The 57,671-nt window shown below is 71.9% G+C and carries 45 protein-coding genes (1 of these 45 running past the window's edge); 22 read left to right on the top strand and 23 right to left on the bottom strand.

Annotation, left to right across the window (positions count from 1 at the left end):
- From ACWCP6_RS24300 to ACWCP6_RS24290, 3 genes are all read right to left on the bottom strand, one after another.
- On the bottom strand, window positions 1-6,514 hold the 5' end (the start) of the coding sequence (locus tag ACWCP6_RS24300; RefSeq protein ID WP_450934633.1) for a non-ribosomal peptide synthase/polyketide synthase. 12,284 nt of this gene lie to the left of the window's left edge; 6,514 of the gene's 18,798 nt are visible here — the first part of the coding sequence; it begins with the start codon at window positions 6,512-6,514; its stop codon lies off the left edge, out of view.
- A 335-nt stretch (window positions 6,515-6,849) separates the two neighbouring features.
- Window positions 6,850-8,199 carry a serine hydrolase domain-containing protein gene (locus ACWCP6_RS24295; RefSeq protein ID WP_450934632.1) on the bottom strand — a complete coding sequence of 450 codons (1,350 nt, stop codon included), beginning with the start codon at window positions 8,197-8,199 and terminating at the stop codon, window positions 6,850-6,852.
- A 258-nt stretch (window positions 8,200-8,457) separates the two neighbouring features.
- Window positions 8,458-9,666 carry a cytochrome P450 gene (locus ACWCP6_RS24290; protein ID WP_450934631.1) on the bottom strand — a complete coding sequence of 403 codons (1,209 nt, stop codon included), beginning with the start codon at window positions 9,664-9,666 and terminating at the stop codon, window positions 8,458-8,460.
- Window positions 9,667-11,063: 1,397 nt separating this feature from the next.
- On the opposite strand from ACWCP6_RS24290, the gene ACWCP6_RS24285 reads away from it, so the two are divergent.
- A complete protein-coding gene (locus ACWCP6_RS24285; protein ID WP_450934630.1) occupies window positions 11,064-13,295 on the top strand; it encodes a SpoIIE family protein phosphatase in 2,232 nt (743 codons plus the stop codon).
- Between the two features lie 77 nt (window positions 13,296-13,372).
- Here ACWCP6_RS24285 and ACWCP6_RS24280 read toward each other — a convergent pair whose 3' ends face one another.
- The 3 genes from ACWCP6_RS24280 to ACWCP6_RS24270 all read right to left on the bottom strand — a co-directional run bounded on the left by ACWCP6_RS24280 (window position 13,373) and on the right by ACWCP6_RS24270 (window position 15,280).
- Window positions 13,373-13,579 carry a hypothetical protein gene (locus ACWCP6_RS24280; RefSeq protein ID WP_450934629.1) on the bottom strand — a complete coding sequence of 69 codons (207 nt, stop codon included), beginning with the start codon at window positions 13,577-13,579 and terminating at the stop codon, window positions 13,373-13,375.
- 36 nt (window positions 13,580-13,615) lie between these two features.
- Window positions 13,616-14,473 (bottom strand): inositol monophosphatase family protein, encoded by an 858-nt coding sequence (locus ACWCP6_RS24275; RefSeq protein ID WP_450934628.1) that lies wholly within the window; start codon window positions 14,471-14,473, stop codon window positions 13,616-13,618.
- Window positions 14,474-14,617: 144 nt separating this feature from the next.
- A complete protein-coding gene (locus ACWCP6_RS24270) occupies window positions 14,618-15,280 on the bottom strand; it encodes a maleylpyruvate isomerase N-terminal domain-containing protein (RefSeq protein ID WP_450934627.1) in 663 nt (220 codons plus the stop codon).
- 277 nt (window positions 15,281-15,557) lie between these two features.
- On the opposite strand from ACWCP6_RS24270, the gene ACWCP6_RS24265 reads away from it, so the two are divergent.
- The gene (locus ACWCP6_RS24265) at window positions 15,558-16,589 is read left to right on the top strand and encodes an MBL fold metallo-hydrolase (protein ID WP_450934626.1); all 1,032 of its coding nucleotides are present in this window, start codon (window positions 15,558-15,560) and stop codon (window positions 16,587-16,589) included.
- A gap of 157 nt (window positions 16,590-16,746) precedes the next feature.
- On the opposite strand, the gene ACWCP6_RS24260 is transcribed toward ACWCP6_RS24265, so the two are convergent.
- Window positions 16,747-17,112: a hypothetical protein gene (locus ACWCP6_RS24260; RefSeq protein ID WP_450934625.1), complete on the bottom strand. Its 366-nt coding sequence runs from the start codon at window positions 17,110-17,112 to the stop codon at window positions 16,747-16,749.
- Window positions 17,113-17,728: 616 nt separating this feature from the next.
- Here ACWCP6_RS24260 and ACWCP6_RS24255 point away from each other — a divergent pair.
- The gene (locus ACWCP6_RS24255) at window positions 17,729-18,253 is read left to right on the top strand and encodes a tyrosinase family oxidase copper chaperone (RefSeq protein ID WP_450934624.1); all 525 of its coding nucleotides are present in this window, start codon (window positions 17,729-17,731) and stop codon (window positions 18,251-18,253) included.
- 37 nt (window positions 18,254-18,290) lie between these two features.
- Window positions 18,291-19,109, top strand: coding sequence for a tyrosinase MelC2 (melC2, locus tag ACWCP6_RS24250; protein WP_450934623.1), 819 nt, complete (start codon window positions 18,291-18,293; stop codon window positions 19,107-19,109).
- 211 nt (window positions 19,110-19,320) lie between these two features.
- Here the strand turns inward: melC2 and ACWCP6_RS24245 are convergent, their stop codons facing one another.
- On the bottom strand, window positions 19,321-20,154 hold the full coding sequence (locus ACWCP6_RS24245) for a maleylpyruvate isomerase family mycothiol-dependent enzyme (protein ID WP_450934622.1): 834 nt from the start codon (window positions 20,152-20,154) through the stop codon (window positions 19,321-19,323).
- Between the two features lie 269 nt (window positions 20,155-20,423).
- The gene (locus ACWCP6_RS24240; RefSeq protein WP_450934621.1) at window positions 20,424-20,891 is read right to left on the bottom strand and encodes a YybH family protein; all 468 of its coding nucleotides are present in this window, start codon (window positions 20,889-20,891) and stop codon (window positions 20,424-20,426) included.
- 362 nt (window positions 20,892-21,253) lie between these two features.
- Between ACWCP6_RS24240 and ACWCP6_RS24235 the strand changes: the two genes are divergently transcribed.
- From ACWCP6_RS24235 to ACWCP6_RS24220, 4 genes are all read left to right on the top strand, one after another.
- Window positions 21,254-22,696, top strand: a complete 1,443-nt coding sequence (locus ACWCP6_RS24235) for a family 2B encapsulin nanocompartment shell protein (RefSeq protein WP_450934620.1) — start codon at window positions 21,254-21,256, stop codon at window positions 22,694-22,696.
- 16 nt (window positions 22,697-22,712) lie between these two features.
- Window positions 22,713-23,762, top strand: a complete 1,050-nt coding sequence (locus tag ACWCP6_RS24230) for a family 2 encapsulin nanocompartment cargo protein terpene cyclase (RefSeq protein ID WP_450934619.1) — start codon at window positions 22,713-22,715, stop codon at window positions 23,760-23,762.
- A gap of 33 nt (window positions 23,763-23,795) precedes the next feature.
- Window positions 23,796-24,692 (top strand): geranyl diphosphate 2-C-methyltransferase, encoded by an 897-nt coding sequence (locus tag ACWCP6_RS24225; protein WP_450934662.1) that lies wholly within the window; start codon window positions 23,796-23,798, stop codon window positions 24,690-24,692.
- Between the two features lie 456 nt (window positions 24,693-25,148).
- The gene (locus ACWCP6_RS24220) at window positions 25,149-26,225 is read left to right on the top strand and encodes a hypothetical protein (RefSeq protein ID WP_450934618.1); all 1,077 of its coding nucleotides are present in this window, start codon (window positions 25,149-25,151) and stop codon (window positions 26,223-26,225) included.
- A gap of 66 nt (window positions 26,226-26,291) precedes the next feature.
- Here the strand turns inward: ACWCP6_RS24220 and ACWCP6_RS24215 are convergent, their stop codons facing one another.
- Window positions 26,292-27,125 carry an alpha/beta fold hydrolase gene (locus ACWCP6_RS24215; protein WP_450934617.1) on the bottom strand — a complete coding sequence of 278 codons (834 nt, stop codon included), beginning with the start codon at window positions 27,123-27,125 and terminating at the stop codon, window positions 26,292-26,294.
- A 62-nt stretch (window positions 27,126-27,187) separates the two neighbouring features.
- Here ACWCP6_RS24215 and ACWCP6_RS24210 point away from each other — a divergent pair, with 62 nt between their 5' ends.
- Window positions 27,188-27,658 carry a MarR family winged helix-turn-helix transcriptional regulator gene (locus tag ACWCP6_RS24210; protein ID WP_450934616.1) on the top strand — a complete coding sequence of 157 codons (471 nt, stop codon included), beginning with the start codon at window positions 27,188-27,190 and terminating at the stop codon, window positions 27,656-27,658.
- 247 nt (window positions 27,659-27,905) lie between these two features.
- Here the strand turns inward: ACWCP6_RS24210 and glgX are convergent, their stop codons facing one another.
- A complete protein-coding gene (gene glgX / locus ACWCP6_RS24205) occupies window positions 27,906-30,026 on the bottom strand; it encodes a glycogen debranching protein GlgX (protein ID WP_450934615.1) in 2,121 nt (706 codons plus the stop codon).
- Window positions 30,027-30,439: 413 nt separating this feature from the next.
- Here glgX and ACWCP6_RS24200 point away from each other — a divergent pair, with 413 nt between their 5' ends.
- Window positions 30,440-31,129: a GAF and ANTAR domain-containing protein gene (locus tag ACWCP6_RS24200; protein ID WP_450934614.1), complete on the top strand. Its 690-nt coding sequence runs from the start codon at window positions 30,440-30,442 to the stop codon at window positions 31,127-31,129.
- Window positions 31,130-31,252: 123 nt separating this feature from the next.
- Here ACWCP6_RS24200 and bla read toward each other — a convergent pair whose 3' ends face one another.
- Window positions 31,253-32,170: a class A beta-lactamase gene (gene bla, locus ACWCP6_RS24195; protein WP_450934613.1), complete on the bottom strand. Its 918-nt coding sequence runs from the start codon at window positions 32,168-32,170 to the stop codon at window positions 31,253-31,255.
- Window positions 32,171-32,301: 131 nt separating this feature from the next.
- On the opposite strand from bla, the gene ACWCP6_RS24190 reads away from it, so the two are divergent.
- From ACWCP6_RS24190 to ACWCP6_RS24165, 6 genes are all read left to right on the top strand, one after another.
- Window positions 32,302-33,315, top strand: a complete 1,014-nt coding sequence (locus ACWCP6_RS24190; protein WP_450934612.1) for a LysR family transcriptional regulator — start codon at window positions 32,302-32,304, stop codon at window positions 33,313-33,315.
- Entirely contained in the window at window positions 33,312-34,247 is a 936-nt protein-coding gene (locus ACWCP6_RS24185; RefSeq protein WP_450934611.1) for a serine hydrolase, read from the top strand. Before ACWCP6_RS24190 ends, ACWCP6_RS24185 begins: the two co-directional genes overlap by 4 nt.
- Window positions 34,248-34,437: 190 nt before the next feature.
- Window positions 34,438-35,793, top strand: a complete 1,356-nt coding sequence (locus ACWCP6_RS24180; protein ID WP_450934610.1) for a flavin monoamine oxidase family protein — start codon at window positions 34,438-34,440, stop codon at window positions 35,791-35,793.
- A 141-nt stretch (window positions 35,794-35,934) separates the two neighbouring features.
- Window positions 35,935-36,399: a hypothetical protein gene (locus tag ACWCP6_RS24175; RefSeq protein WP_450934609.1), complete on the top strand. Its 465-nt coding sequence runs from the start codon at window positions 35,935-35,937 to the stop codon at window positions 36,397-36,399.
- A gap of 449 nt (window positions 36,400-36,848) precedes the next feature.
- Window positions 36,849-37,919, top strand: a complete 1,071-nt coding sequence (locus ACWCP6_RS24170) for a zinc-binding dehydrogenase (RefSeq protein ID WP_450934608.1) — start codon at window positions 36,849-36,851, stop codon at window positions 37,917-37,919.
- 159 nt (window positions 37,920-38,078) lie between these two features.
- On the top strand, window positions 38,079-38,684 hold the full coding sequence (locus ACWCP6_RS24165) for a hypothetical protein (protein ID WP_450934607.1): 606 nt from the start codon (window positions 38,079-38,081) through the stop codon (window positions 38,682-38,684).
- Window positions 38,685-38,808: 124 nt separating this feature from the next.
- Here ACWCP6_RS24165 and ACWCP6_RS24160 read toward each other — a convergent pair whose 3' ends face one another.
- Window positions 38,809-39,738 (bottom strand): alpha/beta hydrolase, encoded by a 930-nt coding sequence (locus ACWCP6_RS24160; protein WP_450934606.1) that lies wholly within the window; start codon window positions 39,736-39,738, stop codon window positions 38,809-38,811.
- Between the two features lie 110 nt (window positions 39,739-39,848).
- On the opposite strand from ACWCP6_RS24160, the gene ACWCP6_RS24155 reads away from it, so the two are divergent.
- Window positions 39,849-40,295, top strand: a complete 447-nt coding sequence (locus ACWCP6_RS24155) for a MarR family winged helix-turn-helix transcriptional regulator (RefSeq protein WP_450934605.1) — start codon at window positions 39,849-39,851, stop codon at window positions 40,293-40,295.
- 133 nt (window positions 40,296-40,428) lie between these two features.
- Here the strand turns inward: ACWCP6_RS24155 and ACWCP6_RS24150 are convergent, their stop codons facing one another.
- A complete protein-coding gene (locus tag ACWCP6_RS24150; protein WP_450934604.1) occupies window positions 40,429-41,022 on the bottom strand; it encodes a hypothetical protein in 594 nt (197 codons plus the stop codon).
- 340 nt (window positions 41,023-41,362) lie between these two features.
- The gene (locus tag ACWCP6_RS24145) at window positions 41,363-41,728 is read right to left on the bottom strand and encodes a MerR family transcriptional regulator (RefSeq protein ID WP_450934603.1); all 366 of its coding nucleotides are present in this window, start codon (window positions 41,726-41,728) and stop codon (window positions 41,363-41,365) included.
- 91 nt (window positions 41,729-41,819) lie between these two features.
- On the opposite strand from ACWCP6_RS24145, the gene ACWCP6_RS24140 reads away from it, so the two are divergent.
- Complete coding sequence (locus ACWCP6_RS24140) at window positions 41,820-42,299, top strand: hypothetical protein (protein WP_450934602.1); 480 nt, start codon at window positions 41,820-41,822, stop codon at window positions 42,297-42,299.
- A 115-nt stretch (window positions 42,300-42,414) separates the two neighbouring features.
- Here the strand turns inward: ACWCP6_RS24140 and ACWCP6_RS24135 are convergent, their stop codons facing one another.
- A complete protein-coding gene (locus tag ACWCP6_RS24135) occupies window positions 42,415-43,587 on the bottom strand; it encodes an MFS transporter (protein WP_450934601.1) in 1,173 nt (390 codons plus the stop codon).
- 332 nt (window positions 43,588-43,919) lie between these two features.
- On the opposite strand from ACWCP6_RS24135, the gene ACWCP6_RS24130 reads away from it, so the two are divergent.
- Entirely contained in the window at window positions 43,920-44,756 is an 837-nt protein-coding gene (locus tag ACWCP6_RS24130) for a helix-turn-helix transcriptional regulator (protein ID WP_450934600.1), read from the top strand.
- 48 nt (window positions 44,757-44,804) lie between these two features.
- On the opposite strand, the gene ACWCP6_RS24125 is transcribed toward ACWCP6_RS24130, so the two are convergent.
- The 5 genes from ACWCP6_RS24125 to ACWCP6_RS24105 all read right to left on the bottom strand — a co-directional run bounded on the left by ACWCP6_RS24125 (window position 44,805) and on the right by ACWCP6_RS24105 (window position 50,294).
- Window positions 44,805-45,506 carry a DUF4328 domain-containing protein gene (locus ACWCP6_RS24125; protein ID WP_450934599.1) on the bottom strand — a complete coding sequence of 234 codons (702 nt, stop codon included), beginning with the start codon at window positions 45,504-45,506 and terminating at the stop codon, window positions 44,805-44,807.
- Between the two features lie 130 nt (window positions 45,507-45,636).
- Window positions 45,637-46,380, bottom strand: coding sequence for an SDR family NAD(P)-dependent oxidoreductase (locus tag ACWCP6_RS24120; protein WP_450934598.1), 744 nt, complete (start codon window positions 46,378-46,380; stop codon window positions 45,637-45,639).
- 262 nt (window positions 46,381-46,642) lie between these two features.
- On the bottom strand, window positions 46,643-47,158 hold the full coding sequence (locus tag ACWCP6_RS24115; RefSeq protein ID WP_450934597.1) for a cupin domain-containing protein: 516 nt from the start codon (window positions 47,156-47,158) through the stop codon (window positions 46,643-46,645).
- Between the two features lie 219 nt (window positions 47,159-47,377).
- Entirely contained in the window at window positions 47,378-49,585 is a 2,208-nt protein-coding gene (locus ACWCP6_RS24110; RefSeq protein ID WP_450934596.1) for a M48 family metalloprotease, read from the bottom strand.
- A 1-nt stretch (window position 49,586) separates the two neighbouring features.
- Window positions 49,587-50,294, bottom strand: coding sequence for a hypothetical protein (locus ACWCP6_RS24105; protein ID WP_450934595.1), 708 nt, complete (start codon window positions 50,292-50,294; stop codon window positions 49,587-49,589).
- Between the two features lie 547 nt (window positions 50,295-50,841).
- On the opposite strand from ACWCP6_RS24105, the gene ACWCP6_RS24100 reads away from it, so the two are divergent.
- Window positions 50,842-51,666, top strand: a complete 825-nt coding sequence (locus tag ACWCP6_RS24100) for a hypothetical protein (RefSeq protein WP_450934594.1) — start codon at window positions 50,842-50,844, stop codon at window positions 51,664-51,666.
- A 74-nt stretch (window positions 51,667-51,740) separates the two neighbouring features.
- On the top strand, window positions 51,741-52,703 hold the full coding sequence (locus tag ACWCP6_RS24095) for an endonuclease/exonuclease/phosphatase family protein (RefSeq protein ID WP_450934593.1): 963 nt from the start codon (window positions 51,741-51,743) through the stop codon (window positions 52,701-52,703).
- A 53-nt stretch (window positions 52,704-52,756) separates the two neighbouring features.
- On the opposite strand, the gene ACWCP6_RS24090 is transcribed toward ACWCP6_RS24095, so the two are convergent.
- Window positions 52,757-55,633: a helix-turn-helix transcriptional regulator gene (locus ACWCP6_RS24090; protein WP_450934592.1), complete on the bottom strand. Its 2,877-nt coding sequence runs from the start codon at window positions 55,631-55,633 to the stop codon at window positions 52,757-52,759.
- Window positions 55,634-55,918: 285 nt separating this feature from the next.
- On the opposite strand from ACWCP6_RS24090, the gene ACWCP6_RS24085 reads away from it, so the two are divergent.
- Complete coding sequence (locus ACWCP6_RS24085) at window positions 55,919-56,596, top strand: hypothetical protein (RefSeq protein WP_450934591.1); 678 nt, start codon at window positions 55,919-55,921, stop codon at window positions 56,594-56,596.
- A gap of 255 nt (window positions 56,597-56,851) precedes the next feature.
- Here the strand turns inward: ACWCP6_RS24085 and ACWCP6_RS24080 are convergent, their stop codons facing one another.
- Complete coding sequence (locus ACWCP6_RS24080; protein WP_450934590.1) at window positions 56,852-57,325, bottom strand: carboxymuconolactone decarboxylase family protein; 474 nt, start codon at window positions 57,323-57,325, stop codon at window positions 56,852-56,854.
- Window positions 57,326-57,671: the final 346 nt, after the last annotated feature.

The raw sequence follows: 57,671 nt of genomic DNA, 5'->3' as shown, positions 1-57,671 counted from the left end.
TCAGCTGCTGGAAGTAGACGCTGCGGTCGTCCTCGGTCAGACCGTGGAAGAGCATGCCCGCCTGGGTGGGCGTGAGCGGGTGGGCGTCCTCCACCCCGCCGGGGTCGTCCCCCACGATCCGGTCCACGGCGGCCTGGTCGAGCCGGGCGAGCGGGAAGTCGGACGGGGTGCGTCCGGCGGAGCCCGGCCGGGCCGCGTGCCGGGCGAGGCCGGCAAGTGCCCCGGCGAACCGGTCGGCGAGGCCGGCGACGGTCGCCTCCTCGTGCACCTGCGCCGAGTAGAACCAGGTGAACTCCAGTGCGTCGCCGTCCAGCTGCCCCACCACCTCCAGGGCGTGCGGGCGTACGGCGCGGGGGTCCGCGTCCAGCTCCAACGGGCGGCACGGGCCGTGATAGAGGCCGTCCGGTCCGTCCGGCGGCGTGAACCGGCCGAGGTAGTTGAAGCTGATCTGCGCGGTCGGCGCGGGAGGCGGTGTCCCGGGGGCGGCCAGGTAGTGCAGGGCGTCGTGTCCCAGGCCGTGCCGTGGCACGGCCCGCAGCTGCTCCTTGACCTGCTTGAGCACGGTGTCCCAGTCGGCGTCCTGCGCGACGCCGAGGGCGATGGGGTGACGCGTGGTGAACCAGCCGACGGTGCGGCTCGTGTCGGCGTCGGCGAACAGCTCCTCTCGGCCGTGGCCCTCGACGTCGACCAGCACCCGGTCGTGACCGGTCCACCCGCACAGCACCCGCCCGAGTGCGCTCAGCAGCACGTCGTCCGCCTGGGTCCGGTAGGTCTCCGGCAGGGTGCGCAGCAGGGCGGAGGTGTCCTCGGCAGTGAGGCGCACGGTCACCGAGCGCGCCGAGGCGTAGGAGTTGGTGCCGGTCAGGTCCGTGGGAAGGGCCGCTTCGGCGCCCTGGAGGGTCTGCGACCAGTACGCCCGCTCGTCGTCGAATCCGCCGTCGGCCGCGTACCCCGAAAGACGCTGGGCCCAGTGCCGCAACGCCGAGGTCTTCGGTGGCAGCGCCGCCGCCCCGTCGCGGCCGTCACGCCGGGCGCGGTAGGCCCGGTCGAGGTCCTCCAGCAGAACCCGCCAGGACACTCCGTCGACGACCAGGTGGTGGACGGCAAGATGCAGGACCTGGCTCCGTCCCGGTCCCCACCCGTGCAGTACGGCGCGCATCAGCGGGCCGTGGCGCAGGTCGAAGGGGCCCGCGTGCGGTGTGTCGGTGTCCGGTCCTGTGTGGTGCACCAGACGGAGGCGGGGTGCCTCCTCGTCGATGTGCCACCGGACGTGCGCCTCGCCGTCGCCGGTGAGGAAGCGGGAGCGCAGGGCGTCGTGGTGGGCGACGACGTCGTTGAGGGCGTCCTCCAGCGCCCCCGCGTCGACCGTGTCGGGCAGCTCGACCGACAGCGTCTGGGCGAAGTGGCCCGCCCGGTCGCCCGCGCTCCGGAACAGCCAGTGCTGAATGGGCGTCAGCGGCGCCGGGCCGGTGGCGGGGGCGGCCGGCGCGGAGGGCGGCGGGCTGTCCGCGTCGTCCGCGCAGCGGGCCAGGGCGGCGACCGTCTGGTGCCGGTAGACATCGCGGGATGTCACCACGAGTCCCGCCTGCCGGGCCTGGGCCACCACCTGGATGCTGAGGATGGAGTCGCCGCCGAGGGCGAAGAAGTTGTCGTCCGCCCCGACCCGCTCCACGCGCAGGACGTCGGCCCAGATGGCGGCGAGCGTCCGCTCGGTGGCCGTGCGCGGGGCGACATGGCGCACACCGTGCACCGCGGGTGCCGGGTCGGGGAGCCGGCCGCGGTCCAGCTTGCCGTTGGGGTTGAGCGGCAGGTCGGACAGGACCACGACGGCCGAGGGCACCATGTAGTCGGGGAGGGTGCGTCCGAGCGTCCGGCGCACCGCCTCCGGCTCCACCCGGCTACCCGGGGCCGGCACCACATAGCCGACGAGGCGGCGGTGGCCGTCGCGTTCGGGGGCGGTGGCGGCCGCCTCCGCAACGCCCTCGCAACGTCGCAGCGCCTCCTCCACCTCACCCAGCTCGATACGGAAGCCGCGCACCTTGACCTGCTGGTCGGTCCGGCCGAGGTACTCCAGCTCACCGTCGGCGGTCCACCGCACCAGGTCTCCGGTGCGGTACATGCGGTCGCCAGGCGCTCCGAAGGGATCGGCGACGAACTTGGCGGCGGTCAGTCCCGGCCGGCGCAGGTAGCCGCGTGCCAGTCCGCCGCCTCCGAGGTACAACTCCCCTGTGACGCCAGGTGGTTGCGGACGCAGCAGCCGGTCCAGGACATAGGCCCGGGTGCGGGCCACGGGCCTGCCGATCGGCGGGGCGTGGTCCGGCTCGGTGTCCCCGGCGAACCAGGCGGTGGCGTAGACGGTGGCCTCGGTCGGTCCGTAGATGTTGGCCACCTCGCAGGAGGGCATGGTCTCCCGCAGGTCGCGCACGGTCTGCGCGGGAAGCGCCTCACCGGCCAGCACCACCCTGTCCGGCCGGACGGGCACTCCCCCGGTGATCATCCGTGAGACCACCGACGGCACGCCGCTGACGAGTCCGGCGCGCCGCGGGCCCGCTCCCTCGGCGAGGGCCGGCAGGTCGGCGACCACCTCGACGGTGCCGCCTGCCAGCAGCGGGCAGAGCATTTCGAACACCGAGACGTCGAAGTTGAGCGAGGTGGAGGCCACCACATGTGCCAGCCCGTGCGGGCCGAACCGCTCCGCCGCCCAGTCGGCGAGCGCCGCCACGCTGCGGTGGGTGACCACGACCCCCTTGGGGCGGCCGGTCGACCCCGAGGTGTAGATGACGTATGCGGGATGGTCCGGGTCCAGTGGCCTGAGCCGGTCCGTGTCCGCCGGGTTCGCGTCGTGCGCTCCGGCGGCGTCCGGTGTGCCGGCCGCGGCCTGGGTGGCCGCGCCGGGCGTGTCGTCCCGGACGTCGTCCAGACAGTCATCGAGGATCAGCGCGTCGCAGCCGTCGGGCAGCGCACCGGCGGTCTCGCGCGCCGCGACGACGAGAGCGGGAGCGGCGTCGGCGAGCATGAAGCGGATGCGGTCGGCGGGGTACCCGGGGTCCACCGGGAGGTATCCCGCGCCGGACTTCAGCACGGCCCACAGCACCGCGGGCAGGTCGGCGGAGCGCGGCAGGCAGAGCGCCACCAGCGTCTCGGGGCCCGCTCCGCCGGCCATCAGCAGCCGGGCGAGCCGGTTGGCGCGCCGGTTCACCTCGGCGTAGTCCAGCCGGGCCGTGCCGCAGACCACCGCGGTCCGGTCGGGGGTCCGGGCCACCTGTGCCTCGAACAGGGCGGGCAAGGTGCTGGCGCCGGTGTCGCGCCGGGCGGGTGCAGGCGGGTTCCAGGCCTCCAGGAGGGTGCGCCGCTCGTCCTGCGACAGCAGCGGCAGCTCCGCGAGCGTCCGGTGCGGGCCGTCCGCCATGCCCTCCAGCAGGCGGTGCAGATGACGGCCCATCCGGGCCACCGTCCGGGTGTCGAACAGGTCCGTGTTGTGCTCGACGGTCAGTTCACAGCCGCCGTCCGCGCGGGGCGTGAACTCCAGGACCAGGTCGAAGCGGGCGGCCGGGCGGGGCAGCGGGTGGTCCTCGATGCGCACTCCGCCGGCCTGCGGCGGGTGGGCCGGAGCGGTCTGCTGGACCACGAGCACCTGCACCAACGGGGTGCGGCCGGGATCGCGGGGCGGGGCCAGTTCCTCGACCACCCGGTCGAACGGCACACCGTCGTGGGCGAAGGCGTCCAGCACGGTCGACCGCATGGTGTCCAGGAACCGGTCGACCGTTGCGGTGTCGTCGACCTCTCCGCGCAGCACCACGGTGTTGGCGAAGAAGCCGGTCACGTCCTCCAGGTCGCTGCGGCCCCGCCCGTTGGTGACGGTGCCGAACGCCACGTCCCGCTGCCCGGAGTACCGGGAGAACAACAGGGCGGCCGCCCCGGCGAGCAGGGTGAACAGGGTCGTGCCCCGGCCTCCGGCCAGCTGCCGCAGCCGCTCGACGAGGTCCGCCGGGAGATGGTGGCGGTGTGCCGCGCCGTTGGTGCTGCGTACCGCGGGCCGTGGCCGGTCCGTGGGCAGCTGGAGTTGCTGCATCCCGGCCAGATGCCGCTTCCAGTAGGCGAGGTCGTCCGTGTCGGCGTCCGTGGACCGCAACTGCCGTTCCCACACGGTGTAGTCCGGGTACTGCACGGTGGGCGCAGGCAGGGTGTCGGTTTCGCCGGACACCTCCGCCTGGTACAGCGCGGCCAGCTCACGGGTGAGGACACCCACCGACCAGCCGTCGGTGACGATGTGGTGCTGGGCGAGGAGCAGCAGGTGGTCGCCGGGTGCGCGGCGGATGAGCAAGGCCCGGGTCAGCGGTCCGGCCGTCAGGTCGTAGGGGCGGCCCAGTTCCTCGGCGATCAGGCGTTCGGCCGTCTCCGCGCGCCGGTCGGGGGGCAGCGTGTCAAGGTCGGCGGTGCGCAGCGGGAGTTCGGCATCGGGGCTGATCCGCTGCGCGCCCCGGCCGTCGACGGTGGTGAAGGTGGTGCGCAGGGAGTCGTGGCGGGCGGCGAGCCGGTGGAGGGAGCGGCGCAGCGCTTCGGTGTCCAGTGGTCCGTGCAGCCGCAGTGCGACGCCGGTGTTGTACTCGGTGCCGCCGGCGGTGAGGTCGTCGAGGAACCACAGTCGTCGCTGCGCGCTCGACAGCGGCAGCGGCCGGTCGCGCGGGGCCGGCGGGATCGGGTCCGGCGGCGCGGCGGTGGCCGGGTCGTCGAGCAGCGGGGCAAGGGCGGCGATCGTCCGGGCGGAGAAGAGGTCGCGGACCGAGAGCCGGGCGCCCCGTGTGTCGCGGATCCGGGAGAGCACCCGGGCGGCGAGGATCGAGTCGCCGCCCAGGTCGAAGAAGTCGTCCTCGGCGCCCACGGGTTCGACCGCCAGGACGTCCGACCAGATGGCTGCCAGCGCCCGCTCGCCCGGTGTGCGCGGCGGGACGTGGCCCGTGGCGGCGGTGACGGCGGGTGCGGGCAGGGCCCGTCGGTCGATCTTGTGCTGGGGGGTGAGCGGCAGTTCGTCGAGCAGGACGACCGCCGAAGGCACCATGTGGGCAGGCAGGGCGGCGGCGACCGCGGAGCGCAGTTGCGCGGGCTCGGGAGCGTGTTGCGGGTCGGCTGGCGTGACGTAGCCGACGAGCCGTGTGCGTCCCGGCTCGTCCTCGCGCACCACGACCACGGCCTCGCGTACGCCGGCGTCGCGGAGCAGAACGGCCTCGATCTCCCCGGGTTCGATACGGAAGCCGCGCACCTTCACCTGGCGGTCGAGCCGGCCGAGGAACTCCAGCTCGCCCCCTGCGGTCCGGCGCACCCGGTCGCCGGTGCGGTAGAGCCGGGTGCCGGGCGGTCCGAAGGGGTCGGCGACGAAGCGTGCCGCGGTCAGCCCCGGGCGGTGGAGGTAGCCGCGGGCCAGTCCGTCGCCGCCCACGTACAGCTCCCCCTCGGCGCCGGGCGGGACCGGCCGCATCGCCTCGTCGAGCACATGGGCCTGCGTGCCGGGCAGCGGGGTGCCGATCGTCGGGGTGCCGCCACCCGCGACGAGCGGTCCGGTCCAGGTGGCGACGACGGTGGCCTCGGTCGGCCCGTACGAGTTGATCATGCGGCGCCCGGGGGCCCAGCGGTCGACGAGCCCGGCCGGGCAGGCCTCGGCTCCCACGATCAGTGTGCGCAGGTGGGGCGCGCCGCCACCGTCCGGGGCGGGCAGGGTGGCGAGCGCGGCCGGGGGGACGAGGGCGTGGGTGATGCGGTGTTCGTCCAGGACGGCGGCGAGTTCGTCGCCCAGCCAGGGTCCGTCCGGCGGGACGACCAGGGTCGCGCCGGACAGCACGGAGATGCACAGCTCCAGGACGGATGCGTCGAAGCTGGGGGACGCGAACTGCAGCACACGGTCGCCCGGGCCGACCTCATAGCGTTCGGCGGCGGCTGCGGCGAACCCGCCGATGCCGCGGTGCGTGACCGTGACGCCCTTGGGGGTTCCGGTGGAGCCCGAGGTGTAGATGACGTAGGCCGCGTGGTCGGCGCCCACCGCTGCGATCCGGGACGCGGGCGGGGGTGCGGTGCCGTCGCCCATGGCGTCACGGACGTGGGCCGGGTCGTCGAGGACCACCGCGGGTGCGGCGTCGGCCAGCATCAGGGCGCGGCGCTCGGCGGGGTAGTCGGGGTCGACGGGCAGGAAAGCGGCGCCCGCCAGGGCCACGGCCAGTTCCGCCGCGACCAGTTCCATCGAGCGCGGCAGGACGAGTGCCACGGTCCGGTCCGGCCCGGCGCCGCGTCGTAAGAGGTCGGCGGCCAGGCGCTCGGCCCGTGCGGCCAGTTCCCGGTAGGACCAGGTCCGCCGGCCGTCGGTCACCGCGGGCGCGTGCGGAGCGCGGGCCACCCATGCGGTGAACAGGTCCCCGAGCGGCGGATGCGGCGCAGGACGGGCCGTCTCACCCACCGGGGCCGGTTCGGTGTGGCCGGGCTGCGGCCGGGGGGAGGGCGCCGGTGTGTGGTGCAGGTCCGTCATGGCTGAAGTCCTTCGGTGCGGGGACGGTGCGGTGGGGGCGCGGACGTGCGGTGCCGGCCGGGTCGCCGCCCGGCGGGTGCGGCGCTCCGGGTCGGGTCGTCGCACTCCCGTCGTACGCCCGGGTCGGGGTCTTCGGCGCCGGTCCGGTGCGTGCTCCCGGCGTGCCGGGCGCGGATCCTCGTACGGGGTGTACGCGGGCCCGCGCCCGGTGCGGCACCGGGCGCCGCTCACGCAAGCGGAGCCGGGCGAGGCGGAAGCGCGTCCGGGGCAGCGCGGGGCGGACGGGAGGGGGTTGGGAGGGCCGGGGCGGGACGCGGCGGGGCTGCGGGCCCGGGTCAGGCGGCCTCGGTGCGGCGGGCCGTGCGCCCGGATATCTGTACGCGGTCGATGGCGCCGGTGACCGGATCCCGGTGGAAGCGTCCGCCGGGCTCACGACGGCCGGTGGCCGGGTCGACGAGATCGCACGTCAGGTCCGGGTAGCAGACCAGGGGCAGCAGGCAGTCGCCGTCGACGGACAGCGTGGGGGATCCGCCCTCGCCGCGCGTGATCCGGTACTCCGTAGGGCCGTTGCGGTAGGTGCCGGTGCACTCGGGTAGCGCCACGGAACGGCCCCGGGGTGCGGGTGCCGGAGCGGAGGGCACCCGTACGCCGGTGATCCGGGTGAGGTCGTCTGCGAGGTCGCGCCACAGCGCCGACGCGCCGGTCGAGTTGCCGGTGAAGGCGACGACCACGCCGCTCTCCGGCTCCGCGCGCAGATGGCAGGAGGTGCCCTGTGCATTGCCGTCGTGGCCGCACCACCATCGCCCGTCCTGCTGGAACAGCGCCAGGCCCGGGCCCCAGGCGTCCGCCAGCACCCCCGGCCGGGCCCCCGGCGCGGGGCGCCGCATGGCATCGCCGACGGCGTCCGGCAGCACCGCGGACCGGCCGATCAGGGCTCTTCCGAGGACCGTCAGGTCCAGGGCGCTCGCCAGCAGGGCGCCGGCCGGGGCCTCCACCGGGGCCAGGTTCTGGTGCGCCGGGCGCAGCCTGCCGGAGGCCGTGTTGCGGGCGTGGCCGACGGCGGCCTCGCGGGCGGGGACGGCGTCGCCGAGGAAGGCGGGCGAGATGCCCAGGGGGTCCAGGAGCAGCGCGCGCACGGCCTCCTGCCAGGTCATGCCCGTCACTTCCGCCACCAGCCTTCCGGCGGCGACGTACCCGGCGTTGGAGTAGGAGAAGTCCGTCCCGGGCGCGAACAGGGCGTCCCGGGCGGTGCAGACCTGCGTCAGATAGCGGGAGACGGTGGCTGCTGCTGCGGTGTCCGAGTCGGGTCCTGTGGGCAGGCCGCCGGTGTGGCTGAGCAGATGACGAACGGTCACATCGGGCAGGTCCCGCAGCTCCGGCAGGAACGCGACGGCGGGATCGTCCGGGTCGAGGTCGCCGTCGTCCGCCAGGAGCATCACGACGGCCGCCGTGCAGGCCTTGGTGACCGACCCCAGCGGAACGGCCGTGTCCAGCGTGAAGGGGGTGCCGGTGGCGGCGTCCGCCGTGCCCGTGCACACGCTGAGCATGTGTTTCCCGGTGTCCACGGTGAGCTGGGCACCCGGCACCCGGTGGGCGAGGGCGAGGGCGTCCAGCCGGTCCTGTAACGCGCGGTGCGACGAGGACGGTAGCCGGTCGGCGACCGGAGCGATGGTGGTGTAGGGCATGAGATGGGGACTCTCTCGGTAGCTGGGGGCATCGGCAGGCGGTCGGCGGACCCGTCCGGTGAGCGGTGCGGAGCGGGAGCCGGGGGACGATCTGCGCGTGCTGCCTGGTGGTGTCCGACCACGGGGATCGGTCCTGAGCGGGGTGTCGGTGCGGCGCGGGCGGAGGACGGCCTGGGTACTGGGGGCACTCGGGTGATCCGGCAGCGCGGCGGGGTGCCGTGACGGGCGTCGCAGCCGGCGGGAACCGCCGGGTGCCGCTCAGGGCCTCGTGACCTCGACCGGCAGATGGCGGACGCCCACAATGACGGCCGGGTTCTGGTACGCGACGTCGTCGTAGGAGGGGACGACAATTGCGCGGAAACGTTTAAGCAACATGTGCAACGCGATCCGCGCTTCCAGTCGGGCCAGGGGCGCGCCGAAGCAGAAGTGGATGCCGTGACCGAAGGTCAGATGGGGGTTGGGGCTGCGCGTCACATGGAGGGCGTCCGGGTCGGCGAAGCGGAGCGGGTCGCGGTTCGCGGTGCCCAGATGGGCCGTGAGGAGGGTGTTCGCCGGGAGTTCCCGGCCGCCGAGCACCACGGGCCGCGTGGTGCGGCGCCCGAGTTCGGGGAAGGGCGGCAGCCAGCGCAGCACCTCCTCGATGGCGTCCGGCAGCCCGCCCGGATCGGCGCGCAGCGCGGTGAGCGTGCCGGGGTGCCGGTCGAAGGTGACCATGGCGTTGCCCAGCAGCGCAGTCGTGGTGATGTGCCCGGCGACCAGCAGAAGGGCGACGAAGCCGACGATCTCCTGGTCCTCCAGGCGGACGCCGTCCACCTCGGCGCTGAGCAGCCTGCTGGTGAGGTCGTCCCCCGGGCGGGCGCGACGGTGGCGGATGTGGTCCAGCACATAGCCGTTCATCTCGCGCACGGTCGGGGCGATGGCCTCCAGCGCCCGTTCGAGGTCGGCCATGTCCGGCGCCTCGCCGAGCTGGTCCCCCCCGAAGAGGGTGCCGGCCCACTCCTGGAACAGCCGGTGGTCGTCGGCGGGGATGCCCAGCAGCTCCGCGATGACGATGATGGGCAGCGGATAGGCCAGCGCATCGACCAGGTCGAACCGGTCGCGGTCCGCGACGTCGTCCAGCAGTCGCGCGCACACGGCCTCGATGCGCGGCTCCAGCCCGTGGACCACCCGCGGGGTGAACGCCTGGCTCACCAGGGTACGGAGCTTGCGGTGCTCCGGTGGATCCATGCCGACGAAGTTGCCCCGTCTGAAGGTCTCGAAGTCCTGCTGGGTTGGGGTGAGGGATGAGAGGTCCGAAGAATACGTCGCGGGGTCGGCGAGCACGGCGCTGACGCTCCGGTGGTCCAGGACCTGCCACACGCCCTGTCCTTCGTCGTGGCGCACGGGGCCGGCCTCCCGTAAGGACCTCCATCCGTCGGCCAGCGTGTCGAAGGCCGATAAGCCCCGTATCAGTTGACTGTTCGTCACCATTTCTCCCTTGGGTGGGGGGTGTGCGGCCACGACGGCGCCATGGGTGGAGGCGGTCGCCGGGCGGCAGCGGGCGCGCTGTGCGCCGGGAAGGGCCGACGTGGGGCGCCGGGCACTGCCGGAACAGGTCCGACCGGCGCAGGGGAATGACCGTGACGCCGTGACGTGCTCTCAACGCGTCAACGACGACGGCGGCCCGGAGTGTCCGTCACCAGCGGCGCCGCGGGTACCGGAGCCACGCCGGGCGCTCCCACCGGAGCGCGCGACCGCCCGCCGCTCTCACGAGGACCACGGGAGCAGTTTCAACAGGTTCGCCACATCACATGTCCGCCCGCCATCCGGCCACGAACGGTCGGCGGCGTATGCCATGCAGCCCAAACCCTCATCCTCATCCCCCAGTGAAACCGCCCGCGCAGCAGTTGCGCGGGACCCTCCCAGCACGTGTGAACGGACATCGGGCCCGCAGGGGCCGGGTGCCCCGGGACGAGAAGCCAGGGTACGGACAGACGACACCCGTTGTCCGATACTTGGCACAATGCGCACCTCAGAACACCTTCGTCCCGGTCAAAGTCGACCACAGTCTTCACGGTGTGTCACCCGGCCGCAACCCCCCGAAGTTGAACGGCGGGTGCTGATGTGACTCCGTGGCCCGGCGGCCCGGCACGCCGACGGGAGCCGATCCCGGCGCGGCGCTCCTGGCTGGAACGCCGCCAGCGCGTGTGCCCCGCGATGCACCGCACAAACACACGGCTGCCGAGGGCGAGTGCGTCCGCGCGTCCGACGGCGCCCCCACCTGGGCCGCAAGCCGCCGCGCCGACCACGCGTGCACAGCCCGCACGACAGTTGGCCGGTTCCCGGCGGCCGACCCCGCCCGATCCGGCCGGATGCTCCCTCCACCCGTGGACGACCCACCCGAGGAACGCCCCCGAGCCGTTCGGGGACCGGATCCCGCCAAGGAGCGCGCAGGGGCGCACAGTCACACTACGTGCGCGGGCGCGTGCATCCCCGGGAGAGGGGCGCACGGCGGCGTGACGACGCCGCCAAGCGCGTGTCCGTCCTTCCCGCCGTTCGAGAACCGGACCGGTCCGAACGCGCCCGCCCCCGCCCGTCGGCTCCGTGTGACAGCGCGCCGGAGACACGCCACGGGTGATTCGGGGCGATGAGTTCCTGTGGACGGTCCACCTTCCGCCAGCCGATCGATTTCGGACACGTTCATCCGACAAGTGCACCGGTCGGCACCCAGTTGCGGACATCCGCGGGTACGGACGGGCCGTATGCGGTGGGGTGGAGCGATGGCAAGGCACAACGAGTCAGCGGGAGCGGGCGTGGGCGGGACAGGGACTGCGGCGCCGTCGGGCCGGGACACAGTCGAGGAGCGGCCCTGCCGGTGCAGCGCCGTGGGCGGTACGGGCGTGGTGGAGGAGCGTTTCCGGGGGCTGCTGGAGGCGGCACCCGATGCCATGGTGATCGTCGACGACACCGGCACCATCAAGCTCGTCAACGCACAGACCGAGGCACTCTTCGGATACCGCCGCGACGAACTCCTCGGCCACCCCGTCGAACTACTGGTCCCCGGCCGCTTCCGCAACAACCACACCCGCCACCGCGACGCCTACCTCGCCAACCGGCAGGTACGCCCCATGGGCGCCGGCCTGGAACTGCACGGACTGCGCAAGGACGGCACCGAGTTCCCCGTCGAGATCAGCCTCAGCCCCCTGGAAACCGCCGACGGCCTCCTCGTCTCCGCCGCCGTCCGAGACGTCAGCGACCGCAAAGCCGCCGAGGAGCGTTTCCGGGGGCTGCTGGAGGCGGCACCCGATGCCATGGTGATCGTCGACGACACCGGCACCATCAAGCTCGTCAACGCACAGACCGAGGCACTCTTCGGATACCGCCGCGACGAACTCCTCGGCCACCCCGTCGAACTACTGGTCCCCGGCCGCTTCCGCAACAACCACACCCGCCACCGCGACGCCTACCTCGCCAACCGGCAGGTACGCCCCATGGGCGCCGGCCTGGAACTGCACGGACTGCGCAAGGACGGCACCGAGTTCCCCGTCGAGATCAGCCTCAGCCCCCTGGAAACCGCCGACGGCCTCCTCGTCTCCGCCGCCGTCCGAGACGTCAGCGACCGCAAAGCCGCCGAGGAGCGCATCAACGAGCTCGCCGCACTCGTCGAGTCCTCCCAGGACGCGATTCTCGCCATGACGCTCGACGGGCACATGACCTACTGGAACGCCGCCGCGCAGCGCATGTACGGCTGTTCGGCGGCCGAGGCCATCGGCCGTCACGTGGCCATGCTGGCTCCTGCCGACCGTCAGCACGAGATCACCTCGCTGCTCCACCGCCTTCGGCAGGGCGAGAGGGTCGAGCACTTCGAGACCCTGCGGGTCACCCGCTCCGGCCGACTGCTGGACGTGGACGTGACCCTGTGGCCGACGCGCACCGCGGACGGCATCGTGAACGGTGCCTGCGCCATCGTCCGTGACATCAGCGACCGCAAGCGGGCCGAGGCGGAACTGACCGCCCTGTACGAACAGCAGCGCCATATCGCGCTGACACTGCAACGCAGCCTGATGGGCACCCCGCCCGCCATCCCGGGCCTGGCCACCGCCAGTCGCTATCTGCCCGCCACCCAGGGCGCCGGCGTGGGCGGCGACTGGTTCGACCTCATCCCGCTCGGCGCGGGCCGGGTGGGAGTGCTGATAGGCGACGTGATGGGCCGCGGTCTGGAAGCCGCCTCGGTCATGGGCCAGTTGCGTTCCGCCGCCCACGCCCTGGCCAAGACCGGCATGGAGCCCCGGCAGCTGATGCAGGCCCTGGACGCTGCCGTCACCGACCTCGACCTGCCCGACCAGCTGGTCACCTGCTGCTATCTCGTCATCGCCCCGGACACGGGCCAGGTCACCGCCTGCTCGGCCGGGCACCTCCCCACCCTCATCGCCGCGCCCGGAGAGGCCGTCCAGGTCCTGCCCGCACCGGTGAGCGCCCCCTTGGGTGTCGGAGGCATCCCCCATCAACAGGCCTCCGTGGCCATGCCTCCCGGCGCCACCCTCATGCTCTACACCGACGGCCTGGTCGAAACCCCCGGCGGGGACATCGAGTCCCAGATCGCCGAACTGGTCACCGTGCTCGACGAGGCCTTCGCGGCCACCCGCAGTCTGGAGGCCGTCGCCGACCACGTGGTCGAGAAGCTGCTGCCCGCCGCCGAGGGGAACGACGACGTCACGCTGCTCCTCGCCCGCCTTCCCGCGGCCCCGCTGGCCACCAGCACGACCGACCTGCCCGCCGTCCCCTCCTCCGTCTGCGAGGGACGCGCCTTCCTCACCAAGGCCCTCGACACATGGGACTGCTCCCACCGGAGCGACGACGCGCGCCTGCTGCTCTCCGAGGTCCTCACCAACGCAGTCCAGCACGCTCAGGGACCGCTCGGCCTGAGCCTGCGCCGTACCGCCACCGAGCTCACCGTCGAAATCACCGACCGAAACCCCGAATTACCGCAGCCACGACTCGCCGGCACCGACGAGGAATCCGGACGCGGGCTGATCCTGGTCGACACCCTGGCCGACAGCTGGGGCGTCCGCCCCGGCGACCGGAGCAAGACCACCTGGTTCACCATCCACCTCTGAACAGCACCGACGTCGTCCGCAGCACGCGCAAGGCCGGTTCGGCCGGCCTTCCCGGACTCTCGCGGGTCTGATGCAGGTCACGGACGCCCCGGGGCGTCCGCCGCGACCACGCGGAAGCATTCGGCGACGACGAGAGCGTCGTCATCGACGACTGGAGTACGACCCAGGAACTCGCATACACCATCGCTCCGGAAGAACTCTTCATGGGCTGCCCGCCACTGTGCGACGTCGGAGTAGCCGCGTCCCTCGGCTCGCGCGAAATCGTCGTCGATCTCCTTGGTCACCACCCCGCTCGCTCGCGACGCCTACAGCAAGCACGTTCACGACACGCCCTGGTCACCATCGTCCAGGGCCCGCAGGTCGCGACTGTGCGGCAAGCCCTTCACCAGGCGCAGGAACGCGTCATGAAGCCGACCGTTGGTGGCCAGCACCGTCATGTCGCCCTCCAACACGGACGCCCCGCCCAGGTCGGTGACCCGACCGCCCGCCTCCGTGACGATGACCGGCATCGGAGCCACGTCCTCGTAACCCATCGGCGGACCGGCGATCACCACTGCATCGGCCCGGCCCGTAACCAGATCCACGATGCAGCCCATCGAGGCCATCAGGAAGACCTGCCGGTGGAGAGCCACAAGGAGTTCCTCGGGCCAGCCTGCCGGGTTGAGCGCCTGGGTCCTTGCTCCGCGAACGCTGGTCCGCTCCGTGACGCGAGCACGGTGGCCCGACCGCAGATCGGGGTCCGGACCGGGCAGCACCCGGCAGCCCAGGCCCCGCCCGGCCACGATCATCTCCTGACTCATCGGCATGTTGATCACGCCGATGGCCGGACCGTGCTCGTCTTCGAAAGCGAGATCGTTCGAGAACAGCGGCACCCTGCGAGTGAACAGAGATGTCCCATTGATCGGGTCGATGACCCATCGACGCCCGGACGACCCGCTGGTCGCACCGCCCTCCTCGCCGAAGATCCCGTCGTCCGGCACCCGACGGGTGAGCTCGTCCCTGATCAGCTCCTCGACCGCTACGTCGATCTCGGTGACTTCACTGCCGTCCGTCTTGCGACGGCTCCGCCAGTCACCGAAGAAGCCCTGCGCGGACATCCGCCCCGCACGACCGACCAGCCGAACAGCGAAGTCCAGAAGCTCCCGGTCAGCGGGAGGTGCGTCGAACACTTGGTCCATCGGATCAGCCTTTCACGACCCCCTGGTCGCCGGGTGAAGCCGGATCGACTTCCCACGCCGTGGGGCCACTTCCGATCCGTGTCGTGGAGCCCGAAGAGCCGCTTGCAGACGCGACAGGCCCGCGGAGCCCTTCGCCTCGTCGTGTCAGCGGCTCCCGGAAGGGCTGCGTGGTGCGCCGTACCAACGCCAGTTCGTCCGGCGGGGACGATCAGGTGTGTCGATGCGCCCGGTGGCCCACAGCAGGGTCGACCACGGCGAGCCGATGACGGACACGTCGCTGAACAGCCGTGCGAGGACTCGTTCGCACAAGTCCTGCGGCGGCTCCCAGACGAGATCCAGCCCACGGACGATGTCGTGGGTGTGGACGAGGGTTTCGACAACCCCCATGGCGGCGAACCCCTCCGGGTCGGAGGCACCGAACACGTGCGGGGCCAGGGCGGTGGGGGCGGTGGTGTCGACGACGGTGGCCAGCAGTCCGCCGCATGCCTCCACGACGGTCAGCAGCCCTTCAGGCCCTGCCTCCTCGTCGCCGAAGATGACATTGGCCGGGCCTTCGGGCCGATCGCGGGAGATGCGCAGCGGCACGCGAGGCGCGTCCATGGGGCGCGCAAGCCCGAACCGCAGCGCATAGGTGAGCAGGTCGTCCGCGAGGTGCTCCAGGGTCTCCCGGCACGTCCACTCCAGGTCGCCCGCTCGAACGTCCCAACGGGCCGCGGGCACACCGGAGAGTCCGTCGACACACAGGGCGACGGCTTGGCGCACGTGCTTCCCGCTGACCAGCTTGGGCGGTTCTCCTGATCGAGGCATACGGCGAGCCTACGAGGCCGGGTCGCCGTCCCCCTCACGGGGTCCCCGGCTCGGGTCGAGGACGGCACCGGCAGTCGGCGTCAACGAAGTTGAGAGTGCCACTGCAGACCCTGGAACCGGTGGCGCGATGTGCCGCCACGGCGTGCGCTGCGGCCCCGCGGACACGGAGAGGAGCGCGCGCGGGGCCGCTCCGGGAATCCGCCCTCATGGTGATGCGCGTGTAACGGTGACGGCCTGCGCTCACGACCGTCGGTCGTGAGCGCCAGAATGGTCGGTCATGGACTACCCCTCGCAGTTGTCAGCAGTGGCCGACGGCGTTCATGTCTGGGCTCCCGACGGGGCGGGCACCTGGGGTCTCGCGAACTGTGTCCTCGTCACATCCGACGACTCGGCCGCTCTCGTCGACACACCCTATTCCGAGGAACTGACCAGGCGTCTGCTCTCGTTGGCCGACGACCTGCTCCCCGACGGGGTCTCGATCGAAACCGTCATCAACACCCATGCCAACGGCGACCACTGCTACGGCAACGAATTCCTCCCCCGAGCCCACGTCGTCGCCACCCGCGCCGCGTTGGACCACGCTTGCGTCGAACCGACGCCGGCTCAGATGCAGCAACTGGTGCACGGGAGCGATCCCAAGTCGCCGCTGGGCCGGTACATGAAGAAGCACTTCGGCCGATACGACTACCGCGGACTGAATCTGCGTCTCCCCGACCGCACGTTCTCCGGCACCGAGGATCTGAAGGTCGGCTCCGTCGATGTACGCCTCATCGAGGTCGGCCCGGCGCACACGGCGGGAGACCTCATCGTCCACATTCCCCAGCGCAGCACCGTGTGCACGGGCGACGTCGTCTTCCACGGTGATCACCCCGTGCACTGGGCGGGCCCGCTGGCGGGCGTCCTGGACGCCTGCTCCCGGATCCTCGACCTCAGGCCCGACGTCATCGTTCCCGGGCACGGTCCGGTGATGGTACCCGCTCAGCTGCAGGAGTACATGAGCTACCTCACGTATGTACGCGAACAAGCCCGCGAGCTGCACCGGCAGGGTCTCTCTGCCGCCGATGCGGCGCTCGTCCTGATCGGCGCGGACAGGCATCCCCACCTTGGTCTGCCGGAGCGGCTCTTCCTCCTCGTCGCCGCGGAATACCGGCACATCGACTCCGACACCCGGCCCCTGGACCTCGTCCAGCTCGTGGCACAGGCCGCGGCGATCGCCCTCGGCCGCGAGTCCGCACGGGCCCGTCCCCAGGCATCCGTCATTCCTCACGCTCCTGCGCCCGCGAAGCCCGGCGACCAGAGCGTGGTCTAGGGGGCGTCGCCGGGGACCGGCGACATCGCCGCGGAGGTCCATGATGCGGCGCCCGGCCCTTGTGCCCCCGCCCGACCGGCGGGAGCCCAGGGGCCGACAGGACCTGCGGACCGGGACGGCACGCGGCGATCCACTCGTTCGTGCGGCACGCGGCCGGTCAGAGCCGGTCCGTCAGTTCGTCCGCGTACACCTGCGAGAGCGGCTGCGGTCCCACGTACTGCTGGCAGTTGCACTGTGCGGCCTCGTAGCGCAGGGGCTTCTTGTTCTCGTCCCAGGCCGTCGGCACCTCCACACGTTCATGGCAGCGACCCTGCTTGTCGTGCTTGGCCAGGTGGTGGGTGCATCCGCACACGGGCTCCGGCGGCCGGTGCGCCGCTTCGACGGCCAGCCGTTCCTGCTTGGCGGCGTCCAGCAGCTCCAGCTTCCGCTTGTGGCGGTTGCGCAGTGCGGTGCGTGCGGTGTCCGCCGCCCACGCGAAGCCGCCTGTCCAGAAGATGATGAGCACCCACCAGAACCAGTTCATCGGTCTCTCCCCCGTTGGCCGTGCACGGCGCGGCCCGCTTCCTGACGTCGGCACCGGCCATGCGCACCGGAGCTCCTGGGGTGAGGATAGGACCCGTTGGTTCGATCCGTATCGGTGGATACGTCACGGGTCCCACGCCGGGCCCGCGTGCGCGGGGGCGACGCGATGTCGTCGGCAGCCCTGCACCACGCTCTGCAAACGCTCTCCCTGAACCCAGTGCCTCGTCGGGTCGCGCTGTCCCTCGACGCCGCCGAAACGAGTGCGCATACCCCGTGCTGCAGGAACTCCCCATCCATTCCCGCCGAGTTGCCCACCCGGTGATCGGGAGCGCCGTCGGCCGTACCTGAAAGATTTTCGGGTGCAAGCGGCGTGGAGCAGCCGGGCTTCCGGTTCCCCCGGAGTGTCCGGGAGGCGATCGGACAAGATCTTCGCCGTTGAACACTCCACTTCCGTTGGGTGACTGTCTTGTTCACGTCGCCGCACGCCCAGGCCTCCCACGCGCCGCGCCCACCACTGCCAGCATGGAGCGCGACGGAACGATCACGTTCCGTGTCGAGGAAACGATTCTTCCGCGCAGGATCCGACCCTGCCGCGGACTGACGAGAGGAGCAGGACCGTGCAACGTCTCACCCGCCGCGATGTGGTTCGGGGAACCACGTTCGCGCTGGCAGGTGCCGTGGTTGCCGGGCCGACCGCTGTCGCCGCGGCAACAGCGTCACGGGCCGGAACCGCCGTCCCGGCCGCGCGCACCGACCGGTCCGGCCAGGCCCCGGTGGGGCGGGCGGACGATGTGCCCGACGCCTTCGACGAGATGTACCTCGGCCGTCATATCGAGGGCTGGCCGGCCATGGGCGGCGAGGGCGGTCATGGGGCCCATCACATGCATGGTGGCGCAATGAGCACCAGCCGTGCCGGCGACGGCGCGCACCCGGGCCACGCGCATCGGAGCGCGGACGCACCTGCCGAGCCCGTGGAGTTCGTGGTCCGTGTGGACGACGACGACCTCCATGTGATGCAGAACGCCGACGGGACCTGGATCAGCGTGGTCAACCACTACCAGACATACGCCACACCCCGCGCTGCGGCCCGTGCCGCCGTGCGCGAGCTCCACGGCGCCTCACTCGTGCCCGTCGTCGCCTGAGAGCGCGCCCGAGACCCACCGGAAAAGGACCAGTCCCATGGCAGAACGCAGGAACCAGGCGGACTTGACCGCCACCGAGAAGCGCAACTTCGTCGACGCCGTGCTCGAACTCAAGCGCCAAGGGCGCTACGACGAATTCATCACGACGCACAACGCCTTCATCATGAGCGACACGGACAACGGCGAGCGCACGGGTCACCGCTCGCCATCCTTCCTCCCCTGGCACCGCCGGTTCCTGCTCCAGTTCGAGCAGGCGCTGCAAAGCGTCAACTCCTCCGTCACCCTCCCCTACTGGGACTGGACAGTGGACCGATCACCACGCAGTTCGCTGTGGTCGGACAACTTCATGGGGGGCGACGGACGCAGCGGAGACGGACGGGTCACGTCGGGCCCCTTCGCCTTCGGGAGCGGGAGCTGGCCGATGAACATACGGGTCGACGGCAGGACCTTCTTACGGCGCTCGCTGGGCGCAGGAGTCACCGAGCTTCCCACCCGTTCCGAGGTGGACACCGTGCTCGCCATGACCACGTACGACGCCGCCCCCTGGAACAGCGGCTCCAGTGGCTTCCGCAACAACGTCGAGGGGTGGCGCGGCCCGAATCTGCACAACCGCGTCCATGTGTGGGTCGGCGGCCAGATGACCACCGGGGCGTCGCCGAACGACCCGGTCTTCTGGCTCCACCACTGCTTCATCGACAAGCTGTGGGCCGACTGGCAGAGCCGCCATCCGTCGTCCGGCTACCTGCCCGTCACCGCCCCGCCCAATGTGGTGGGGCTGCGGGACACGATGAAGCCGTGGAACGACGTCACACCGGAGGACATGCTCGACCACACGAAGTTCTACACATACCGCTGATCCGGACGCCGGGCGGTCTCCGTACCGCCCAGCGCACAGACGGGTCCGGCGGGCCTTGTGGGGGGCCTGCCGGACCGCACCACGCGCGGGCGCGGGGGCGAGCGTCCCTCCCCGATGGGGAGTGCTTCCCGCGCACGCCTCGGGTCTGCTCGGCGCGCGCCCCGGCGGCTGCGCCACCACTCACCCGTCCGCGCACAGAGGGCGTCCCGGGTCAGGGCGCGATGAACAGGGTCGGAAAGCGGAGCGCGAGCCACGGCTTGCGTCCCCGGGCGAACACCCGCCCGCCGCTCATGGCTCGCCACGGGCCTCGTCGGCCCAGCGCCATGAGGAGGAACGTGACGGGCTCGATGAAGATGGTGCAGTCCGAACGGTCCGGCGGCCCGGGGGCGACGTCGACCGCGCCGTCGGCGAACGTGACACCGAACTCCGGACCGCCCCAGAGGCGTATGCCGTAGGAGGCCGTCAGCCCGGCGGCGGCGTCGGCATTGACGACACGGGGCATGGCCGTCAGCAGGAACGGCACGCACAGTCCGGCTCGGGCGCGGTCGATCATGTGCGGGCGGTCGACGGCGCGTGCGAGGTCGTAGCCATGACCCAGCATGTGTGTGAGCAGGTACGAGGACAGCACGGTCTGGTCCATCGGGCCCAGCGGGGTGACGAGCGTCCGGCCGGCGGTCCCGTACGTCTCGGCCCGGGCTGCGGCCTCCAGAAACGCCTCGGCCTGCTCCACGATCATCTCCGCCAGCGGCTCCGCCGCTCGCTCGCCGAACGCCGTGAGGGCCTCGGCGTTGGCGGCGGCGAGGCTCTGGGGCGTGCCGTCCCCGTACGGGCGCTCACGACCGGCGACGAGGTCCGCCATCAACTCGTTGGCCTGTGCCAGATGGGCGGCCGCCTCGCCCAGCGACCATTCCGACCCCGGCACGGGAACGCCCGTGTCGGCCGCACCGCGCAACAGGGCGGCGATGGCTTCGGCGGTGTCCCGTATCGCCTGCCCGAGCCCTTCGGGCAGGACACCCCTGGCGTCCAGCCGCGTCCCCGGTTCCACGCCGCCTGCTCCCCTTCCGCCCGCCGCGCATGTAGCGCATGTAGCGCATGTAGCGCGCCACCCAACCAGACGGGGAACCGTCCGACAAGAGTCCGCACGCCGCCGCCGGCCTCGCCCCGTCCGGCGGACGGTCGCCGGTCGGAGCCGGCGGTGCGTCATCAGCCCCGGGAGGGGGTCTCTTGTCTCACGGGCTGCCCGGTGACGAGACCGCTCGCACTCGCTCACCACCGTGGCGTTCCATTCCCCGTCGATGGGGGCCGCTGCGCGGCCTATTGCCGAGGGGGCGTGAGGCCCGTCTCCGGGTCATCGTTCACGAGTGTGCTTTCCTCCCGTGCGTCCATATAGAGGTCGGAAACGACGACCCAGTGACCTCCCTGCCTGTGCAGAACCTTGATCGAGTAATTTCTGCGCAGCGGAAGGTCTTCGCCTTCGCGGGTCTGCTGCCCCTCCCGTTCGATGTACGTCTTGACGACGACGACGTCGTCGGTCACCCAGCGGAGCTGCGCCTGTGGTGACCCCACCTGCCTGCCCGAAGAGAAATGCGGATCGGCGAAGAGCTTGCGCAGGTAGCCGACGATGACGTCCCTGCCGCGCAGCGTGGTCCCGAAGGCGTTCGTCCAGTCCGCGTCTTCGGCGTAGACGTCCCTGAATACGTCCGCTTTCAGCTCACGGAACCCGATGGCGATCGAGCGGATCCGGTTCCGGATCTGTTCTTCGTCGGCATCCCTGTCATTCATTGCCTTCTCCAGGTTGGGGCCTGTGGATGGCGCCGAAATACGCACCGGAGTGCACGCCGGGATGGTTCGGGGAGGCTCGAAGGGCGTGGGCGGTGCGGGGTCCCCGCGGTGCAGCCGTGGACACGGCCCGGGAGGCGGGTCCCGCCCGTGTGCCGGGGGGCGGGATCGGACGACCGGCGCGCGATCACTCGCCCTCGATCCATATGCCTCATTATGCAGGTTTTGCACCCCCTGTAGCGCAAACCGCCCCTTCCACGCCGTACCCGGCAGCCCCTCCCGCCTGTTTGGCTTGTCCACGCGCATCAGGAGCACCACCATCACCGACCGCTCCGCCCACCCTCGTTCACCTCCCGGGAGGGAATGTGTCCGTACCGGAAAGCGCCACGGGTCAAGCCACCGGAGAACCCGGCCCCGGAAGCGCCGCCGGCACCCACCTCACCAGTCTCGGAACCCAGGCGGCGCGCCAGCTCGCCACCACCACGAAGTCCGAACCCCAGATGCAGGCCATCACCTCGCGGTGGCTGCTGAAGATGCTGCCCTGGGTGGACGTCAAGGGAGGCACCTACCGGGTCAACAGGCGCCTCCAGCTCAGCGTCGGCCGGGGCCGCGTGCAGTTCGAGCAGAACGGCGCCGACGACATCAAGGTCATCCCCGAGACGCTCACCGAGCTGCCGGGCCTGCGCGGCTACGGCGACATGGACGTCCTGAAGGAGCTCGCCACGCGCTTCCGGGTGCGGGACGTACGCGCCGGGCAGGTCCTCTTCGAGGCCGGTCAGCCCGTCACCGAGGCGTATCTGGTGGCTCATGGACGGTTCACCCGCTTCACCGCCGGCAAGTACGGCGAGGAGGAGGTGCTCGGCGTCGTCACCGACGGGGACCAGATGGGCGACGAGGCCATCGGCCAGTCGGACCCGCTGTGGCTGAGCTCGGTGCGGGCCGAGACCGCGGGCGTGGTGCTGGTCCTGCCCTGGGGCGTCGTCTCGGAGCTCACCGACCGGGCGCCGTCCCTCGCCGCGCACCTCGATGCGTACGCCGAACGGCAGCGACTGCCCATGAACCGCAAGGGCGAGGCCGAGGTCCCGGTGCAGGCGGGTCACGTGGGCGAACCGACACTGTCCGGCGGCTTCGTCGACTACGAGCTGGCACCCCGTGAATACGAACTGTCCCTCACCCAGACCGTGTTGCGCGTGCACACCCGGATCGCCGACCTCTACAACGACCCGATGAACCAGACCAAGCAGCAACTGCGCCTGACCGTGGAGGAGATCCGCGAACGCCAGGAGTGGGAACTGCTCCACAACCGCGAGTTCGGTCTGCTGCACAACACGGACTACGGCCAGCGCATGAGCACCTTCTCCGGTCCCCCGACCCCGGACGACCTCGACGAACTGCTCTCCATGCGCCGTAAGACACGCCTCTTCCTCGCCCATCCCAAGGCCATTGCGGCGTTCTTCCGCCAGTGCAACCGGCGCGGCCTGGTTCCGGGTACCGCCGACGTCGACGGGCACGGGATCCCCGCCTGGCGCGGCGTACCGATCTTCCCGTGCAGCAAGATCCCCATCAGCCCGCAGCACACCAGCAGCATCATCGCGCTGCGCACCGGCGAGGCCGACCAGGGTGTGATCGGTCTCCACCCGACCGGAATCCCCGAGGAGTACGAGCCCGGTCTGAACGTGCGGTTCATGGGCATCGACAGCGCCGCGATCATCCGCTACCTCGTCACCGCCTACTACTCACTGGCCGTCCTCGTCCCCGACGCCGCGGGGATCCTGGAGAACGTTCAGATCGGCCGGACCGCCGAATGACGGGACGGAGCACCGCATGACCACGGCCCCAACGTCGGAGCCCTCATTCGAACTGCCCGGCCCCCCGGACCTCGCGGGCACCCTGCGGTCCCGGCGCGGCGGGGCGGTCCCCGGGCTCAGACACCGGCCCGCCGCACCCGCCGACCCGGAGAAGGCCGCCGAGATCGACCGCAGGCTCGAGGCCTGGGCCCGTCGGCTCGACCTGTTCCCCGAGACATGGATGGGGGACTTCTCAGGCTTCCAGTTCGGCCGGGCCGTGGTGCTCCAGCACCCCGGCGCCGCCGACCTCGAACGGCTCACCGTCGCCGGCGAACTCCTCCTCGCCGAGAACGTCGTCGACGACTGCTACTGCGAGGACAGGGGCGGATCACCCCGCGGCCTCGGCGGCCGTCTGCTCATGGCCCAGTCGGCCATCGACCCCTACCACGGTACTCCGGAGCTCCAGGAACAGTGGCTGCTCGGCATGCAGGCCGACGGCCCCCTGCGGTCCTACCACTGGGCCATGAAGGACTACGCCTCCTTCGCCACCCCCAGCCAGACCGCCCGCTTCGTGCACGACATCGCGCGCCTCCACCTCGGCTACCTCGCCGAAGCCGCATGGACCGAGGCCCGCCACATGCCGCGGGTCTGGGAATACCTGGTGATGCGCCAGTTCAACAACTTCCGCCCCTGCCTGTCCGTCGTCGACGCGGTCGACGGCTACGAGCTGCCGGACGCGCTCCACGCCCGCCCCGAAATCCAGCGCATCACCGCACTGGCCTGCAACGCCACGACGATCGTCAACGACCTCTACTCCTTCACCAAGGAACTCGCCAACGACCCCACCCACCTCAACCTGCCGACGGTCGTCGCCGCCAACGAACAGTGCGGGCTGAAGGCGGCGTACCTCAGGAGCGTGGAGATCCACAACGAGATCATGGGGGCGTTCGAGGAGGAAGCAGCCCTGCTGTCCGCCACCTCGCCCCTCGTCGAACGCTACGCCCGGGGTCTCGCCGACTGGGTGTCCGGCAACCATGAGTGGCACGCCACCAACAGTCACCGCTATCACCTGCCGGACTACTGGTAGCACCAGGCAGAGCAATCCGTGATCCGACGTCATATGCACCGCAAGGAGTCCCTGTTGACCCTCACCCACTCCAGCACCACGGCAGTCCCGGTACCGACCCAGTCCACGTACCAGACGCGCGTCGCGGACTACTGGAACGCCGAGGAGAATCCGGTCAACCTCGAACTCGGCAAGATCGACGACCTCTACCACCACCACTACGGCATCGGGGACGCCGACGAGTCGGTCCTCGACGAACCGGATCCCGACCTGCGCCGCGAGCGGATCACCGCCGAACTGCACCGTCTGGAACACGCCCAGGCCGAACTCCTCGCCGGCCGGCTCGGCCCCCTCTCCCCCACCGACCGCGTCTTCGACGCGGGATGCGGCCGCGGCGGGGGGAGCATCGTGGCTCACCTGCGGTACGGCTGCCGCACGGACGGTGTCACCATCTCCGCCAAACAGGCCCACTTCGCCAACGAGCAGGCCCGCAAGCGCGGTATCGGCGACAAGGTCCGCTACCACCACCGCAACATGCTCGACACCGGTCTGCCGACCGGCGCCTATGCGGCGTCCTGGAACAACGAGTCCACCATGTACGTGGAGCTGGACCTGCTGTTCGCCGAGCACGCCCGTCTGCTGCGCCGCGGCGGACGCTACGCAGTGATCACCGGCTGCTACAACGACACGTACGGACGGGCCTCCCGCGAGGTCTCCCTCATCAACGCCCACTACATCTGCGACATCCACCCGCGCTCGGAGTACTTCCGTGCCATGGCCCGCCACCGCCTCGTTCCCACCCATGTCGAGGACCTCACCCAGGCCGCCCTCCCCTACTGGGAACTGCGCAAGAAGGCCGACCACCTCGTCACCGGCATCGAGGACACCTTCCTGACCGCCTACAAGAACGGCAGCTTCCAGTACCTCCTGATCACTGCCGACCGCGTCTGACGCGGTACCGGGGACACGGTCCGGCACCTGCGCCCACCGCGCGGTGCCGGGCCGTCCGACACCGTCGGGGCGGCGGAGGCTCACCACCTCCAGGGCCGCCGCGGTCGCCGCCACCCTCCTTCAGCCTGAGTGCGTACGCGGGGCCCTGCAACCGGCGCATCGTCGCGGGCGCAGGTCACCGGGCCCCGGTGCGGTCGCTCGCGTCGTCACGTCGCGGCCGACCAGGGCGTGTGCACGGCGCAGGCAGGACACGGTTGGCGCCGGGCCGGGATCACGGTCCCGATTTCGACGATCCGGGCGAGAAGAGGTCTCTGCCCGGCTAGAGTTGCCTATGGGATATTTTTCCGCCAGCTTGGATGATGTCAGCAGCATATGAGGGGCCCGGCCCCCGCCGAGTTGGCTCTCCCCCGTCATCGAAGCACTCCGGTGCGCAGGGTCCGAAGTGGGGGCGACATCATGACACGCAAGGTGCAGCACCTGTCCGCAACGGCACGGCGGACGGCCGCGAGATCCGCGGTGGTGGCCGCCGGGCTGGTCCTGGCGGTGGGGACCGCCGGGAGCGGGCAGGCCGCGCCCGTGCCGACGGCGGCCCGCCCGGGGAGCGCGCCGGCCTGCGGCGCCACGACCACGGCATCGTCCGCGGCGACAGCGCAGGCCTCCGGAGAAGGGGCGAAGGCGGAACCGACCGCAGCGGTCACCGGCAATGCGGGGCAGAAGCTCTCCTACAGCCTGGCCCCGGAGGCTCCAGTCGGCCTGTGGACGGGGTCGAGCGTCACCCTGCGTACGCCGGTGTCCAGGGGCACCGTCCGCCTGGATGTCACCACACACGGGTTCAGTGCCGCTTCCCTGATGATCCAGCGCTACGTACAACAGACGCATCGCTGGGTCGACCTGGACACGAAGCCGGTCGGCGACGACCACCCGGACAGCGGCGTGTTCACCTTTCCCGTCTCCGTGTCGGCGAGTCCCGGACACCCCGTCACGGTGCCCCTGCGCGTCCAGGACATCGACCGCCCCGGCACGTTGAGCGTGGCGGCCTCGGTCGACGACGGCCGCGGCCACACCTATCGCGCACCCGTGCGCAAGGCCGTCGTCGACCGGCCCACGGTCGACGTGACCGGCTGGCCGCGCGGCACTTCGCTGGTCCGGGGCGGCGCGGCGAAGGACTTCACGCTCACGGTGAAGAACACCACCAAGCGGGCCTACCCGGCGCTGAATGCCTCGTACTTCGCCTACGGCCAGAGCGGCAGCCACATCCTGTCGCCCGAGGACCTGGTCCTCCAGGAGTACCTGCCCGGCCACGGTTGGCAGCGCCTTCCGCTGAAGCAGGGCAGCTGCGACCCGGGGATGAGCACCAGGCTCAGCCCGACGGCCAGGACGCCGCTGGCTCCCGGCGCCACCGCCACCTACCGGCTCCGCCTGGCCGTGGCCCGGACCGCGCCGGTCCCCGATGTCGACGCGGGTGTGTCGGTGTCGACGGGTGACACCTCCTTCTTCTACCGGGCGCTCCCGTTCGCGATCCGAGCCCGGTAGCGCCTGACGCCCACCGCGGCCGCGGCACCCGAACCGTGGGTGCCGCGGCCGCAACGTTGCGCACTGTCAGCCCAGGAAATCCATCAGCCGGTCGTTCAGCCGCTTCGGCGCGGAGAGCGGCAGGGAGTGGTGGGTGGCTCCGGGGAGCACTGCCACCTCGCCCTGCGAGAGCGTCCGGCGGGCCCGGTCGGCGACCTTGCCGGTGCGGTGGGCGCGGCTGTGCTCCGCGAGGAGGACCAGGACCGGCATGCGGAGGTCGGAGGTCCGGGGGCGGCCGCCGGCGACGAGCTTGCGGCCGGGCACGGTGGCGGCCAGCGCGTAGAGGCGCTGCCAGGTCTCGTCCGGATCGGTACCTGCCGTCTCCCAGGCCAGGAAGTCGCGGGCGCGGGCCTCGCTCGGACGGATCAGGGTGGGCAGGGCGCGCAGCAGGTAGCCGGGGCGGAACCCGGCGAACACCTGGGTGGGGTCGACGAGGGCGAGGCGGTCGACCCGCTGCGGCGCATGCAGTGCGTATCCGGCGGCCAGCCAGGCGCCGTACGAGTGACCGCACAGGTGCGTGCGGTCGAGCCCCAGCCCGTCCAGGAGCGCGTCCAGCCAGGCCGTCAGATCGGCCGCGCTCCTCAACGGTGTGCCCCGGCGTTCGGTGCGGCCGGCGTCGCCCACCAGATCAACCGCATGGACCCGGTACCGCTCGCCGAGGGCCGGTGCGTTGGCGAACCAGACCAGGCCGGTGGCGGAGCCGCCGGGCAGTAGCACCAGTGATCTGCCGTCCGTCGGTCCGTACGTATGGACCCGGGTGCGCCCGTACGGCGTGGCGACGTCGCGCTCCTCGGTGGAGTCGGGCCAGCGCGCGCGAAGCTCGTCGTAGGCGAGGTCGAAGGCGGTCGGGGACACGGGCATTCCTCTCGCTGAGCGATAATCTCGATGAGCGAGATATTACGCAGGAGTCCGAGGGAGCGTGCATGGACGATCAGAGCCCGGCGATGCGGCTGGTTCACCTGCTGCGCGCGGTCACCGTGGAGTTCGACCTGCTCGGCGCCGAGTTCGCCGCACACCATGGGCTGCATCCCACCGATGTGCGCGCGCTGATCCATCTGCTGGATGCGGCACGGGCCGGTACCAGGGCCACGCCCGGGTGGCTGGGCGAGCAGCTGCGCCTGAACTCCGCCGGGACCACCGCGCTGGTGGATCGGCTGGAGCGGCTCGAACTGGTCCGGCGCAGCAGGGACACGGCCGACCGGCGACGCGTGCTGCTGGAGGTGGAGGAGAAGGCCACGGAACTCGGGTGGACCTTCTTCGGCCCGGTGATCGACGAGGTGGTGGTGGCCGCGGAGGGCTTCGAGGCGGGCGAGTTGGAGACGGTGCGTCGCTTTCTGACCGCGGTGCTGGAGTCCACCGGGCGGGCGCGTTCAGTCCGAGAGGGCATCGGCTGACGGTTCCGGTGATGCGGGGCGGGGCGGCAGCACCCCGTCCACTCCTCGTCTCCGTCGTCCTGGTGCGGCGCGTCCGGGGCGCGCAGCGGGCGCAGGCCCTGGCCGTTGTCGCCGGACCGCACAGGACCACGGCATTGGGCACCGGCCCGAGGGCGGGGCGCCGGGCTTCCCAGCCCTCGCGGTACGCCGGTGGTGTGGCACACGACAGCGCCTCACGGTCGGCCCGTGCCCCCGTAGGGGCACGGGCTCAGGCGTCCTCCGCCGTCGGGGCGCGCATCAGGACGATCAGGCTCCGCGCCTGGACGGTGACCCGGGCACCGGCCTTCACCTCCGTCTCGTCGCTGTCGCCGGCGGGTTCGGCCGTGTCCACCCGGACGAGCCAGTTCTCGCCGTACGCCCTCGTGGGCAGCCGGAACGCGACCGGCTCGTGATGGCTGTTCAGCAGCAGGAGAAAGGTGTCGTCGACGACCCGTTCACCGAGGTCGTCCGGCTCGGTGATGGCGGAACCGTTGAGGAACACCCCGACGGCACGGGCGTCCGGCCGCTGCCAGTCCTCCTCCCGCATCTGCTCGCCGTCCGGGCGGAGCCACAGCAGGTCCGCGACACCGCTCCCGTCGGGCTCGCCTCCGAAGAAGCGCCGCCTGCGCAGCACCGGATGCCCCGCCCGCAGCCGCACCAGCCGCCGTGTGAACTGCAGCATCAGCCGCTGGTCCTCGTCCGGGTCCCAGTCGACCCAGGACAGAGGGCCGTCCTGGCAGTAGACGTTGTTGTTGCCCTCCTGGCTGCGCCCCATCTCGTCGCCGTGGGCCAGCATCGGCACCCCCTGGGAGAGCAGCAGGGTCGCCAGCAGGTTGCGCTGCTGACGTGCACGCAGCTCCCGCACCTCCTCGTCGTCCGTGGGACCTTCGGCGCCGCAGTTCCACGAGCGGTTGTGGCTCTCGCCGTCGTTGCCGTCCTCGCCGTTGGCCTCGTTGTGCTTGTCGTTGTACGAGACCAGGTCGCGGAGGGTGAATCCGTCGTGTGCGGTGACGAAGTTGACGCTCGCCCGCGGACGGCGGCGGCCGTCCTGGTACAGGTCGGACGAGCCGGTCAGCCGGGAGCCGAGCTCGGCGAGGGACGACGGCTCACCGCGCCAGAAGTCCCGCACCGCGTCCCGGTAGCGGCCGTTCCACTCGGACCACAGGGGCGGGAAGTTGCCGACCTGGTAGCCGCCCTCTCCCAGGTCCCAGGGCTCCGCGATCAGCTTCACCCGGCTGACCACCGGGTCCTGCTGGACCAGGTCGAAGAAGGCGGAGAGCCGGTCGACCTCGTGGAACTGCCGCGCCAGGGTGGCGGCCAGATCGAAGCGGAAGCCGTCGACGTGCATCTCGGTCACCCAGTAGCGCAGCGAGTCCATGATGAGCTGGAGCACGTTGGGGTGCCGCATCAGCAGGCTGTTCCCGGTACCCGTGGTGTCGTAGTAGTGGGCGCGGTCGCCGTCCACGAGACGGTAGTAGGCGGCGTTGTCGATGCCCCTGAAGGACAGTGTCGGGCCCTGTTCGTTGCCTTCCGCGGTGTGGTTGTAGACGACGTCGAGGATCACTTCGATGCCCGCCTCGTGCAGGGCCTTGACCATGCTCTTGAACTCGGTGACCTGCTGGCCCCGGGTGCCGGTGGAGGCGTAGGCGTTGTGGGGCGCGAAGAAGCCGATCGTGTTGTAGCCCCAGTAGTTGGACAGGCCGCGCTCACGCAAGTGCCCGTCCTGGACGAACTGGTGGACCGGCATCAGCTCGATGGCCGTCACCCCCAACGACGTCAGGTGCTCGACGACCGCCGGGTGCCCGAGACCTGCATAGGTGCCCCGGACGGCTTCGGGCAGCGCGGGGTGAGCGGCCGTCAGACCCTTGACGTGGGCTTCGTAGACGACGGACTCGTGGTAGGGCCGGCCGGGTGGACGGTCGTTCCCCCAGTCGAAGAAGGCGTTGGTGACCACGGCCAGCGGTGTGTGGCCGAGGTTGTCCGTGCGGTCGGGCTCCTCCGGGCGGTCGAGCCGGTGTCCGAACAGGGAGGGGTGGCCGTCGATCTGGCCGTCGACCGCCTTGGCATAGGGGTCGAGGAGGATCTTGGCGGGGTTGCAGCGGTGGCCCTCGGACGGCTCGAAGGGGCCGTCCACCCGGAAGCCGTAGCGCCGACCGGGTTCCACGCCCGGCAGATAGGTGTGCCAGACGAAGCCGTCGACCTCGGTGAGCGGGACGCGCTGCTCCGTGCCGTCGTCGTCGATCAGCGCGAGTTCCACGCGCTCGGCCACCTCCGAGAACAGTGCGAAGTTGGTGCCGGTGCCGTCGTACGTGGCACCGAGGGGATAGGGACGACCGGGACGAGTCTTCACTCTGCGAACGTAGCCGCTTCCGCTCCGTCACAGGAGAGGCTGTGGTACGCGTCGCCGGAGCCGGGGGCGTGCCGTCCACCGGAGGGCCGAACTGGCCGGCGCGCGATACCCACGAGCCCGGGACACCGCGCTGCGATTCCCGCGGACGGAGTCGCGGAGGCCGCGGAGACCGCGAGGGCGGGGCGCGCCACCGCTGCCCGCGGCGGCTCCCTCGTGGCGGGCGACGATCAGGGGCGGCAACGGCCCTCGTATCTCCTGCACCATCCGGGTCCACCGGGGCCGTACGCAGCTGATGCGCGCGGCGCCCGGGTATGGATGAGCAGATCGTGCCCCGGTCATCGGCCGTCCGGAGAACCGACGGCATCGACAGGTGCGGACCTGTGGGCGCTCCCATGGGTGGGACGGAGGACGGTATGGACTGGCGCGTATTTGCGCAGCAGATGGCATCGATGGCGCGGGAGCTGCTGGCGGAGGAATCAGTCCACGACACGCTGGAGAGAATCACCGGCTCGGCCCTCGAACTGGTCGAGGGCTGTGACGCGGCGGGCATTCTCATCCTGCGCGACAGGGCGGTGGAGACCCTCGCCCCCACCGACAATGTGGTCCTGGCCAGCGACCGGTTGCAGGAGCGCCTGAGAGAAGGCCCCTGCTTCGACGTCGCCGTCAGCTCCTCGGAGGAACGCGTGTTCAGGATCGCCGACTTCTCCGAAGAACATCCTCGTTGGCGTCGATACGTGCCGCAGGCCCGCGAGCTGGGGCTGGGCAGCATGATGGGCTTTCTGCTGTACACCGAGGACGAGGACCTCGGCGCGTTGAATCTCTACTCACGCCGTCCCGGTGCCTTCACCGAGGCCAGCGAGACCGCCGGCTGGCTGCTGGCCTCGCACGCCGCGGTCGCCTTCTCCAGCGCACGCACCCAGGCCCAGTTGGAGCAGGCCGTCGCCACTCGCCACACGATCGGCGAGGCCATGGGGATTCTCATGGGCAGCCATCATCTGAACGAGGACCAGGCCTTCGCCGTCCTGCGGCGCTACTCGCAGGAGAACAACGTCAAGCTCCGGGAGCTCGCCCGCCAGATCTGCGAACGCGGCAGCCTCGACTGAAGCCTTGCGGGCCCACCGCGACAGCGGCGCGACGCGAGCGGGACGGTGTGCGGCGGGCGGACGACGGCCGTTCGTGGCGCTCGGGACTCACGGGAGCCCTCGCCGCCCGGCATGTACGGGTCGTCACTCCCCCGCTGCGAGGGTGCGCGCGATGACGCGTGCCGCGTCGGCGATCAGCCCGTTGTCCACCGTCGCGTCCCGGGTCTCCCTGGACGACAGCACGGCCAGCACGATCGGTGTCTTCCTGGACGTCCAGGCGACGCCGATGTCATGGGCGGAGGCGTATTCCCCGGTGCCCGTCTTGTCCCCGACGACCCAGCCGTGCGGCAGCCCGGCGCGGAACCGTTCACCGCTCGTGGTGTTGCCCTTCAGCCAGGTGACGAGCTGTTCCCGGTCGGCGTCGGCCAGTGCCCGGCCGAGGGTCACCTGCTCGAAGCTCCGGCCGATGGCCTGCGGTGTGGTGGTGTCGCGCAGGTCGCCGGGGACGGCGGTGTTCAGATCGGTCTCCCATCGGTCGAGTCGGCTGACCGGGTCACCGAGCGACCGGAAGAAACGCGTGAGACCGCCCGGACCGTCGATCTGGCGCAGCAGGAGGTTCCCGGCGGCGTTGTCGCTGTACTGGATCGCGGCGGCGCACAGGTCGCCCACCGTCATGCCGGTGTCGACGTGCTTCCCGGTGATCGGAGAGTTCGGCAGGACGTCCGCCGGCGGATAGTGGATCGCCTTGTCCAGCGGCGCGCAGTGGCCGTGGTCGCGGAGGACCGCCGCGGCTGCGAACGCCTTGAACGTGGAACACATCGCGAACCGCTCATGCGCCCGGTAGGACAGGGTCTGCCGCGTACGGACGTTGTGGGCGTGGACGCCGAGGCGCGCGGCGTACCGCCGCTCCAGCTCACGCAACTCGGCTCCGGCGCCGTGCGGTCCGGAGTACCCCGTGGCCGATGCCGCCCGAGCGGATACGGCGGGGACGGCGAGGGCGGTGGTGAGGGCAACGCCGGCCTTGAACAGACGGCGCCGCGGCAGGGGGGTGGCACTGGTCATGTGCAGAGTTCTCCCGTTGGTCGGTCGTGGATTCCTCGGGCGTTCGACGGGGCACAGCGAATCAGCAGAACTCGATCCATGTCCAAGAGTGAATGTTGAAGGCCGCATAACTTATTGCTATGAATGGAGGGATGGACCTTCTCGCGCACCTCGAGGCGTATGTTGCGGCCGTCGACGAAGCGAGCTTCTCGCGTGCCGCCGAACGGCTCGGGATCGCGCAGCCCCTGCTCAGCCGCCGCATCAAGACGCTCGAAGCGCACTTCGGCACCCTCCTGTTCGACCGTTCGCGGCGGCAGGTCGCGACCACCGACTTCGGCGTGATCCTGCTGCCGTTCGCCCAGGACGTGCTGGACCGGGCGGAGCGGCTGATGCACGTTGCCGGGTCGGCCCGGGAGTCGGCGGTACGTACGGTCGGGGTGCCCTCGGACTGCCGCCCGACGGCGCTGGCGCGCATCATCCGCGCAGGTGTCGAACAGGGCACCACGCTCGGCGTGCACGAACTGCCGCCGGACGAACGGGTGGCGGGTCTGGCGGACGGATCGCTGGCGTATGCGGTGCTGCGCGTCCTACCGGAGAACGCCGCATTTCACGTGCCGCTCGGCCTGGCGTCCGCGCCTGCGGCGAACGCACAGTCCGGTGCGCATCCTGCGCCGGCCGAGGCAGCGCCGCGGCTCCGCCCGCGCTCGGTCCACCTGGAGGACCTGCGGCCGCGACGGACCGGCGGTACGACGGGTGAGCGGCGGGCCGCGCTGCCACTTCTCACCATGACGGAGGATCAGATCCCGTACGCACAGGCACGTCTTGAGCGTGCGGTCGCCCGTGCCGGGCTGCCCGAAGGCCTGGTCCGTCCGGCCGGGCCGATGGCGACCGCGCTGGCCGAGACCCTCGCCGGGCGGGTGACGCTGCTGTGCACCGAGCCGTTCGCGCGGCAGCACGGGGCGGGCTGGGCGCCGTTGGCCGACGCGTCGCTGCACCGGGGGTACGACCTGGGGGCGTCACGGCATCCGCAGGACATGGCGAACGTACCGGACTGGCTGGCCGCGATCCTGGCGGCCGCGGTGGGTGAGGCGACGACCGTGCAGGCCACCGCGGATTCCGCGGCCGTGGGCGCGGACGCCCTGTCACGCCTGGCGGCACGCGGATGAGCGCCCGCCCCGCACTCCGCCCGGCCTACGTAGCCGGCGACGGCGCCCTACTCGACGTCGCCCAGGCGATCGCCGCGGACTGGGCGGCCCTCGGTCTGCGCGGATCATTCCTCGCGCGCAATATCGACACCGGTGAGCACCTGGGCTTCGACGCCGACGAACCGATACCGCTCGCCTCCGTGGTCAAGGTCCCCCTCGCGCTCGTGGCGCTGGACCGGATCGCCACCGGGGATCTCGACGCGGCACGACCTGTGACCGTCGATCCGGCCACCAGCAGTGTCGGGCACACCGGCCTTGCGGCATTCCGGCACCCGGCCATCGTGGCCGTCGGAGACCTGCTTCTGCTGATGCTCACGGTGAGCGACAACGCCGGCGCCGACGCCCTGTTCGACCTGGTCCCGGTGGAGGACGTCGACGCCCGGCTGCGCGCGTGGGGATGTTCCGGCATACGGGTGCGGCATCGCATGAACCGCATGTACGAATGCGCCGTGGGCGCCGCGGGCAGTGACTTCTCGCTGGCCCAGGAGATGGCCGTCCGAGAGGACCACTCGGGGCGGCACACCATCGAGACGCTGGATCCCGCCCACGCCAACCTCGGCACGGCCACCGCGCTCGTCGGGCTGCTGGAGCGGGTGTGGCGGGACGAGATCGCCCATCCCGGCGCGACCGCCGAACTCCGCAGGCTCATGGGCCTTCAAGTGTTCACCCAGCGGCTGTCGAGCGATCTGCGCGTGGACTCGATCCGGGTCAGCGGCAAGACGGGGACCTTCCTCCATCTGCGGCACGAGATCGGCGTGGTGGAGGCCGAATCGGGCGACCGGATTGCCATGGCCGCACTGACCCGCTCCGACCGCCGGGCCGGTCTGGCACCGGACATCGACCTCGCGATCGGCGCCGACGCGCGCCACGCGTTCGAGGCTCTGCGCCGCTGAGGCGGCTGACGGAAAGCCCGCGATCCGGGTTTCGATCGCAGCGACGCCGCACGCAACCGCCGACAGACAGACAGACAAGCAAGCAACGCGGACGAGCGGTTCACCCGGATGGTTCGGGATGGCACCTGGGCAGGTCACCCGCCGGGCGGGACGGGGCCGGGCCTGTGAGGCTGCACCGTGGAGGTGGGCCATGGAACGGGTGAGCGCGGACGTGTGCGTCGTGGGGGCCGGTTTCGCGGGTCTGGCAGCCGCACGGCACCTCGCCGGCACGGGGCGTGAGGTGGTGGTGCTCGAAGCCAGGAACCGGGTGGGCGGGCGCGTGTGGAACCGGGAGCTGCCCGACGGCACGGTGGTCTCCACGGGCGGCACCTGGCTGGGCAAGGGCCAGAAACGGATGTTCCAGCTCTGCCGGGAACTGGGGCTTCGGGTGTACCGCCAGTACGACGGGGGCGATCACCTCGTACGGCTGGACGGTCGGAACAACCGCTACCGGGGGAACGTCCCCAAGACCGGCCCGGCGGCGCTCGCCGCCCTGGGACTGTCGTTCGGGCGCCTGAACCTGATGGCGCGGCGGCTTCCGGTGGATGCCCCCTGGCGGGCCCGCACCGCCCGGGCGTGGGATGCCCAGACACTCGGGCAGTGGTTGTCCCATCCGCTCAACGTGCCCTCGTCCACCGCCCGCACCCTCCTGCACTCCACGATGAACCTGCTGTTCTGTGCCGACCCGGCGGAGGTCTCGCTGCTCGGCGCGCTGGTCCTGGCCCGAGGCGGCGGCGGTTTCGGCTACTACACCAGCACCCGGAAGACGGAATCCCACCTCGTCGACGGCGGCGCACCCGAACTGGCCCGCCGGATGGCCGAGCACCTGGGCGACGCGGTGCATCTGTCCTGCCCCGTCCGGCGGATCGCCCACGACAGCACCGGTGTGCTGGTCCTGTCCGACGCGCTGGCCGTACGGGCACGGCGGGTGATCGTGGCCGCCCCACCCGTACTGGCAGGCCGGATCGGCTTCGACCCACCGCTGCCCGCGACGCACAGCCATCTGCTCCAGCGCGTGGTGCCCGGGGCGATCATCCGCGTGCACACCCAGTACCCCGAGCCGTTTTGGCGACGGCAGCAACTGTCGGGACAGACACTCGCCCCCCAGTCGCCGGTCCCCATCACCATCGACCAGACACCGCGCTCCGGGCAGCCAGGAGTGCTCAGCAGCTATGCCTTCGGGACCGGGGCCGTACGACTGGGACGACTGGACCCCCAGGAACGGCAGGACATCTGGCTGGACGCGCTCGCCGAGCGGTTCGGACCCCAGGCGCTCCGCGCCACCGCCTACCTGGAGACCGACTGGTCCGCCGAACCGTGGTCCCTGGGCGGGATGATCGGGCACTTCCCGCCCGGCGCGCTGACCGCCTACGGCAGCGCGCTGCGCGAGCCGGTGGGGCGCATCCACTGGGCGAGCACCGAGTCGGCGACGCACATGCACGGCCTGATGGAGGGGGCCGTGCGCTCCGGCGAGAGAGCGGCCCGCGAAGTACTGGCCGCGCTCTGACCCCGGCCGTGTGCCGTGTGCCGTTTGCCGTGGAGGAACCTACGGCCACCCGGACGCGCCAGGCGACCCGCTCTGTTGGGCCACGGGGTGCTGCGGGCCGCCTCTCGAGGGCGGCGGTGACGCGTATGGAAGTCTGTCCGCATGGATTCGTTCGCCGACCGGCTTCGCGACGCAGGCGAGTGGTGGTCGGCCGCCGTCGAGGAGGCACAGGAAGGCCGCTGGGTCCGTGATGCCGTGGAACGGCAGGTGATGGCGGACATGCGTGCCGCCACCAACGCCCTGCACGGCGGCCGGACGGCCCCGTTCACGGAGGACTCGTGGCACGTGCGCATCGGGCGGATCGCCAACTGGGCCGGAGTACTCCGGCTGGCCGCCCGGGCAGGCGGGTGGGAACTCCGGCCCGTCGTCGGACGCAGCCCGACGCGCCCGGCGGGCATGGCCGAGCTGCTGTCCGGCATCTACGCGGTGGGCGAGCAGGGCGAGCTGTGGATGCGGCAGTTGCTCCGAGGGGGCGGGCCACCGCCCGGTCACGAGATCGCCGGGGCCGAGGGCTTCCTCACCGGTCCGGGGTCCATCGAGGATCTTGAGCTGTTCTTCTACGACTGAAAGCCGCCGCCTCTCGCCGGGGCACCGCCGGGACCTCCGCAGGACTCCGCCGGGCCGCCCGAGAGGACCCGAGGCGGCTGCCGCCTTGCCGGCGCCCGGTGTCGGCCGAACGGGCGGAAGATGACGTGCCCGCCGTCGCCCGGCCCCTGCTGCGGGAAGGGCGATGGCATGCGCCACCCACCCGACTCCGTCGCCGGGTACTCCGGTGCCCCTGGGCTCCTCGTCGGCGTGCCCGGCGGGCCGTGTCGACCGGGTGGGCCCTCTGAACCGGCGGAAGCGTCACGGGCGCGCCGACCGCCCTCGCTGCCGCCCGGCGGGTCCGGCAGCTGCCGGCTCCGCCGTCACCGACGGATCCGCGAGCACGACACGGACCGCGCCGGGGTCACCGAACGGGCCCGGGCCCACTGACGCTCCTTTCGCATTCCTCGCATCGAACGGCAGGTGGTCACGTGAGAGCCTTTGTTCTCCGGAAGGTCGGTGAAGTCGGCGTCATCGACAAGCCGATCCCCGAACCCGGCCCCAACGACGTGGTCGTGCGCACCACCGCGGCCTTGGTGTGCACGACCGATGTGCACGTCATGAGGGGTGTGATTCCGGTGGCTCCGGATGTGGCACTGGGGCACGAGGCGGTCGGTGTCGTCCATGCGCTCGGTTCGGCCGTCGAGGGACTGGCCGAGGGCCAGCGCGTCGCGGTGGCCGGGATCACGCCCTGCTTCCAGTGCGATTCCTGCCAGCGCGGATTCTCCTCGCAATGCCGAGGGAAGATGCTGGGAGGCGCCCAGTTCACCAATCGGCGGGACGGGACCCTGGCCCAGTACTTCCTCGTCAACAACGCCCAGGCCAACCTGGCGCCGATTCCCGACGGCCTGTCCGACCACAAGGCGGTCTACGCGACCGACATGCTCTCCACCGGCTTCGTCGCCGCCGAGCACGCGGAACTCGGGCTGGGCGAGACCGTCGCGATCTTCGCCCAGGGCGCGGTGGGACTGTCGGCGACGATCGGCTGCCGGCTGCGCGGCGCGGGCCTCATCATCGCCGTGGAGTCGGTGCCCGCCCGTCAGGAACTCGCCCGCCGCTTCGGCGCCGATGTCATCGTCGACTACACACGGTGCGATCCGGTCGAACGGATCCTGGAGCTCACGGACGGCGAGGGGGTCGACGCGGCCATCGAGGCGCTCGGCACGCCCCGGACCTGGGAGGCGTCCTTCCGGGTCACGAAGCCGGGAGGCCGCATTTCCAACGTCGGGTACCACGGGGAGGTGCCCGAGCCGCTGAAGATCCCCCTGGAGCCGTTCGGCTACGGCATGGCCGACAAGCAGGTCTACGGCGGCTTCAACCGCGGAGGCCGCGGATGGCTTCGGCGGATCTTCCGGTTGATGGAGACGGGAAAGGTCGATTCGACGCCGATGACCACCCACGAGTTCGGCTTCGACGAGATCGGACGGGCGTTCCGGATGATGGAGACGAAGGAGGGGGGAATCATCAAGCCGCTGATTCACTTCGACGCCTCCGGCGCCTAGGGCCTGTTGCGAAAGTCGATCTCCGCCGTGAATGATCACGCTGTGTCGGGCGTGGTGATTTGACGAGCGAGCAGTTGGCACGGCTGGGATCGTTGTTGCTGCAGGGCGCCGAGCCAGGCCATGCGCCGGGTGTCAGTGCCGCGTGCTACCCATGCGTGCATGACGGATACGCCGTACGACGAACTGCTAGGAATCATCGACGAGTTCACCGAACAGCTGGCCCCTCGGGCGCGGTTGGCGTGCCTGTACGGTCTGATGGCACCCTTGCTCGACCGCATCGAGCGAGAGGACGAGGAGCTGAGCGACAGCCCCGTCCTCTCGACCCCGGACGCGGTGCGTGAGCTGCGCAAGGCTGCCGCGGGAGAGCCGGTCGACATGGACGCGATTCATGAGCAGTTGACCGAGGTGGGTTTGTGCTATTCCGAGGACCAGGACCCGGAGCGGCACATCGTCTCCCAGTCGGCCTACGCGGCCGCGGCCTGGCTACAGCTGCTGGCGGGGCGGAAGCTGCGTACCACGGCATACCTCGAGGGCGATGACGAGGATCTGGTGCCACCGTTCGCCCCGTCAGCGTTCTCGAGGATCGTCGACCTTCTGGCCTGGACCCGGTCGGACCAGGTGTATTTCCACTGGGAGGACGCCCTCGCCGATCCCGAGGACTGCGATCTTCCGGCTGCGGTACGCGAGCTCCGGGCGATGCACCTGGAGATCAGCGGATTCGGCAGGGAGCGGTACTCATGCGACTCGTCTCTACCGGCCGAGTGACCGAGTGGTGTGGGCCGTGACCGTGTTACTTCGTCACCGTGCCGGACGCAGAGTCCGCCGTGATGTCGGCGATGGTGTTCCTGCGGCCGTCGCCGACATCACGTGGAGGCCGCCGGGGCCGGTGTCAGTGGACCGTTTCGAGATGGTCGGCGCCCGGGCGCCCGGCGCTCAGGTGGGCGGTGAGGAAGCGGGCGGCGCGGTCGAGTGCGGCGTCCGCCTCGTCGAGGCGGCCGTAGTGGTGCTGGAAGACGTGGGGGAGGCCGGGGCCGACTTCGAGCGTGACCTCGACACCGTCGGCGCCCGCGCGGCCGGCCAGCCGGACCGCGTCGTCGAGGAGCACCTCGTTGGCCCCGACCTGCACGAGGAGTGGCGGCAGTCCGGAGAGGTCGGCGAACACCGGACTGGCCAGGGGATGCGCCCTGTCGCCTGCACCGACGTAGAGATCGGCGTAGGCGCGCACGTCGGCCTCTGTGAAAATGGGGTCGGCGCTCTCCTTGGAACGGATGCTTCCGCCAGCGAGAGTGAGGTCGGCCCAGGGGGAGAAGACGACCACGGCGGCTGGTTGCGGCAGCCCGGCCTCCCGGGCGGCGAGCAGTGTGGCGATGCTCAATCCGCCACCGGCGGAGTCACCGGCCATGACGAGGTCTTGTGGGTCGGTGCCCGACGCCAGCAGCTCGCGGTAGGCCGCGAGCCCGTCGTCGACGGCCGCGGGGAAGGGGTGCTCGGGCGCCAGCCGGTAGTCCACCGACGTCGCGCGCAGCCCAGCGCGGCGGGCCAGTTCACCGACCAGCCCTGCGTGGGTGTCCGGTGAGCCGATGACGTAGCCGCCGCCGTGCAGGTAGAGCAGTCGGCCGCGGCCGGAGGCTTCGGCCGGCTCCAGCTCCAGGGTGGGCCGCCCGCCCAGGACGGTCCTGCGGGTGACCACGTCCTCCGGTGCGGGGCGGGTGATGGCCGAGGCGAAACCGCTGCGCTGCTCCTCGGGAGTGGGCCGCGTCTCGCTACGGGGGGCGGAGCGGAGTATGGCGTCCAGTGCGTCGCGTTGCTGTCGGGACATGTGGGGCCTCCATGGGTCGGGGTGCGAGGATGGATTCCTGGGAATCCACCTGCCTGACTCCAACCGGATTCCGAGGAAGATGATTCCCGGGAATCTACTGGAAGGCCAATATGAGCCACATCACTCCGATCTTCACCGATCTGGTCCGCGTCGAGACCCGGCTCTACAACGCGGTGAGCGCGCGGTTGCGCGACGAACAAGGGCTGGGGCTGGGACAGTTCGAGCTTCTGGAGATCATCGACCGCGTGCCGGGGTGCCGCGTGCTCGACATCGCCGGCGAACTGGCGATCACCGTGGGGGCCGTCAGCAAGGCGGTCGACCGGCTGGTGGCTGCGGGCTGGTGCCTGCGGGTCGCACACCCCCAGGACCGCCGCTCGTCCGTCCTCCGCCTCACATCCGCGGGTGAGAAGCAGCTGTCCGCTTCCCGCCCCATTGTCGAAAGCGAGCTCATCTCACTCACCGCGGCGGTCCCCCCTGACGACCTGGCCCGCATCGCGTCAACCCTGGCCGCCCTTCGCGCAACCCTCGAGGCAGGCCCCCACGGCCGGCCGGGATGAGGGGACATGACCCGCGAATGGCATCCGACTCCCCAGAGTTGAGTGCTCGGCCCCGCAAACCAGTTGGGCGCCGGGCCGCATACCGGCGGTGAAGGGGAGGCCGAAGCGGTCGACGCCGTGGACGATCCGACGATCAGCCGGGGCCGGTGGTGGCCGGACCCCGTACCTCCAGGACAACGGCCGAACCGGCCACGGTCCGGTCCTCGTGCATGGTGATCACCTGACCCGGCCGAAGATGCTGCCAGCCCGAGCGGTCGAGAGGGTCCAGCCGCACCGTGGCCCGTCCGCCGGGCGGCAGGACGGGTACGTACTCCACCCAGAGCCGGGCGATGGCGAGGCGCGGTTCGCCGTTCGGGGCAGGGTGCCCGATGTTCCACATCGGGCGCAGAACGCCGGCGCCCGGGACCGGCGTGCGCCGCCGGGCTTCGCCCACCGGCCGGAGGGTGAGGTCGGCGCGGATGATGCCGTTGCGGGCCTCGCACGCGCGCCAACGGCACCACGCCGCGCTCCTCTCCAGCCCCAGTTGACCGGCGGCAGTGGCCAGCGTGTCCCAGAAGCCGGGCGGAAGCGGTCGGTCGCCGCGCCGTTCCTCCAGCACCCCCAGGGCCACGTCCCACTCGTCCACGGCGAGGTGGTCCCAGACGTCGCTCACGGTGATCTCGTTCGCGGTGGCGATCCGCTCGGGCACCAACAGGGAGTGGGCTTCGAGGAATTCGGGGAGGTCCATGCTCCGATTCTGGATCACCGGCCGTCCCAGTCCATGCTGCGCAACGGACTCCCCCTGGCTGCCGTCGCGGAGTTGGCCGTCGCCCCCGGGCTCTCCCTGCCCGGCGACCGCATCGGTGGGCACACCGTCGTCATCGCCGGGCCGGCGGGCGTGGTGGTGCTCTCGACACCGCAGTTCCTGGTGCTGGGCACCGGCAGCACCGCGCTGATCCGGACGGCGATGGTCGCCGTGCGGATCGTGATGTCCGCCCGCTACGGGCCGATGGCCGCGATCCTCACCGAAGGTTCGACGCGGCGCGCGGGAGTCCGTCCGGTCAGCCGGTCGGAACGGGCCCGAGGGCTCAGCCGGCCCGGCCGGCCGCCCGCAACGGGCATCCGGTGCCGACGCGTGCGTCCAGGTCCGCCCGCAGAGCGGCGAGTTCGGCGATGCGGGAGTCGATGACCTGGATCTTGTCCTGGAACAACGCGGACAACGCGTCTGCCGTGTCGGGCGCCTTGCGCAGGTCCTCGCCATGCCGGGCGATCTCGGCGAGCGAGAAGCCGAGCGTCTGCGCGGTGCGGATGTAGTGCAGCCAGGTCACGGTCTCGGGCGGAAAGTCCCGGTAGCCGTTCGCCAGCCGTCGCCCCGTGACGAGGCCGATCTTCTCGTAGAAGCGAATGGTGTCCCTGCTCGTACCCGCTTGCGCGGCCAGCTCCCCGATGCGCATGGCCCTCCCCCGGACTATGGGCTTGACCTTGGAGCGTACTCCACTGTTTACGGTGAGGCGTCGCTGCCGAGAGACCGACAGGAGCCTCGTCGTGATCCGCCCTTCCTCCCCTTCCCGCGAGTCCTATCTGCGCGTCGTACGCGCCAGTGCCTGGTACGACCTCGTCGTCACGGCGGGATTTGCGACACCATGGACCTATGCACTGCTGCACGGCGCGCTCTCGTCGCTCGGTGACGCGCTCGGGCTGGGCGCCCTGCCGGCCCTCGACCCGATGCAGACCCTGTACGCGAACCTGATGGGGTCGGTCGTGGTCGTCTGGGCGCTGCTCCGGATCGCCGGGCCCTTGCCGCTGCACGGGCTCCTGGACGGTGTCGCGCGCACACTGTTCGCCTCGTGGCAGGCGTACGCACTGGCCGGCGGCGTCACGCGGCTGCTGTGGCTCTTCTTCGCCGTCGAGGTGGCGTTCGGTGTGGTTCAGCTCGTGCCGTGGCTACGGGCGCATCGCATCGGCCTCGTGGACGACCGGGCCGACGCACACCCCGGCAGCCCGTTCACCGCTGAGGGGCGGTGACGTTCCCGGAACCGGCAGGAAGCTCGGGAACCCCCAACCCTCGCGATGCCGGGCCGGACGGAAGTCGGCCGACCGGTGCGCTGCCACCGGCGGCCATGCACGGGCCGCCGGCCGCTCACCGGTAGCGTGCCCGTCCGGCCGCGGCGGCCACGGTGAGCGGCACCGTCAGCAGCGCAGCGAGCCAGAACAGCGGCCGGTAGGCGTGCGCCTGGGCGGTGGAGGCGGCGAGGCTGCCGGCGAGGGCACTGCCCGTGTAGAGCGCGACGCCGAACATGGCCACGCCGGTCGCCCGGGCCCTCGGCGACAGGGTAGTTGCCCAGGACTGGATCGTGGAGTGCATGAACGACCAGCCGCCGCCGAGGAGCAGTGCGACCACGGCGAGTGCCGCGATGGACTGGCTGTACCCGGCGAGCAGGTACGCGACGGCCACCTGGACACCTCCGGCCACGATCAGGCGCACCGGGGACCATCGCCCGACGAGGCGCCCGACCACCTGCGCCGCCGCCATGGACCCGGCCCCGTAGAGGGCCGCGACCGTACCGGCCAGGGCGGTGGGCACTCCGTGCGCCTCGAGGGCCGGCGCCAGGTAGGTCAGGAAGCCGAGCAGCACCGCGCCCTCCAACAGGGCCACCGCCATGACGTACCACTGCCACCGTGAGCTCAGGACGACACGGAAAGGGGCCAACAGGGAGCCGACGGGGCCACGTTCGGGCTCCGGCAACCGGCGGAGAGCTGCCACGAGGAAGGCGGCGGGCAGGGCGGGAAGAGCGAACACCAGCCGCCAGCTCACGTACTGCGCCAGCCCCCCGGCCGACACGGTGGCCACGGCGGTGCCCAGCGCGAAGGCGGTCATCAGTTCGCTGAGCGGGCGCTGCCGCACCGCCGCGGGCACGGTGTCGCCGACGTACGTCAGGGACGCGCCGATGGAGGCGGCGAAGAACCCACCGGCCACCGCACGTGCGCCGATCAGTGCGGGAGCGTTGGGGGCGAGTGCCGAACAGAGGGCGGCGAGCGCTGCCCCGGTGAGTGACAGCCGCATCACCCGCACCCGGCCCAGCCGGTCCCCGGCCAGGCCCCACACGGGCTGCATCAGACCGTAGGCGAGGAAGTAGCCGCCGGCGGCGAGCATCACGGTGGGCAGCGGTGCTCCGAGACGCCGGCCGATGAGGACGAGCATGGGCGCGATGCAGAAACGGTCGAAGTTGCTGACGAATCCGGCGGTCTGCAACAGCCGCAGGGCGGACGCGGGCAGTGTTGCCACCGGTGCCGACGCAGTGCTGGTGGTCACGGGCCGGGTGCTCCTTTCCGAGCCGTCCGACGGGGACGGGGAGAGAGGACGAAGTGGGGTCGACCGCGTGTGAGGACGTGGTCCGACACCAGCTCAGCACCGGGCCGGTGGGGGCGGGGGCCGCAGACTATTACCATCGCTGACAGCCTGCCGGGCCGTCCCCGGTTCCGGGCGACGGCAGCATGGAGAGGCGCCCGGGTCCGGGGACGCGCGCCGGCCGGAGGACAGTCACGATGACGGGGGAAACCGACACACGTGGGCACGTGCACATCACCCGCCGCCGACGGCGGCTCTTCTTCGGCCGCGTGTGACGGCGTGCGGTGCCGGATCCGGTGAGCGGCGCGGGCTCTCCCCCGGCCGGCTCACCGCACCGTGAACTGGGAGCCTTCCTGCGCTCCCGTCGCGAGCGGCTGGCGCCCGCGGACGCAGGTCTGCCTCAGGCACCCGGCCGCAGGACGCCCGGGCTGCGGCGCGCCGAGGTGGCGAGCCTCTCCGGTATCAGCCTGTCCTGGTACACCTGGCTGGAGCAGGGGCGGGTGCGCACGTCCGAGCAGGTGCTGCGGGCTGTAGCACGGGCGCTGCGCCTGGACGCCGCGGAGACCGCCCACGTGCTGTCGTTCGTCGAGGAGAGCGGACCTCCAGGCGAGACTCCCACCTGGGTGTCGCCCAACCTGCTCACCCTGGTGCAGACCATGACGCCGCACCCGGCGGTGGTGCTCGATCCGCACTGGGACCTGCTGGCGTGGAACACCGGGTACGCCGCGCTGCTCACCGATCCGGCACGGCTGCACCCGAAGCAGCGCAATCTGCTGTGGCTGGTGTTCCGCTGGCCGCCGGCGCGCGCCCTGCTGGCCGACTGGGAACGGGAGGCCCGTGCCCTGCTCGGCCAGTTCCGGTCCCGCGCCGCGCGCCGACCGCAGGACCCCCGATTCGCCGAACTCGTCGACGAGTTGCTGTCCGACCAGGATGCGGCCCGCTGGTACGAGCGGCGGGAGACGGCCGGGTTCCAGCCCTCCGTACGTCATTTCCGGCACCCGGTGGCAGGTGACCTGCGGCTGCGGTACGTCAAGCTGGCCGCGGTCGACGAGCCCGGTCACCACTTCCTCGCCTACCTGCCCGACGACCGGGAGTCCGAGGCCGCCCTGCGTCGTCTCCAGGGTGGGGTCTGAGGGTGCCGCGGGTTACCCGGCGGGTCGGAGGCCGGACGTGCGAACTGCTCACGCCGTGCGGTCGACCGGCCGGAGCTCCGCGGCGGAGCCGTTCAGCACCGGCTCGCGCAGGCGTGCCTGCTGAACCGCCGTAAGCGCCCGGACCACGAAGACACCGGCCACGGCCGCAGCAACGACGGCCGCGTCGACCGCCAGCAGCAAGCCCACGTCCGTGTAGGCACGCGCGATGATGTCGTCCGTGGAGAGGTTGGTCGTAAGACCGACCCCGCTCAGCGTGGCGACCAGCCACAGCCCCCACCACCAGTTCACGGCGTGCGGCAGCCGGGTGCCCGGGGCGCTTGCCTGGTGGACATCCGCGACGATCCCGCGGGGCACCCACAGGTTCGCGACGGGCACGACCCAGCCCGCATACACCCACGGCCAGGCGTAGCGCGGCCGCTGTCCGGAGAGCACCTGCGCGTTGTCCCGGACGCGCCACAGCCACATCAGGAACGCGACCGCGCAGAGCGCCGTCACTGCGTCGCCCACGGAGCTGACGATGTGGTAGGTGTCCTCCATACCGGTCAAGGTGCGGTGCTGACCGTCGCCCTGGTCCGGTGGCCCGGAAGGCGGCATCCCGGCCGTGGCGAGCCGTATCTGCCACAGGGCCCGGGCCGCCCAGGCGAGGCCCGCGAGAAGCAGGGCGGCCACCGCGGAGCGGGACACTCCTCGGACCGGGCGGAGGCCGGGTTGCGTGCTGTAATCGTTCATGCGTTCATACTGGCTTACGCGAGAGCGCGCCCGCCAACTGTGATCCCCGTGGCGCGTCTTGGCAGCGGCCGAGCAGGCAACCGGCCTGTTGCGCGCGGGACGGGAGGAGGGCGAGGCCGTCAGCCGCGCCTCACCGTTCGTTGTCCCTGTCGCTCAGCCATTGCCCGAATTCGGTGGCGACGATGCGCTCGTCATGCACCCCGGCAGCGGCGTCGGAGGCCAGCCAAACGATGGGTGGGCCCATCACCTCGGGTGACAGGACCTTCTGGCCGCGGGGCACGGCGCCGGACGGGAGCATCCCCGTGGCGGTCGCGCCCCCCGGCAGCAGGACGTTGACGGTGACGCCCGTGTCCCGCAGGTCGGCGGCCATGATCCGGGACAGCGCATCGCTGCCGGCACGCGACGGCCCGTAGGGGACGAAACCGGCGCGGTGCATGGTGGACCGGCTCACCGAGATGTTCACGATGCGGCCGGTGCCGGCGGCCAGCATCCGCGGCGTGATCTCGCGTGCCACCAGGAAGTAGCCGGTCAGATTGGTCTCGATCACCTCGCGGAAGCCGGCGACCGGCACCTCCCAGAAGCCCTGCGGATGCGTCATGAACTGCGGGTTGACCGTGCGCATGCCGATCCCGGCGTTGTTCACCAGCATGTCGATGCCGCCGAGCCGCGACCACGCCTGGTCGACCGCCCCTGCCACCGACGCCTCGTCGCGTACGTCCAGCTCGATGCCGACCGCGCCCGGCAGTTCGGCGGCAACCCGGCTCGCGCGTCCGCCGGACCGGCCGGTCAGCGCGACCGTCGCTCCCGCGGCGGCCAGGGCGGAGGCCATGGCGAGTCCCAGTCCGCTCGTCCCGCCCGTCACCAGCACCCTCATCCGGCGGCCTCCTTCCTGCGCACGGTCCGACCGTGCCCGGCTGCCGTGCTCTGCGGCAGCGTTGAAGCACTCATGGGCGCGACGCCAGGACGTGGAGCACCCTCGAAGTCAAGGCGCGGCCGGAGTCCGGGCCACCGGGTCCCGGCTGCGGCCGCGCCCTGCGGGGCGGGCGGCGGGTGCGCGCACCATGGCCGGGCCGAAGCCCGGACCCCGGCGTCACTTCGTGATCGGGTTCCGTTCGGCGCACCGCGCATCCGCCGGCTCAGCCGGCCGCCGACTCGGCCGGACGACCGCTCCGGGGCGGATCGACGGGGAGGTCGGCGGACGTGGTGCGGTAGCGGCGGCGGAAGGCGGCGAGCAGTTCGTCCGTGGCCACGGCGCCCGCCGACACGGCCTGGTGCACCTCGCGGAAGTAGCCTTCGTAGCCCGCTGGAGTGTAGAGGCAGAGCGCGCGGGTGGTGGCAGGTCCGGCGTTGCGGAAGCCGTGCGGGCTGCCGCGCAGTGCCGCCAGGACCGTGCCGGGGCCCGCGGCGATCTCCTGCTCGCCGTTGTGCAGGGTGAGTTCGCCCTCCAGGACGTAGAAGTACTCGTCATGCGCCTCATGGATGTGCGGGCGCGCCCCCACCGTGCCCGGGGCGAGGGTGAACTCCTCCAGGGCGAAGCGCCCCTCGGTCTCCTCGGCCGTCAGCCGGAAGAGGTGTGCCACCCCGGCGACGTCGATGAGTTCACCCTCGGCGGGGCGACGGAGCAGGGGACGGGGGTGTTCGGTGTTGGTCACCGCCGCATTGTGGCAAGTGCCCACCGCTGCCACCAAAGAGATTTCGGGAGGGATGCCGGCGTGTCGGGATGAACACGCCTCCCTGGCCCACGGGTGCCCCCGGCCTCCGGTCACCGAGCGGATCCGGGAACCGGGATGCGCTCGGCTCCCTCGCTCGCCCCCTGGTCCCCCTCAGGAGGCGCCCCCGCGCGGGGCTCGACCGCACGCCGGACCCGGCCATCAGTCCTCCCGGGCCTGCCGTGACGGGAAACGGGACGCCGTGCGGTGCCGGAAGGCGTAGAGGGACGCTGCCGAGATCCGGCCGGCCACCAGCACACCGGCCGCCGGCAGGGCCAGCAGCAGGAAGGGCCCCGGGCCGAGGGCGGGCCGTGCCAGATACTGCACGGCGACCGCACCGGCACCCACGGCAAGGCAGAAGGCGGCGAATCGGAGCCTGCGCCGGAACTCTGCGTCGTGCGGGGCGGCGGCCGCTCCGGCGAGGGCGGCGACGTAGGCGACCAGTCCCATCGAGGCCACCAGTGCAACCGGTGAATCGGGGGTGTCCACAAGGCGGGCGGCCACGACGACGACCGCCCCGACGGCCGCCGCTATGGTGACGGCATGGGCCAGCAGACGCCGCGGCATCGTCGTACCCGGTCCTTCGGTCCGTGTCACCGGCCCCTCGAGGCTGAGCCGGGCGGGTGCGGCCGGTCCGGGCCGACGGCGCAGGAACGGCAGCGCCGTGCCGCTCAGCAGTGCCGCGCCGACCACCACCGCGTCAAGGTACGGAGCGGTACCGTCCGGAAGCGCCGACGGGAACCATGCCGCGGCCGTGAGCACGCCGTACCCCCCGGCGCACAGGGACGCCGCCCGCGGCGGGCACAGTGCGCCGCAGGCCAGGGCGACCAGCGAGACGGCCAGGACGGACAGCGCCGCCGTCAGCGCGAGGCCCAGTCCGAGCACGCCGGTGATCGCGCGCCACCACATCGTGGCGAGCTGCACGGACCGGCCGGAGCCGAAGGGCTGAGAGGGATGGAGCATGCATCCGACGCACAGTCCGGCCCACAGGCCGCCTGCCAGGAGCGCCAGCCGACCCGCCAGCCTGCGACCGCCGCGGACGCCGCCCCACGCGGCGACCGTGTGCCGGATGCCGAGGCCCAGTACGGCTCCGGCCGGGAGGAGCAGGGGGATCGCGAGCCAGGTGTAGACGGGGCGGAGCGTGTCGAGCTTCAGGAAGCCCAGTCGCACCCCGGTCAGCATGACGTCGAAGCTGTCCCCCAGCAGCAGGTTGACGGTGAACATGGCGACACAGCCGGTCAATGCGGCTTCCCAGGCGCTGAGCTCGCCCGCCAGGGCGGGGTGCCGCACGGCGGCCCTGCGGCGCCGGAGGGAGGGATGGGTGGCGAACGGTGCGCCGCCGTAGCCGCGTTCCGCCGGATCCGGCGCACCCTGGGTCGCGCGAACGGCGACCGCGGCGGCACGGAGCGCTCCGGTGCTCGGCGGACTTTGCGCGGCCAGGCACACGAACCACTCGTCCAGCTTCCGTCGGCGTTCCTCTCCCTTGTCCGAGCCGGGGGGACCGGTCACGGCGAAGGCGTCGGCATGCAGTTCCCGTGACTGGAGGAAGGTGTTGCGGGCCGCGTAGAGCGTGTAGGTGAGCAGGGCGAGATGGAAGGTGAGCCGGAGCAGGTACGCACCGTCGCCGGCCTGCCCGGACAGGGCGAAGCAGCACGTGGCGGCGAGCAGGACGATGAAGGCTCCCCACAGCGCGGTGACGCCATGCGTGACGTCGAGGTCCCGGTGGCGGATGTGGCCGAGTTCGTGGCGGACGACGACCTCGAAGGTGGCCGGCTCCTTGTCGTGGAGCTCCTCCATACCGCTCGCGAGTTCGATGTGCCGGCGCCGCCAGTGGCCGAAGGCCACCGCGTTCTTGGTGTAGTCGGCGGCGTTCAGCCACACCCCGTGGACGCTCACCCCGGCCTCGTCCGCCAGCTGGTGGACGGCGTCGGCCAGGTCCGGCCGGTAGCCCCGGGGCGTTCCGGTGCGCGGCGTGGGGTACAGGCGGCGCAGCCCGCGGAACAGGATCTGCTGGTAGGGGCTGAGCCAGTACAGGACGAAGCCCCCGGCTCCCAGCACTCCCGCTACGAGCCCGGCGCGCGACTCGGGCCGGTCCACCGGTGGCGGTGGGCAGTGCTCCCGGAGGTACCGCTTCAGGGCGGACCCGTACTTCTCCGGCACCGGTTGCGGCGGCCAGACAGGTGCCTGGGCAAGGATCTCGCGTTCCACGGGGGACATCGGCAGGCGCAACTGGAACTCCCGCAGCGCCCCCGGCCAGCACCGACTGTAGGCCTGCCCGGCCTGTTCGTGACGGTTCGTGGTGGCCGGGAAGGCGATCGTGACGGCCGCGGCCATCAGCGCCACGCAGAAGAGGAGTGCCCGTACGACCACGCTAGGACCCGGTCCCCGTCGGGGCGGGTCCGCCCTCGTCCCGGTGCCCGTCCCCGTGCCCGGAGTCCGCGTTCGGACCGCCGTCCACCTCGTCCGCGAGCCGGGCCGGGTTCCCCTCCGCATCGCCGGTGTCCCGGCCACCGGCATCCGTTGCCCCGGGAGACCCGAGCGCGGCGCGAGGCGGCGAGACACACTCCGGTTCCGTGTCCTCCGCCAGCATGCGTACGAGTTCGGCCAGTGCGGAGTCGGCGATCTGCCGGGCCCGTTCCTCGGACACGTGGCGCAGGGCGCCCGACAGGGCCGCGGTACGCCAGCGGGTCAGCTCCGCTGCGGTCGGCGGGGCCGTCGCCGGAGCGGCGGGTTCGCCTTCGGACCGCCGCCAACGGCGTGCTACGCGGCCGACGACGCGCGTCGTCAGCCGGCTCACCAACTCGGCCGACATCACCCCGATCACCCCCGCCGCCGCCGACAGCGCGGCGGGTGTCACCACGTCGGCCGCCAGCCCGATGAGGTCACCGGACAGGGCCCGGCGGCGCCACAGCCGGGGGCGGAAGTGGCTCCGGGCGCGCTGCTCGAAGAGCGGCAGCTCCCCGGCGGCGACCTCGGCCACCACCTGTCTGGCCAGGGCCCGCGCAAGACGGCGATGCTCCCCGCCGGGCCTCCACGAGGGCGCGGTCGCGGACGTGACGGACGGAGTCGGAGTGGTCATGAGTGTGTGTCAGCCCCCTGTGCGTCGTTGAGCCGTCGCCCCGCCACAGCTCGACGGATTCCACATCTCAACACACCTGTCACGGTGGGACTTTGAGTATGGCCTCACCGCCTGAACCTGTCCGGTGAACGCCGAAATATCGGCCCATATGTCGTGGGGCGATCCGAAGGGAGGTCGGACCGGTCCGACGCGTCCGACCGGTCCGACCTGGTGGCGGGCAGGATCCGGAAGCGGTGACGGCGGAACTCGGTTCGTCCGAGGCCGGCCCCGAGTCCGGACTACGTAATTGCCACGATGCCGGCGGCCCGGCCTCCTGACAGGCTCGTTCCCGAACCGGCTCCCTGCGAAGGACAACCGCATGACAGCACGGCCCACGGACCTGCGCGCCGCGAAGCACTCCGGGAAACCACTGCCTCCCGGATGTGCTGCGGTGTTCCGTTGCGGCCGCCGCGGTCCGGGGGTGCGGGCCCACCAGGGGAGGCGGTTCGGACGCGGGACGGACGGCGTTCTTGTGACGACGGGGGGCTCGTCCGTCCCCGTCCGGCGGGTGACTGCTCCGGTGTTCGTGGCACTCGCGCTGCTGACGGCCGGATGCTCCGGCGGCACGGCCGACGGCTCGGCAGCGCCCGGCTCCTCCCGGAGCGCCTCCACTGCCTCCGCTTCCGCCTCGCCCACCCCGCTGAGCACCCCGACACCGGTGTATCCCACCAATGCAGCCGGTTGCCATCCCGACAAGGGCTGGTCCGCGGAACAGGCGGCGGGATGGGTGAAGTTCGAGCAGATCGGTGTGGGCGGCCGGGCCGCTGGGGGTCAGGTCCACTTCGACAGGAGCTCGACCGGGTTCGACGGACCGCTGTGTGAACCGGTCACCGTCCAGGTGCAGTACTGGAAGATCACCTACCGCCCCGCCGACGACGGTTCGAGCGGCAGCCTCCCGGGCTCCACGAAGAGGTTCTACTTCTCCATGGAGTCCCTGAAGCGGAGCGAACTGCACATCGACGGGCGCAAGGAACACGACGTGCGTCCCCCCAAGAGCTTCGCACCCCGCGAGATCAGCCCCTGCGTGGGCTTCCTGAGCGCAATCTACGCCGGCAAGCCGCTCACATCGGGGGAACTGCCCACCGACATCAGCACCCATTCCGGCCCTCTGCTGCCCGACACGGTGGACTTCCCCACCAAGCGGGTGGCCGACTACCGGCTCACCCCGCCATCGGCGCCCGGGGTCTGCGACCGCAACGGAAGGCCCACCGCCTCTCCCCCACCGACGGCGCCCGCCACCGGCGCACCGGGTCAGCCCACCTATCCGATGCCGTATCCGGGCAGTTCCACGCCCTCGCTGCCCCTGCTCACCCCGAAGCCGAGAGCGCGCTGAGGGCGTTCCGGCTCCTGGAGGGTAATCGGTGGGGCGCCTGCCCCTCCGTCGGAAAAGGGGATACGGTCCGGCGCATGACGGGCTCAGGGGCATGTCCTGGCGGGGCCGAACCACCCGGACGGGTCAGGTGCGCGACGTTCAACGTGCTGCACGGCCGGGAGATCAGGGGCGACGGCCGCCCGCCGTCCACCCACGGCTCGGCCGGTGCCGACCGGGCGCTGTTCGCGGACGCGGTGGCATCCCTGAATGCCGATGTGCTCGCCCTTCAGGAGGTGGACCGGCTCCAGGAGCGGTCGGGGCGAGTCGATCAGGCGGCCGCCGCCGCGAAGGCAGCGGGGGCGGAGGACTGGCGCTACGCGGCGGCGCTGCACGGCCGTTGGACGCCGGACAGAGGGTGGATCCTCGAACCGTCCGCGCCGGGGCTGCGGGTGTACGGGCCGGGCGTCCCGCTCCCCCGGGGCGACGTACCCTCGCACGGCGTCGCCTTGCTGTCCCGGCTTCCGGTGCATCGGTGGCGAGCCCGGCGGATCGCTCCGGCACCCCTGGCCCTCCCGCTGCGGGTGCCCGGGCGGCCCCGACCGGCCATGGTGCGGGACCAGCCTCGGGTGGCGCTCGCCGCGGTACTGGAAGGGCCACGCGGTCCCTTCACGGCGGTGGCGGTCCATCTGTCGTTCGTACCGGGCTGGAACGTCGGTCAGCTGCTCGCGGTGCGCGCGTGGATCGACGATCTGCCCCGGCCGCATGTGCTGCTGGGCGACTTCAACCTGACCGGCCCGGTCCCCGGGGCGGTGCTCAACGCGGCCGATCTGGTGGGGCATTGGCTCCCGGGCGCGCGGCACGGCCGCCCTGCCGCCAGGGCGGCCCCGGGCCGCTGGCGCAGTCTCGGCCGGACACCGACCTACCCCTCGCATCGGCCCGTGGTGCAGTTCGACCACGTCCTGGCCGCGGGGATCGGCGCCGGTGCCGTCGCCGCGGTGAACGCGCCGGGCACGGCCGTTTCGGACCACCGGCCCCTGGTGGTCGAGCTGTCGCTGTGACAGGCGGCGCTGCTCAGCCTTCTCCCGGAGACGGCTCGTGCCGGCGGAGGCGGTCAGCTGTGACCGGCCGCCAGCACGGTGCGTGTCATGAGGCTGGCCAGCGCCGAGCGGGACGGCAGCGCGGCCTTGCGGTAGATGGCGGACAGATGGGTTTCGACCGTGCGCCGGCTGAGGTGCAGTCGAGCCGCGATGGCCTCGTTGCTCAGCCCCTCCGCCACCAGCCCCGCCACCTCCAGCTCGCGGGCCGTCAGCTGGGCCAGCTCCGCCGGAAGGGCGGGCGCGGACGCCATCACCTGTCCGCGGGTGACCTCGGCCAGGTCCACGAGCAGGCCTGCGCCGCCGTCGGCGGCGATCCGGCGGGCGCGCCGCCACATCCCTTCGGCGCGTGCCCCCTGTCCGGCGCGCCTGACCAACGGAGCGGCGCGCAGCAGGCAGTACGCCTCCCACAGGCGCAGTCCGTCGCGGGCGTACTGCTGTGCCGCGGTGTCCAGGAGCCGTACGGCCTTGTCGGTGTCGCCGCGGTGTTCTGCGAGGGAGGCCTCGGCACGGAGTGCGCCGGCGCGCTGGCCGCCGAGGCCCAGCAGGTGCGCCTCGCGGGCCGCCTGTGCGGCCCAGCGGACGGCCTGGTCGAGGTCGCCGGAGGCCAGGGCGGCCTGGGTCAGGGTGTCCAGTTGGCCCGGGCGGATCGACGGCTGCAGCAGCGGGAGCTCGCGGCCTCCCCCGGCGGTGGTGATGGCCTCCCGGGCGCGATGCGGGTCGCCGTTCACATGGGCGGCGTGGCCGAGCATGCACCAGGCCAGGGCGGCCCACCAGCCCCGGCTCCCGCCGGCTGCGGCGACGGCCTCCTCCCCGGTGGCCAGCGCGCTGGTGTCGCCGAGCGGACGGGCGAGCAGCAGCACCAGCGTCTTGATGGCGAGGGTGAACGCCAGGAGGTCGTCGCTGCCGGCGGCGCGGGCGATGGATTCCGCCTCTTCGGCCGACTCCAGCGCCGCGGGCACCCGGCAGGTGTGCAGACAGACGAAGGCCCGGCTCGTCAGCAGGTGCGGCAGGACGTGGACCTGACCGCTGCGGCGGGCGATGTCCAGTCCCCGGGCGATGTGCCGTTCCGCATCGGTGTAGCGCTCCAGCAGGACTTCCGCCCAGGCCAGCCAGACCAAGGACTCGCACAGGTCCGAGAGGTTCGGGTCGGTCAGCGCGTCCGTGAGCCCGCGGGCGGCGTCGGCGAACCTGCCTGCCGCCGCGGTCTCGCCCTCGTACGCCTCGCCGAGGGCCGCCAGTGCCAGCGCCGCCGCTTCGCCCGTGGCGTCGCCGTGGGCGCGGGCGGCGGCGACGGCCTCGGCGACCTCCGCGCGAACCTCTGGGTAGGAAGCGGTCAGCAGTGCGGACATGCCCAGCGCCAGTCTCAGCGACACCGCCTGGCCCGGCGGCGGCGCCGGGGTGCGGGACAGCTCCCTGCGCAGCAGGGCGGCGGCCTCCGGCGAGTGCCCGAGGTGTCGTTCCATCACGGCGCACTGCGCGATGGCCTCCGTACGCAGGTCGGGGTGGTCGTCGCCCGACGCGTCGATCAGCGTGTGCAGCAGGTCGCGGCTCTCCCGGAGGCTTCCGCTGACGCCGAGCGCCCGGGCACGGGCCAGGGCGAGTTCGCCGCGGCGCCGGGCGTGTCCGGGTGTGTCCGGCATGTGCCGGAGTACGACGTCCAGCAGGTGGGCGGCCGTGGCCGGCGCGGTGGAGGACAGCTGGGCTGCGGCCTCTCCGAGCACGGCAGCGGCCCGCGGGTCCCAGCGCGTGAACGACCGCTCGACGTGATGGGCGCGCTCGGCGGCGGGCGCTCCGCTTCGGGCAAGTTCCCGTGCGGCACGGCGGTGGATCTCGGCGCGCCGTCCGGGTGAGGTGTTCTCGTAGACCAGTGCGCGCACCAGGGGGTGGCGCAGAGCCCAGCGGCCGCCGGGGCCGGGACGCAGGACGTCGCGCAGCGCGAGCGTACGGGTGTGGTCGTCGACGTCGCGGGCGCCGGATCCGGTCACCGCGGTCAGCATGGCGGTCGTCGCGTGGTCGCCGAGCGCCGCGGCCGCCTCCACGACGCCGCGCTGGGCCTCGGTGAGCGTGGTCAGTTCGTCGAGCAGCAGGGACGCGAGCCCGGTGGGGATGCCGCGTGCGTCGACGGCGTCGGTGTGCGAGGTGATGCCGCGCAGCGACGCGCCGTTGCGGTAGGCGTGCAGCAGGGAGAGCAGGTACAGCGCGTTGCCTTCGCTGGCGGCGTAGATCCGCCGGGCGTCGTCCGGAGGAAGGTCGCGGGCCAGGGCCTGGACGGCCTCCTGCTCGGGGAGCGGCTGCACGTCGACGTGGAGCACGGCGCCGCTGTCGGCACCGCGGGTGAGCGCGGCGGTGAGGGAGGTCGGCGTCTGCCGCGCCCTGCGGGCCACGACGAGGAGGACCCTGCCGTGCGCGGGGTGGCGTACGAGATGGTCGACGAGTTCCAGGGACGCGGGGTCCGCCCAGTGCAGATCGTCGACCGCCAGGACCAGGCCGCTCTCGCCCAGGCGGGTCAGGAGCGCGGCGATCGTGCGGTGCAGGCCGAATCGGGCCGCGGCGCCGCCGTCGGGTGCCCCGGGCGTGCTGCGGACGGCGTGCAGCGCCGCACTCGCCTCGGCCAGCACGGGTTCGGCGTCGGGCAGGTGCGGGGAGGCGTCGGCGAGTGCGTCCGTGAACGCCTGGTAGGGCACGTGCCGTTCGTACTCCGTGGCCCGGCCGCGCAGCACCGTGCATCCGGCCTGCCGCGCCCGCGAGCACACCTCGGCGAGCAGGCGGCTCTTGCCGATGCCGGGTTCCCCTGCGATGTCGACGACCGTGGGCTCCCCGGTCCTTCCCAGTCCGGCGATTACGCCGTCGAGCCGGTCGAGTACCGAGGATCTGCCGACGAGTTCTTCCATGCTGACGCCCCCCACCTGCGACGGCTCGGTGTCCGCCGTCGATCTCTGCCCCGGCCGCCGACTCTACGGCCCGGCAGTGACAGTCGGTCACCGGCGAGCCCGCCGGAGGGCGCTGCGGCCGCACGGACCTCCGGCTGTGGACACGGTGCCGGACACGTGGCGACATTACGTGGTTTCACCGATGCCGACGTGTTCCGGGGTCCAGCAGCATCGTCCTCGGCGGCATTGCGCCGTTTTTTGGCCGGTCGGCGCAGAGAGCGCGCGGCATGCGAGGAGGACATGGGAATGACCACGCGACCACCGGGCGACGCCCCGCTCGCCGCCGCGGCCCAGGACGACGCCGATCCGCCGCGCATCTCGGTCGGGGCCGACACGAGGACCGTCGTGGCGCCGCTGCTCAAGGGCGCGCCCATCCTGGTGATCGGAGCCCTGCGCATGGGCCTGATGATGGCGAAGGGTCGCGGGACATCGGCGGGGTCCGGCACCACGGGCCTCGTGATCGGAATCCTGGCGTTCGCCGCCCCGTTGCTCTGGATCGGCCTGCTGAGCGGCCTACGCTGGGCGAACGCCGGTATCGAGCTGGCGAACGGCGTCCTGACGGTGCGCAACCGGTGGAACCGCAAGGTTCTCCACGCCCCGCTGTCCTCACTGACGGGGTTGCACACGGTCAGGCTGCCGGTCGACGGTCCGCAGCAGAGCCGGATCGTCATCACGTCCCGGGCGGACCGCCCCGTCATGATCGACCCCCGGCACTGGGACGCGCAGGCACTCCAGGAACTGTGGCGGCACCTGGGCGTGGAGGTCAGGGACCACGGTCTCCTCACGTGGCCCTTGGTGAAGGCGCGTTTCCCCGGCGTCCGCGTGCCGTGGTACCTCGTCCACTACGTGCTGCTCACCGTGCTCATCGTGATCGCGGCGATCGCGTACATCGCCCTGGTGGTGAACCTGCCGTTCCTCCTGTGATCCGGGGGCGGAGCGGCGGAGTCACCCTCCGTCGTGGTGCGGTGGTTGACGTCGGTCACCTGGCCGAGGCCGGGCATCCACTGTCCCGAGTGGTAGTGGGACGTCCCCGGCTCCCCGCCCATGCAGGCCCGGCCGGGTCCTGCCGATCAGCCGGAACACCGCGTGCCGCAGCACCCGGCCGGTCCCCCGTGAGGGGCCGGGACGGTACTGCCGAGGGTGCGCGGCGACACCGGGGTTCCGGTCCGGTACCCCTCGTCATCCGAACTGGCCGGGCTGGTAGTCGCCGGCGGGCTGCTGGACGATGACGTTGAGACGGTTGTAGGCGTTGATGAGGGCGATGAGGGACACCAGGGCGGCGAGCTGGTCCTCGTCGTAGTGCTTGGCGGCGTTTTTCCAGACCTCGTCCGAGACGCCACCGGCCGCGTCGGCGATGCGGGTGCCCTGCTCCGTCAGCTCCAGAGCGGCGCGCTCGGCCTCGGTGAAGACCGTGGCCTCCCGCCAGACCGCGACCAGGTGGAGGCGCGTCGAGGTCTCCCCGGCCTGCGTGGCTTCCTTGGTGTGCATGTCGGTGCAGAAACCGCAGCCGTTGATCTGGCTGGCGCGGATCTTCACCAGTTCCTGCGTCGCGGCCGGCAGCGTCGAGTCCGAGACCGCCTTGCCCGCCGAGTTGAAGGACCTCAGGAACTTGGCCGCGACCGGGTTTCCGAAGAGGCTGATGCGTGCGTCCACGGTGTACTCCTTCTGCCTTTGCTGGTGGCTACACCTCTGTGACGGATCAGCTCGGCACGACGTGACGCGACCCGGTGTGACCTGCGTCTCCCCCTCTGACGCACCGCGGCAGGGCGCTCCTCCCTCACCGAAGGCCGGACCGCCGCCGAAGCGTCCCGCCCGGCACTGCGCGCGAGGGGCCAGGTCATGCGTGCGGCGCGGAGCGCCGACGACGGAGCCGTGGGGGGGGCGCGCCGCGGGGGCGGAGGGCGGGTGGGGGGACCCGGGGTCAATAAAATCGGGCGCACCCCCGACCAAGAAAAACGGGGGCGGGGTCCAGCTGGGGCCGGGGGGCGGCAGCCGGAGA

Source organism: Streptomyces sp. NPDC002004 (assembly GCF_053593975.1).
Note: the sequence above shows the minus strand (reverse complement) of the source record. Positions and strands in the feature narration are given on the sequence as shown.

Excerpts from the sequence above, each read along its gene's own strand:
- ACWCP6_RS24160 (WP_450934606.1), bottom strand. The coding sequence starts at position 39,738 with ATGTCCCGACAGCAACGCGACGCACTGGACGCCATACTCCGCTCCGCC.
- ACWCP6_RS24090 (WP_450934592.1), bottom strand. The coding sequence starts at position 55,633 with ATGGAAGAACTCGTCGGCAGATCCTCGGTACTCGACCGGCTCGACGGC.
- ACWCP6_RS24225 (WP_450934662.1), top strand. The coding sequence starts at position 23,796 with ATGCACCGCAAGGAGTCCCTGTTGACCCTCACCCACTCCAGCACCACG.
- ACWCP6_RS24190 (WP_450934612.1), top strand. The coding sequence starts at position 32,302 with ATGGACCTTCTCGCGCACCTCGAGGCGTATGTTGCGGCCGTCGACGAA.
- ACWCP6_RS24185 (WP_450934611.1), top strand. The coding sequence starts at position 33,312 with ATGAGCGCCCGCCCCGCACTCCGCCCGGCCTACGTAGCCGGCGACGGC.
- ACWCP6_RS24220 (WP_450934618.1), top strand. The coding sequence starts at position 25,149 with ATGACACGCAAGGTGCAGCACCTGTCCGCAACGGCACGGCGGACGGCC.
- ACWCP6_RS24150 (WP_450934604.1), bottom strand. The coding sequence starts at position 41,022 with ATGGACCTCCCCGAATTCCTCGAAGCCCACTCCCTGTTGGTGCCCGAG.
- ACWCP6_RS24145 (WP_450934603.1), bottom strand. The coding sequence starts at position 41,728 with ATGCGCATCGGGGAGCTGGCCGCGCAAGCGGGTACGAGCAGGGACACC.
- ACWCP6_RS24270 (WP_450934627.1), bottom strand. The coding sequence starts at position 15,280 with ATGCCTCGATCAGGAGAACCGCCCAAGCTGGTCAGCGGGAAGCACGTG.
- ACWCP6_RS24125 (WP_450934599.1), bottom strand. The coding sequence starts at position 45,506 with ATGAACGATTACAGCACGCAACCCGGCCTCCGCCCGGTCCGAGGAGTG.
- ACWCP6_RS24265 (WP_450934626.1), top strand. The coding sequence starts at position 15,558 with ATGGACTACCCCTCGCAGTTGTCAGCAGTGGCCGACGGCGTTCATGTC.
- ACWCP6_RS24200 (WP_450934614.1), top strand. The coding sequence starts at position 30,440 with ATGGACTGGCGCGTATTTGCGCAGCAGATGGCATCGATGGCGCGGGAG.
- ACWCP6_RS24275 (WP_450934628.1), bottom strand. The coding sequence starts at position 14,473 with ATGGACCAAGTGTTCGACGCACCTCCCGCTGACCGGGAGCTTCTGGAC.
- ACWCP6_RS24295 (WP_450934632.1), bottom strand. The coding sequence starts at position 8,199 with ATGCCCTACACCACCATCGCTCCGGTCGCCGACCGGCTACCGTCCTCG.
- ACWCP6_RS24120 (WP_450934598.1), bottom strand. The coding sequence starts at position 46,380 with ATGAGGGTGCTGGTGACGGGCGGGACGAGCGGACTGGGACTCGCCATG.
- bla (WP_450934613.1), bottom strand. The coding sequence starts at position 32,170 with ATGACCAGTGCCACCCCCCTGCCGCGGCGCCGTCTGTTCAAGGCCGGC.
- ACWCP6_RS24210 (WP_450934616.1), top strand. The coding sequence starts at position 27,188 with ATGGACGATCAGAGCCCGGCGATGCGGCTGGTTCACCTGCTGCGCGCG.
- ACWCP6_RS24085 (WP_450934591.1), top strand. The coding sequence starts at position 55,919 with ATGACCACGCGACCACCGGGCGACGCCCCGCTCGCCGCCGCGGCCCAG.
- ACWCP6_RS24215 (WP_450934617.1), bottom strand. The coding sequence starts at position 27,125 with ATGCCCGTGTCCCCGACCGCCTTCGACCTCGCCTACGACGAGCTTCGC.
- ACWCP6_RS24155 (WP_450934605.1), top strand. The coding sequence starts at position 39,849 with ATGAGCCACATCACTCCGATCTTCACCGATCTGGTCCGCGTCGAGACC.
- ACWCP6_RS24175 (WP_450934609.1), top strand. The coding sequence starts at position 35,935 with ATGGATTCGTTCGCCGACCGGCTTCGCGACGCAGGCGAGTGGTGGTCG.
- ACWCP6_RS24240 (WP_450934621.1), bottom strand. The coding sequence starts at position 20,891 with ATGAATGACAGGGATGCCGACGAAGAACAGATCCGGAACCGGATCCGC.
- ACWCP6_RS24260 (WP_450934625.1), bottom strand. The coding sequence starts at position 17,112 with ATGAACTGGTTCTGGTGGGTGCTCATCATCTTCTGGACAGGCGGCTTC.
- ACWCP6_RS24095 (WP_450934593.1), top strand. The coding sequence starts at position 51,741 with ATGACGGGCTCAGGGGCATGTCCTGGCGGGGCCGAACCACCCGGACGG.
- ACWCP6_RS24105 (WP_450934595.1), bottom strand. The coding sequence starts at position 50,294 with ATGACCACTCCGACTCCGTCCGTCACGTCCGCGACCGCGCCCTCGTGG.
- ACWCP6_RS24230 (WP_450934619.1), top strand. The coding sequence starts at position 22,713 with ATGACCACGGCCCCAACGTCGGAGCCCTCATTCGAACTGCCCGGCCCC.
- melC2 (WP_450934623.1), top strand. The coding sequence starts at position 18,291 with ATGGCAGAACGCAGGAACCAGGCGGACTTGACCGCCACCGAGAAGCGC.
- ACWCP6_RS24180 (WP_450934610.1), top strand. The coding sequence starts at position 34,438 with ATGGAACGGGTGAGCGCGGACGTGTGCGTCGTGGGGGCCGGTTTCGCG.
- ACWCP6_RS24165 (WP_450934607.1), top strand. The coding sequence starts at position 38,079 with ATGACGGATACGCCGTACGACGAACTGCTAGGAATCATCGACGAGTTC.